Here is a 54778-nt window from a genome sequence, read left to right on the forward strand (position 1 = left end):
CGGCGTCGGTGAGGAGCACGCGGCGCCGGTCCGCCAACAGGAGCCGCTCGCCGGAGGGGTCGACGGCGTGGGCGGTGACGTGCTCCAGACCGAGGTCGTCGTACAGGTCGACCTGCTCCAGCCGACCGTCGTGCGTGCCGATCAGGGCAGCCGTCGTGCCCCGCAGCAGGACGACGAAGACGTGCGAAGTGGCGAAGATCCGGGCCCCGTTGAGGGCTCGGCCGTGCGCGAGAACCTCCGCCCCGTACGGCCCGTGGAGGACGAGTTCCGGTTCCGCCCGGTACGGCTGCGTGCGCAGGGCGACGACCGCGTCGTCGCCCAGGCAGGTCACGGCGGCGGAGCCGGTCCTGCGGGGGTGGTCGGCGGACCAGAGCACGGAGCGGGAGCGGAGGTCGTACACGTCGATGCGCGTGGTGAACACGCCGTCGGGGTGCGCCCCGCCGGGCAGGTACGCCTCCCGGACCATGACCGGTGCCCGCCCCGGCCCTCCGGGGGCGAAGGAGAGCAGGCCGGCCCCCGACAGGCCGACCATCCCCAAGCCCCCGAGGTCGGGCAGCCGCCACACGGCCGACTCGGCGGCGGCGCGGGCCGTGCGCTCGGCGGCCCGCGGCCGGTGGCGCCGCGAGGTGAGCCGGGCGACCAGACCACGGGGGTCCTCGGGCGGGGCCCAGTGCTCGGCCGGGTGGCGGTGGGCGATCCGCAGCGCGTCGGTGACGGGGACCGCTCGCATGAGGCTCCAGAGCCCCACCGGGTCGGCGGCCCGTACGAGTCGCTCGGCCGCCGCGTCGATCTCGGCCGGCGCTCCCCAGGCCAGGCGGTCGGCGCCGCGCCGTTCCCGTAGGTAGAGCAGCGCGGTGCCGATGGCACGGCGTTCGGCTTCGGCGGCGTCCCGGCCGTCGGCGGTGTCGGGAAGGCGGGCGAGGCGCTCCCGGTGCAGGGCGAGGCTCTCCTCGACGATCGCGGTGGCCCGGGTGTGCCGCTCCAGGGAGATGAGCTTGGCCGCGGCGTCGTCGAGACGGGCGGCGAGGAGGTCCTGGAAGCGGGGGCCCACCTCGGCGAGTTGGCGGTAGAGGCGGATGGATTTCAGGAGCGCGTCGACGGATTCGGCGTGCCGCCCGGCGTCCCACAGGTGCAGGCTCTGGGTGTACAGGCCGTCCGCGAGCTCCTCCCCGTGGCCGGCCGGGTGGAGGCCCGCCATCTGGATCAGGAACTCCACCATCCGGCCGGCGCCCTCGGCGGCCTCCGCCGAGCGCCCGGACTCGGCCAGCAGGTAGCCGTTCACCATCTCCAGGTGGTTCATGTCCGTCGCCAGGGCCAGGTACAGCACGGGGTCGCGGTCCAGGATCTCCCCGAAGAGCCGCTGTGCCTCGGCCACGGACGCGTGTGCGGCCGCCGCGGCCCCGGTCTGCCGGAGCGCGAAGGCGAGCCGGGTGTGCGCCTGGGCCAGGGAGCCCAGGACCTCGTCGTCCACCGTGTCCTGCTCCAGTAGCCCGATGGCCTCGCGGAGGAGTTCGACCTGGCGCTCGGAGTCGATTTCCTCGATGAAGAGGCCGCCCAGGTTGAGGAGGGCTTCGGCGTAGTCGGGCCGGTGTACCGGATCCTGTCGGGCGGCCTCCCGGGTGAGCCGTACGACCTCCTCCATGAGCGCCAGCGCGTCGCTCCTGCGGTCCGCCTTGAGGTGGGCGGCGACCAAGTCCGGTAAGAGCCGGGCCCGTTCCGTGGGGTCGGTGGCCCCTTCGAGGCGGTGGGTGGCGAGGCGCGAGGCCAGGACTGCGGTGCCGGTCTCCAGCCGTACGTCGCGCGAGGACACCAGCGGCTCGACGGCCTCCAGGACGTCGAGGTCCACGGAGTCGAGGGCGGCGAGCGCGGCCAGGACGGCGCCGCCGCCCCGGACGGCGAGGGCGGGGTCGCGGCGCAGCAGCGGGAAGAGGACGGCGGGGCCGACGTGCGGCCAGCGTTCGGCGGCGGCGATGAGGAAGGTGAGGGCGCGGGGGGTCCAGGGGGGTGCGGCTCCTCCGTCGCGTTGGAGGATGCGGGTGGTGCCGGTGACCGACCACAGGTCGGTCGGGTATCCGGTGACGGGGCTCCCGGGGAGGGTGAGGGCGAGGTAGTCCTCGGCGAGCCGGTCGGGGAGCAGCGGTTCGAGTACGTGGTCGGCCGCCGGGTCGGTGGGCGGGTAGTGCACGGCGTGGGCGGTCAGCGCGTGGTCGGCCGGGGTCCGTAACAGGAGGCGGTCCAGCAGGGGGCGGGCGGCGTCGCGGCGCATCGGGCCGGTGAGGACGGCGGTGAAGACGGTACGGGCGAGGTCGAGGCCGCGGCGGTCGTCGGCGGCGGCGTCCGCGACCGGGGCGCCCGGGGCGCGCGCGTCGGGGCGGCGCCAGTTCTCGTGCTCGCGGTCGAGGAGATAGGCGGTCATCCCGGCGAAGTCCTCGGGTGGTTCCCGGCCGGCGGCGCGGGCGTCGACGGCGGTGAGCGCGGCCATGTGGACGGCGAGGGTCAGCCCGAAGTCGGGGCGGGCGAGATCCTCGTGGGGCGGGCGGAGGGCTTCGAGGGCGCCGGGGTCCGGGTAGTGGGCGGCGAAGCCCCGGCAGGCGGCCTCGAACATCCGGGCGCGCTCCCCCTGCCGGCCGGAGTCGGCCAGCGGGTCCAGCGGCTGGTCGGAGAGGTCGGTGGGGCGCCGTCGGCGGCCGAGCTGGGCGCGCAGGGCGGGCCAGGGCCGCACGGAGCGGGCGATGAGCAGGACCCGCGCGGGGAGTTCGCCGCGCAGGAGGCCGTTGTGGAAGAGCCAGGCGAGGTGGGCGTCCGGCCAGCGGTCGGCGTAGTCGACGAGGATCAGCACCCCGGCGCGGTGGTCGGTGCGCAGGTCCTGGCTGCCCTCGGCGGGCGGGTGGGTGTCGGTGCCGTGCACGGCGTCGACGACGAGCCAGCCGGCGTCGGCGCATTCGGCGGCGAAGCGGGCCGCGAGGCGGGACTTGCCGGCGCCGCCGGGTCCGTGCAGCCACCGCACGGCCGCCCGCGCGGGCTGGTCGCGCCACGCGCGGAGCCGGCCCAGCTCCGCCTCGCGGCCGGTGAACTCCACGATCTCGCTGCGGGCGTCGAGCATCCTGCTGGGCTGGGCGCGCAGCCAGGCGGAGTCCCGTCGCAGGCCGTCGGCGGCGCCGTGGGTGTCGCGGGCGTACAGCAGGTAGACGGGGGTGCCGTCGCCGAAGACGTGGATGTCGGCGCCGACCGCGCCGTAGGCGAAGCCGGCGACGGCGCGGACCTGCTGGTGGACCTCGTCGGGGAGGTCCACGGTCAGCCGGTCCCGTCCGCGCCGTCTTCGTCGGCGGGCGGTGGCACCTGCCTCTCGGCCGCCTGGTGGTAGTGCAGGCTGCCGCCCTGCACGGCGAAGAGGGTGCCATGGTCGCGGGCGGTGTTCGACTGCGTCCACACCTGGCGTTCGGCGGGCAGGCCGTCCTGTACGCGGGCGACGAGTTCCCGTAACTCGCTCTCGGAGTCGGGGTGTTCCTCCAGCAGCAGGAGCAGCCGCCGACGCCATACGGGCAGCAGCTCGGCCCGGATCTCGTCCGCGCCGGCCGGCTCGGCGCGGCCGACGAGGACGGCGTCCTCGTCGAGCTGCGCGCCGATCGCCTCCCCGCGGGCCTCGCCGCCCCGCCCGAAGAGCCGGACGACCCCGCCGCGGGTGCCCTGCCACAGGTCGGTGGCCATGGCTCCGATCAGCGCGCTGGCCCCCGCGCCGGCGAGCGCCGTCAGTGACTCGGCCAACATCCGTCCTCCCGACTCCGATGTGGCGGGCGGCCCCGAGAGACCCAACTCCGCCCGTACCGAACCAGGTTAGCCCGGGCCGGGCCGCGCCGGTCCCGCCCGGATGAATGATTTCGATGTTCTCGGTGGTCGTAGGCGATCAGGGATCGTTTGATCTCGGCGCCGGTGGTCCAGTCGTACCGGATGCCGGCGGCGGGGGCGAGGAGTCGTTGTCCGGTGCGGGCGAAACCCTTGTCGGCGAGGATCACCTGTCCTGCGCGAACGAGGTGGTGGTCGCGTTCCGGTAGCGCGGCCATCACCTCGCGCTCTCCGGGTTCCGGGTTGGCCGGGCACCAGGTGACGGGTGTGCCCTCGGCGGTGGTGACCGGGTGGAGGCGGAACCCCCCCATCGGACTCATTCATCCAGGGCGTGCCCCCTACTGCTCACCCGGGTTTCGTGCCGGTGCCCCCACCTGGCACTCTGTGCTGCAATGCGGCGGTGACGTGAAGGGTTCGGGTGGCAGGGGTGCGCGGGTTCGGTCAGCTGGAGGCCGAGATCATGAACCGGCTGTGGTCGTGGGGCAGACCCGCCACCGTCCGGGAGGTCGTGGACGACCTCAACCGGGTGCGGCCGGTGGCCTACACGACCGTCAACACGGTCGCCGACATCCTGTACCGCAAGGGCTTCCTGGCCCGCACCAAGGAAGGCCGCGCCTGGGTGTACGCACCCGCGAGGTCCCGCGAGGCGTACACCGCCGAGCTGATGCGCGAGGTGCTGGGCGAGGCACCCGACGCCCGTGCGGCGCTGATGCTGTTCGTCGGCGGCATGGACGCCGGCCAGGCGGCGGTCCTGCGCGAGATCCTCGCCGAACCCGAACCCGAACCCGAACCCGAACCCGCACGCGAACCCGAACCCGAACCCGCACGCGAACCCGAACCCGCGCTCGGGGACGACAGGTGAGCGCGCTCGCCGTGCTGACCGCCCTGGTGCTGGCGGCCGGCTGGTGGCTGCCGGAGCGCCTCGAGCGGGCCGCCTGGACGGCACGTGCCCCGCGGGCCGCCGCAGCCCTCTGGTGCGCCCTGCTCGGATTCTGCGCCACCGCCCTGGCCATGGGGGCGCACCAGGCGCCGGCCGGCCACCACGCCACCTGGCTGGCGGGCTGGCTGCGCGCCGGGGATGCCGCATCCGCGGACGAGGGCTGGGGCGGGCACGCGCAGGCCCTGCTGCTGGCCACGGCGGTGTTCGCCGCGGCCGCCGCGGTGATGGCCACGGGCTGCGTCCGGGCCGCCCGCGCGCGGGCTCGGCACCGGCGGCTGCTCGACCTGATCGGACGTCCCGCGGCGGACGGGACCGTCCTGGTGGACGACCCGCGTCCGGCCGCCTGGTGCGTGCCCGGCCGCGGTGGCCGGATCGTCCTCACCAGGGGCGCCGCCGAGCAGCTGACCGCCCCGCAGCGGGCGGCCGTCCTGGCCCACGAACGCGCCCACCTGGCGGGCCGCCACCACCTGCCGGTCGCCGCCGTGGGCGCCCTCGGCCGGGCACTGCCGTGGCTGCCGCTCGCCCGCGCCGCCGCCCGGCGCGTTCCCGTCCTGTGCGAGATGGCGGCCGACGACGCCGCCGTGCGCATCGCCGGCCGGGACGCCGTTGCGCACGCCCTCTGCCGGGTCGCTCCGCACCCGGCGCCCGAGGGCGCGCTGGCGCTCGGCGCGCACGAAGCCGTGGAGCGCCTGCGCCGCCTGACCACCCCTCAGGCCGAACTGCCCGCCGCCGCACGGATCGCCTGCTGGACGGCAGCCGCCCTGCTCCCGGCGCTCCCCGTCCTGATCGCCTGCGGCCCCTGAACCGTCGGGCGCGTTTCCTCCGGGGTGTCCGACTGCCTTCGGCGGCGCGCCGGGGCAGGATCGCCCTCCGATCGCCCTCCGATCGCCCTCCGGAGGGGGCCGCTTGCCACGCCCCCGCCCTCGTCTACTAAGTTACTTAGCACAAACGCGGTCGGCGGTCGCCGCCGCATGTTCGACGACGCCTGCCGCACCCGCGGCGGCCCGCACGACAGCCAAGGAGTGACCGCACGCCATGGGGACCCGACGCAAACCCGCTCCGCCCAGCCGTGCCCGCATCGCCATCGTGACCACGGCCGCCGCCGGCTCCGCCCTCTTCGCCTCCGCGGGCGGCGCCCAGGCCGAGCCCAAGGCCGACCTCGCCACCGTCAAGGCCCAGGTCGACGAGCTCAACGAGCAGGCCGAGGCGTCCACGGAGAAGTACAACAAGTTCAAGGAGGACCAGCAGCGCCTGCAGAAGGAGGCCACCCAGCTGCAGGACCAGGTCGCCGCGGCCCAGGAGAAGATGGGCGGTCTCAAGGAGCGCCTGTCCGCCGTCGCCGCCGACCAGTACCGCACCGGGAACGTCGACCCGACGGTCGCCCTGATGCTCTCCGCCGACCCCGACAACTACCTCCGGCGCGCCTCCGCCCAGGACATCGCCGCCAGCTCGCAGAGCGACCTGCTGCACCTCCTCCAGGAGCAGCAGCGCCGCCTGGACCAGCGGCGCGCCGAGGCGACCGCCGTCCTGGCCCAGCTCGACCAGGCCGACCGGGCGCTGGCCGCCGAGAAGAAGCAGGTCCAGTCGAGGCTGTCCGAGGCCACCAAGCTGCTCAACACCCTCTCGGCCGCCGACCGCGCCAAGGTGAACGCCCAGGACTCGCGCTCCTCCCGGGACTCCGCCCGCGAGACGTACAACGGCCCGGCCACCGGCCGCGCCGCGGTCGCCGTCCAGTTCGCCTACGCGCAGTTGGGCAAGCCCTACGAGTGGGGCGCCACCGGCCCCGGCACCTTCGACTGCTCGGGCCTGACCGGCGCCGCCTGGCGTGCGGCGGGCGTCTCGCTGCCCCGGGTCTCCCAGGACCAGTGGAACGCCGGCCAGCGCATCGCCAAGAGCAACCTCCAGCCCGGCGACCTGGTGTTCTTCTACTCCGATCTGCACCACGTCGGCATCTACATCGGCGGCGGCAAGATGATCCACGCCCCGCGCACCGGCAAGAACATCGAGATCACCCCGATCGAGTACATGCCGTACGTGGGCGCCGTCCGCCCCTGAACCGCAGCGTTCGGGCTGCAGTTCCCCCGCGGATCCGTCGGATTCCGGACGGGTCGTCGTCGGTCTTGCCGCCGGTGACGACCCGTCCGGACACCCGGGAGCGCTCCGACCACGGTTGCCCGCGCCGTCCTCGCCCCGATCCGGGTCACCATGCGCTGATGACCGGCGCGTCGGGTTCGTGCTGCCGCCAGGCCTCGTTGAGGCGCGCGAGCCGGCCGACGGCGGCGATGCCGCACAGGGACGCGACCTTGCCGTCGCTGATTTCGAACGCCACGGTGCCCACGACCCGGTCGTCGACCACGGCGACGATGGCCGGGGAGCCGTTGACCTGCACGATGTGCATCGCGGGGGAGCCGCCGGCCAGCCGCCGCTTCGCCGGAGTGGGCTTGAAGCCGGCCCGCACGTAGACGGCGATGCGCTCGCGCGTGCCGTACCGCAGCAGCCGCCTCGCCAGTCCGGCGCCGTCCGAGACCGCGGTCGCGTCGGCGGTGAGCATCGCCACCAGCCGTTCGGTGCGCCCCGACGTGGCGGCGGCGAGGAACTCCTCGACGATCCGGCGCGCGGACGCGGGGTCCACCTCGTCGCCGCCGCGGCGCTCGGCGGCGACCCGGCGTCGGGCCCGGTGGACGTGCTGTTGGCTGGCGGACTCGGTGATGCCGAGGATCCCGGCGATCTCGGCATGGGGGTACGAGAAGGCCTCGCGCAGGACGTAAGCGGCCCGCTCGACCGGCGAGAGGCGCTCCATGAGGGTCAGTACGGCCAGGGACACCGATTCGCGCTGCTCGAAGGTGTCGGCGGGGCCGAGCATCGGGTCGCCCTCCAGGAGCGGCTCGGGCAGCCAGTCCCCGGCGGCGCGCTCGTGGCGCGCCTGCGCCGAGCGGAGCCGGTCGATGCAGAGATTGGTGACGACCTTGGTCAGCCACGCCCCCGGCACCTCGATGCGTTCCCGGTCCGCGGCCTGCCAGCGCAGGAACGCGTCCTGCACGGCGTCCTCGGCGTCGGCCGCCGAGCCGAGCAGACGGTACGCGAGCGAGGCCAGCCGGTCCCGGCCGGCCTCGAACCGATCGACGGCTGCGCTGTCCATGCGGAGCAGCCTATGCCGCGACCCTCGCACCGGCCCGGTCGGGCGCGGTGGCCAGGCGGCGCCTGCGCTTCGGCATGCCGAAGGTCGGGTGGTCGATGCCCCATCCGGCCCCCTTGAGCACGCCCGACTTGAGCCGCGCGGCGGTCCGGCCGCCCAGGTACCAGGACTTCGACCGGACGTCCCCGTCCACCATCTGGAAGATCGCGTCCCGCCGCCCCAGGCTGATGTGGTTGCCGTGGTACTTCAGCCCGCCGGTCGGGACCTCACTGCCCGTCAGGCGCGCGATGATGGAGGCGGTCGCCTGCATGTTGGTGAGGCCGGCCGAGGCGCAGGACATCGGCAGCGGGCGGCCGTTCTCGCCGATCGCGTAGGCGCAGTCGCCGGCGGCGTAGACGTCCGGGTGCGAGACCGAGCGCATGGTGCGGTCGACGACGATCTGGCCGGTCCCGGCGACCTCCAGCCCGCTGGCGGCCGCGATGGGGTGCACGGCGAAGCCGGCCGCCCACACGGTCACATCGGCCGGGACGGACCTACCGTCGGTGGTGATCGCCCGTGCCGGCTCGACGGCTTCGACACCGGTGTGCTCGTGGACGGTGATGCCGAGCCGGTCGAAGGCCCGGTGCAGGTGACGGCGGGCCTTCGGGGAGAGCCAGGCGCCCAGTTCGCCGCGGGCGGCGAGTGCGACCGAGAGGTCGGGCCGGGACTCGGCGAACTCGGTGGCGGTCTCGATGCCGGTCAGTCCCTCGCCGACGACCAGCACGGTGCCGCCCTCGCCCAGCGCGGCCAGGCGCTCGCGCAGGCGCAGCGCCGAGGACAGGCCGGTCACGTCGAAGGCGTACTCGGCCGCGCCGGGGACGCCGTGGTGGGCCACGGAGCTGCCGAGCGCGTAGAGGAGCGTGTCGTACGCGAGCTCGCCGTCGCCGTCCTCACCGGTCACGGCGACGGCCCTGTGCCCGGGGTCGACGCCGGTGACGCGTGCCAGGCGCAGCCGTACCCCGGTGCCGGCGAAGACGTCGGCGAGCTTGCGGAACGCGAGGTCCTGGCCGGCCGCGAGCTGGTGGAGCCGCATCCGCTCGACGAAGTCGGGCGCGGCGTTGACGACGGTGATCTCGGTGTCGGCGGGGGAGAGCCGGCGGGCCAGGTTTCCGGCGGCGAAGGCGCCCGCGTATCCGGCGCCGAGTACGACGATGCGGTGCTTCATGGCGTTGCTCCTGTCTCGTTCGCGTGCCCCTTGAACGAGACGGCGCCCCGATTGCTGACAGGGGCCGGATGTGACGCGGGTCACAGGAGCAGGACGGGCGGCTGAACGTCCGTCACGGCGGGACGTGTGGTTCCTGCGGAGGGAGTCGTCCGTCTGCGGCGGACCGAAGGGGCGAAGGAGAACACCCATCCTCCGCCACTCTCAACGTATACCGCAGTGGGGGTCTTGCGGCAAGGCCCCGGTCATGCCGCAAAATCGCTGGCTGAAGCCGGAAGCTGCGGAAATGGGAGATTTGCGAAGTGCCTGTGCTTTTGTTGATCCATGCCTGGTGCGGCGCCGCCGAACCGGCGGCGGGAAGTGCGCTGCGGCAGCGGGCACTCGGCGCGGAGGAGCGGCAGTGCGTGCCGACCGAAGCCCCGGCGACGGCCCCGGATCGGAGCGCATGACATGAACCCTCTGACCACCAGCGCGTTCGACCTTCCCGACCGTCTCGCCGCCAAGGCCGACCCGGTACTGATCGCCGACGACGAGCGGCACTTCGCGGCCGTCGCGGAGAGCCTCGACCGGGCGGTCGCCGAACTGTCCGACCTCCTCGACGCCGCGCGCAGGGCGCCCGGCGGCGCCGGCCGCGGTGCGATGGACCGGGACGCGGAGGTCCACCGCCTGACCGGCCGGCTGCGCGCCCTGCGCCGTTTCGGCCTGGACCTGTGCCTCGGCCACATCGTCGGCGCCGACGGCGCCGGGCCCGTGTACATCGGACGGCTCGGCCTGACCGACGGCGAGGGCCGCCGACTGCTGCTCGACTGGCGTTCGCCCGCGGCCGAGCCGTTCTTCGCCGCGACCCACGCCAACCCGATGGGCCTGGCCAGCCGCCGCAGGTACCGCTGGACCCGCGGCCGGATCAGCGACTACTGGGACGAGGTGTTCACCGCCGACGGGCTGGAGGGGCGCGCCGCGCTCGACGACCAGTCCGCCTTCATCGCCAGCCTGGGCGGCAACCGTTCGGCCCGGATGCGGGACGTGCTCTCCACCATCCAGGCCGACCAGGACGCCATCATCCGGGCGGGCTCCCGCGGCGCGCTCGTCGTCGACGGCGGCCCGGGCACGGGCAAGACCGTCGTCGCGCTGCACCGCTCCGCCCACCTCCTCTACTCCGACCCCCGGCTCGGCCACCGGCGCGGCGGCGTCCTGTTCGTGGGCCCGCACCAGCCCTACCTGGCGTACGTCGCCGACGTCCTCCCCAGCCTCGGCGAGGAGGGTGTGCAGACCTGCACCCTGCGCGACCTCGTCGCCGAGGGCGCGGGGGCGGCGGTCGAGACCGACCCCGAGGTGGCCCGCCTGAAGTCGTCCGCGGACATGGTCAAGGCGATCGAAAAGGCCGTCAGGTTCTACGAGGAGCCGCCCACCGAGGGGATGACGGTCTCGACGCACTGGTCCGACATCTGGCTGAGCGCCGAGGACTGGGCCGATGCGTTCGACGCACCGGACCCGGGCACGCCGCACAACGAGGCCCGCGAGCAGGTCTGGGACGAGCTGGTCACGATCCTGCTGGACAAGTACGACGGCGACGACGTCCCGCCCGAGCAGTTCCGCAGGTCGCTGCAGCAGGACGAGGAACTGGTCACGGCCCTCCACCGCGCCTGGCCGCTGATCGAGGCGGCCGACCTCGTCGGGGACCTGTGGTCCGTCCCCGCCTACCTGCGGATGTGCGCCCCCTGGCTCACCCCCGACGAGGTCCACAAGCTCCGGCGCCGGGACGCCCAGGCCTGGACGGTGTCCGACCTGCCGCTCCTGGACGCGGCCCGGCAGCGCCTCGGCGACCCGGAGGCGGCACGGCGGCAGCGCCGGCACAGGGCCGCCGTCGCCGCCGAACGCGCGCGCATGGCCGACGTCATCGACCACCTGCTGCAGGCCGACGACGACGGCGAGGGCGCGGTGACGATGCTGCGCGGACGGGACCTGCAGGACAGCCTGGTCGACGGGGCCGCGCTGCCCACCGCCGACCCGGACCGGCTGGCCGGCCCGTTCGCGCACATCGTCGTGGACGAGGCGCAGGAACTGACCGACGCGGAGTGGCAGATGCTGCTGCTCCGCTGCCCGTCCCGGAGCTTCACCGTCGTCGGCGACCGCGCCCAGGCCAGGCACGGGTTCACCGAGCCGTGGCAGGAACGGCTCGAGCGGATCGGGTTCGACCGGATCACCGTGGCCTCACTGGGCATCAACTACCGGACACCGGCGGAGGTCATGGCCGAGGCCGAGCCGGTCGTCCGGGCCGCGATCCCGGACGCCAACGTGCCGGCCTCCGTCCGCAGCAGCGGCATCCCCGTCGTCCACGGATCCGTCTCGGAGCTGGACCGGATCATCGAGTCCTGGCTCGCCGAGCACGCGGAAGGGATCGCCTGCGTCATCGGAGACCCGGAGTTCCGGGAGATGCCCCGGGTGCGGTCGCTGACCCCGGAGCTGTCGAAGGGGCTCGAGTTCGACCTGGTCGTCCTGGTCGACCCGGAGGCGTTCGGTACCGGCGTCGAAGGTGCCGTCGACCGCTATGTCGCGATGACCCGGGCGACCCGGCAGCTCGTCGTCCTCACGAGCCCGTGACCGGCTCCTGACCCCGGCAGGGCCGTTGCCCCCACCGTTGCCGGTCCTCTCGGCGGCCGCGCCGGGCGCTTCAGCCGCCGTGCCGGGCGCTTCCGGCGTCGGCGCGGAGGCAGGAGGGGAAGCCGGGGTGCGTCGACCAGGCGGCGAGGCCTTCGAGGGCCACGGCCCAGGCCCGTGCGGCCTCGCCCGCCTCGCCCCTCGCCAGGGCCTCCTCGGCCCTGGCGAGGTGCTGGTCGACGGCACCGGACCAGGCGTCGAGCGCCGTGGCGATCTTGGCGCGGCCCGGCCGCAGCCCTGCCGCGCCGCGCTGCCGGCGCGCAGTGACGAACGCGCGGGCCGCACCGAGCTGCTCGGGGGTGGGGAGGCCGTCGGGAAGGCCGTGCGGAGTGCTCATGCCGTGTCCTCGGTGGCGGTACGGCCGCGGCCCTGCCGCAGGTCCGCCGTGATCTTCGAACATCCAACCTACCCCACCGCCCGAACACCCGCCGGGCTGCGCCGACGGACCCTCCACGGCGAACGGATCCGCTCGGCCGTGCGACGCGCCCCGCAAGGTTGTCCACAGGGGGGCGAAATCGGGATGACCGGGCCGGCGGGGGCCGTGCACAATCCGGGCATGGCATCCAACGGCAAGGGATCGGACGTGGACGGGGCCGGGCCGGACGCCGGCGCCGACCGGGTGCTGCGGCGGCTCGACCGGGCCGTGCGCAGCGGAGAGCTGATACGCGTCCGCCGGGGCATCCGCGGTGCGGACCGCATCGAGGGCTTCGCGGTCGCGGCGACGCCCGGCTGGACGCTGCTGGCCGTCTGCACGGACATCCGGCTCGACGGCTTCGCCGCGGTGCGGACGGCGGACATCACCGAGGTCCGCTGCCGGGGAGACGAGACCTGCCTGACCGTCAGGGCGCTGCGCCGTCGCGGGCAGTGGCCGGTGTGCCTGCCCGGGCCGGCACTGCCGCTGGACGAGCTGGCGGGGCTGCTGGAGGCCGCCGACCGGGGGTTCGGCCTGGTCGCGGTGAGCCGTGAGCGGCAGGCACCGGATGCCTGCTGGATCGGGGCCGTTGCGGAGCTGCGGCCGAAGTCGCTGCGGCTCCACGAGGTCGACCCTGACGCGCACTGGCACACCGGTGTGTCGAAGTTCCGCTTCAAGGACATCACCAGGGTCGACTTCGGCGGCCGGTACGAGCGGACCCTGTGCGAGTTCGCCGGGCCGCGTCCGTAGGCGGCGGCGAGCCCCGGGCCGTCGTTCCGCTGCCCCGATCCGGTGGGGATCGGGGCAGCGGTTCACGGCTGCGGGGGCGGGTCCTGCTCCGCCGCTTCGGCGAGACGCTTGATCCGGGCCAGTCGCCGGTCCCAGTCCGCGGCGAGGGAGGACATCCAGCGCGCCGTGGCGTCCAGCGCCGCGGGCTGCACCGAGTAGCGGACCTTGCGTCCGGCCCGCCGGGCGGTGACCAGCCCGGCGGCGTCCAGGACGGCCAGGTGCTTGACCACGGCCTGCCGCGACACGGGGAGGCCTTCGGCGAGCACCGTCGCGGTGACCTCGCCGCGGGCGGCCAGCAGGTGCAGCAGCCGGCGCCGGGTCGGGTCCGCCAGGGCGGTCAGGACGCTGTCGACCGCCTCCGCGGGGCCGGGGACCTCCTCGGTCACGAGGAGGGCTGTTCGGCGCGCGTCCTGAACGCGTCGAGCACCTGCGACCAGCCGCCGGTGTTGTCCTGCACGGCCTTGAGGCGCAGCTCCTCGGAGCCGGCCAGCGCCGCGAAGCCGCTCTCGACGACCCGCAGGCGCGTCCCGTCGCCCTCCTGGGTCAGCGTGAACTCGATCAGCGTGCTGTTGTCCTCGCGCAGCTCCTCCCCGGGGAAGGCGCTGGCCCAGCGGTAGGCGACGTACGTCTGCGGCTCGACCTTCTCCACACGCACGGGGAAGTCCCCGTACTCGGGGTTCTTCACCACCACGGTCGAGCCCGCCGCGGCGGTCGTGCCGGCCACAGCGGCTTCGTCGGCCACCCAGAACCCGGGCTCGGTCACCAGCGACCAGACCCGCTCCAGGGGTGCTGCGATCAGGGTCTCGCGCTCGATCCGGTCCGCACTCATGAGGAAACTCCTTCACTTCCGGCAGTGGATGCAACTCCAGGGTTGCACGTCGCCTCCCCAGGTGCAACCCAAGAGTTGCACCTGGGGTCACGGCCGGGCGGCCGGGCGGCCCTACGGCAGGGGTTCGCCGCGTGCCGTGAGCCAGAGGTCGTACCACTCCTCGTGGGTGAGTTCGGGCTCGCGGACGGCGGCATCCCGGCAGGCGCGGATGCGGGCCGGACTGGCCGTGCCGACGACCGGGGCGATCCGCGCCGGATGCCGCTGGAGCCACCACAGCACGACCGCCTCCGGCGTGGTGCCCTTCGTCTCGGCCAGCGATGCGACGAGCTGCGCCGTCCGCCGCTCCCGGTCGCTCTCCTGGCGGCCGGTGTAGCGGCCCTGCGCGAGCGCACCCCAGGCCTGCAGCCGGATGCCGTTCCGGCGGCAGTGTTCGACCGTCCCGAACGGGAAGCCGTTGCCGGCCGCCGCGGCCGTGTTCACCAGCACCCCGGCCTCGAGCCAGTCCCGGCGCGCCAGGCTCATCTCCAGCTGGTTCGCCACCAGGGGCACGTCCAGGTGCGCCTGCAGCTCCTCGATCTGTGCGGCGCTCATGTTCGACACGCCGAACGCCCGCACGAGTCCCTGTCGGTGCAGCGACATCAGCGCCTCGGCGACCTCCGCCGGGTCGGCCAGCGGGTCGGGACGGTGCAGCAGCAGGGTGTCGAGGACGTCGGTGCGCAGCCGGGTGAGGCTCTCCTCGACCCGCTGCAGGATGCTGCTGCCGCGCAGGTCGTAGATGCCGGGCCGGTCACCGTCGGCGAGCCGGATGCCGCACTTGGTCTGGACGGTGATCCGCTCGCGCAGTCCGGGTGCCCGGGACAGGACCTCACCGAAGACGGCCTCCGCCTTCCCGCGCCGATAGATGTCCGCGTGGTCGAACACCGTGATGCCGGCGTCCAGCGCCGCCTCGACCGCCGCCTCCGCAGCGGCGACGTCCTGCGAGCCGTACTTCTCGGAGTCCCAGTCACCGCCCAGCCCCATGCAGCCGTACAGCAGGCGTTCCCCGCCCGGGAGTGTCGTCGTCATGCGACAACCCTAGGTGTGTCGTCTCGTGAGGTTGGTTCCAGCATCGGCCGGGCAGCGTGGAGCTACCTGGTCATGCCGAAACGGCATGGTTCTTTGCCGAGTGCGTGACCTTGTCCGCATGGTGGGGACATGAGCGACTTCAAGCCGATGCGAGCTGGCGAGCAGACCTGGGACGTCGTCGTGGTCGGAGGCGGGGCGGCCGGCCTGTCCGCTGCTTTGAACCTGGCCCGGGTGCGCCGGTCGGTGCTGGTGATCGATGCCGGTGAGCCTCGTAATGCCCCGGCGGTGAAGGTTGGGGCCCACGGGGTGCTCGGCCGGGAGGGCATTTCCCCGTTGGAGCTGCTGCGGCTGGGGCGCGAGGAGGTCGCTTCATACGGCGGCCGGGTCGTCTCGGGACGGGTGTCGCAGGTGCACCGTGACGGTGAGGGGTTCTCGGTCGTCACCGATGACTGGCAGCGGGTTCGGGCCCGGAGGGTTTTGGTGACCACGGGCCTGGTCGATGTGTTGCCCGAGGTGCCGGGGCTGGCCGAGCGGTGGGGCCGGGACGTGCTGCACTGCGTGTACTGCCATGGCTGGGAGATCCGCGATCGGGCGATCGGCGTGCTGGGCAAATTCCACCAGGCGCTGCTGTTCCGTCAGATGTCCGAGGACGTCACCTTGTTCCGGCACAGCGGCCTGGAGCTGAGTGACGAGCAGTGGGAGCAGCTTGCGGGCCTGGGGGTTGCCGTCGTGGACGGTGAGGTCACGGCTCTGGAGGTCGATGAGGAGGACCGGCTGGCGGGGGTGCGGCTGGCGTCGGGCACCGTGGTGCCGGTGCAGGAACTGGTGGTGGCCCCGCGGTTCGTGGCGCGCGCCGGCTTCCTGGACGGGCTCGGGCTGACGGTGCGGGAGCACCCCATGGGGCTGGGTGAGCAACTGGCCGTGGATGCGTCCGGGTTCACCGGGGTGGCGGGGGTGTGGGCGGCGGGCAACGTCAGTGATGTGCTGGCCGGAGTCCCGGCCGTTGCTGCGGCGGGGGTCACCGCGGCGGCGGCCATCAACATGGATCTGCTCCTGGCCGACGCCCGGGCGGCCGGTGCGGCGCGCACGGTGGGGGCGGAGGTGTTCGGCGCCGCGATGGAGGCCGAGGTGGCGCGGCGGGTGCTGGGTACGCGGGTGCACGGCCTGGACTTCTGACCGGCGCGGCCTTCTCCCCTGGCCGGTGCGGGCTGCGCTGCCGGCCAGGGGATCGGTGTCAGGAGGTGCGGGCCTTGAGGTGGGCGCGTTCGCCCTGACGTCCGAACAGGACGAGGAGTTCGACGACCCGGTCGTCGTCGGGGCCGAGCCAGTGCGGTACGTGGGTGTCGAACTCGGCGGCCTCACCAGGCTTGAGGACCAGGCTCTGGTCACCGAGGAGCAGGCGCAGCCGGCCCGCGAGCACGTAGAGCCACTCGAATCCCTCGTGGGTCTTCAGCTCGGGCTCGGTGTCGGGCCTGGGCGGGATGAGCAGCTTGTGCGCCTGGACGCCGCCGGGCTCGCTGAGCGGCACGTACGTCATGCCGTTGCGGGTCACGGGGCGCAGGTGGATGCGCGGGTCCCCGGTGCGCGGGGCGCCCACGAGCTGGTCGAGCGGCACTGCGTAGACCTCGGCCAGCGGCAGCAGCAGCTCCAGTGTCGGCTTGCGGCTGCCGCCTTCCAGGCGGGAGAGCGTGCTCTCGTTGATCTCGGTCCGCTCGGCGAGCTCGGCCAGCGTCATCTGGCGGCGCCGCCGCAGTTCCCGCAGCCGGGGCCCTACCGCATCCAGTACGTCCTTCTTCGCGATGCCCATGCCCACCAGGTTGCCGAAACAGCATGAGTCTTTGCAAGTCTGGCACGCGGGGGCGCACTGTGATCTCGGTGAGGCGGCCATACGGCCCCTGACCTGCCCCTATCGCCTGGACGAGGACTGGTCCGTGAAGACGACGAACGCCGACACCGCGAGCCTCACGGCTCCGGCTCTGGACCCGAAGCGCTGGCTCGCGCTGGTCGTGAGCTCCGTGGCGACGCTCATGGTCGTGCTGGATGTGTCCATCGTGAACATCGCGCTGCCGCACGCACAGAGCGATTTGGGTATGACCGACGCGAACCGGCAGTGGATGATCACCGCCTACGCCCCGGCCTTCGGCGGACTCCTGCTGCTCGGCGGGCGCATAGCCGACTTCATCGGCCGCAAGCGGGCCCTGACCATCGGCCTGCTCGGCTTCGCCGCCGCCTCCGCGCTCGGCGGCATGACCCCCGAACCGATCACGCTGTTCGCCGGCCGCGCCCTGCAGGGCGCCTTCGCCGCCCTGTTCGCCCCGGCGGCTCTCTCCCTGATCACCGTCGCCTTCACCGACTCCGGGGAGCGCAGCAAGGCGTTCGGGATCTACGGCGCCTTCCAGGGCGCCGGCGGCGCGGTCGGCCTGCTCCTCGGGGGCACCCTGACCGAGTACGCAGGCTGGATCTGGTGCATGTACATCAATGTCCCCATCGCCCTCGCCACCGCCCTCGCCGCCCGGTACGTCGTCCGCGAAAGCCGTGCCGCGGGCACCCGTCGCTATGACGTTCCCGGCGCCCTGCTGGCCACCGGCGGCCTCGTCGCCCTCGTCCACGGATTCACGCAGGCGTCCGAAGGCGCGGGATGGTCGGCGCCCGCCACTATCGCCCTGCTTGCCACCGCCGTCCTCCTGCTCACCGCCTTCGTCGCGGTGGAGCGGCGTACCGCACACCCGCTGCTGCCGCTGCGCGTGGTGATCGACCGCAACCGGGCCGGCGTCTACCTGGCCTATCTGTTGATCGGGGCCGGAATGTTCGGCATGAACCTGTTTATGACGTACTTCCTGCAGGTCAACCTCGGCTACACACCCCTGCTCACCGGCTTCGCCTTCCTCCCCTTCAGCATCGGCGTAATCACCACCACCACGCTGGCCCCGCCGCTGGTTGGCCGGTTCGGCCCCAAGGTGCTGATGACGGGCGGCATTCCGCTGGCCATCGCGGGCCTGCTCTGGCTTACCCGCCTCGACCCCGCCTCCGGCTACGTCACCGCGGTGCTGCCGACCCAGCTCCTGGTCGGCGTCGGCGTGGGCCTGTTCCACCTCTCCGGTCCCAACATCGCCCTGTCCGGCATCGCCCCCGGCGACGCGGGCGTGGCCAGCGCCGCACTGAACACCAGCCAGCAGGTCGGCGCGGCCCTCGGCCCGGCCCTGCTCAACACGTTCTACCTGGCCGCCGTCGCCGATCTCGGCACCGCTCACACCACCGCGGCCCGACTGTCGAGCTACGTGCACGGCTACCGCGTCGCGTTCGCCGCCAGCGCCGTCCTGTTCGTCCTCGCCCTCACCGCCGTGACCTGTCTGATCCGCTCCCACCGGAACACCGCCACCGCCTGATTCGTAAGTCGATGGCATCCAAGGTCAACAAGGCTCTACCGCCATCGATTTACAAGATCACTGGGTGTCGCCGAAAGGCGACCGGACTACTGAACCCCCTCCTCCAAGCGAAGGAAGACCCGCCATGACCTCCACGACCGACTCCGCCACGTTCTGGGAGAACCACTACTCCCACATGAATGCAAAGTGGGGCACCAAGCCCAACGCCGTCCTGGCCGACCTCGTCACTGCTCTCGCGCCCACATCTGGTACGGCACTCGACCTGGGCTGCGGGCACGGCGGCGACGCGATCTGGCTCGCCGGCTGCGGCTGGGACGTCACTCCCGTGGACGTCTCGGCGACCGCCCTCGACCGCGTCGCCGCAACAGCTGGCGCCAGCGGTGTGGCCCAGCGGGTCCACCCGGAACGGCACGACCTCACGCGCAGCTTCCCCGAAGGTGAATTCGACCTGGTCAGCGCCGTCTACTTCCACACCCCCATCGACATCCCCCGCACCCGGGTCCTGCGCCGAGCCACCCAGTCAGTCGCCCCGGGCGGCCTGTTCCTCCTGGTCGAACACGCCTCCATAGCGCCCTGGTCCTGGCAAGCCGGCCAGCACATCGACTTCCCCACTCCCGAAGACGTTCTCTCCTCGCTCCAACTCGGCGACGGCTGGCACATCGAGCGCTGCCACGCACCCCAGCGGACCGCCACCGGATCCCACGGCCAGACCGCAACCGTCACCGACAACGTCATCGCGCTGCGCCGGGCAGACTGAAGAGGGGCCATGACAGGGCACCGCAACGCACCACTGACCCCGAGGGCAGACTGCGATCGTGCCTACGGATCGATGCTGGACGGCCGATCGCGCACGTCGCGGCCGAGGCCGGCATATCGCGACGCTGTCCGGCCAAGTGGTACGCGCGCTGGCGCATGCACGGCGGGATCGGACTGCTTGACCGCTCCTCCCGCCCCTTCACCAGCCCAGGCCGAACCCTCGAGCCCGTCGCGGACTTGATCGAGGCACTGCGCCGGCAGACCAAGCACGGGCCCGCCCGGCTCGCCGCCGACCTCAAACGCTTGCCCGCCCGGCCCAATGCCCCCGCCATCGCTCCTCCTTCCGCCTCCCCGGCACCACCCCGGTCGGTGCCCGGGCCCCGGTGAACCAACTTCCCGCCGGACGGACGGAGTTCCCTGGCGCGGCGGGGTTTCAGCGGTCGTTGTCCGACAGGCCGCGTAGCCTTCGGCCGTGACCGATCGGAACGACCGGCGGCCCCAACCCTCGTACCCGTGGCGTGAGCTGCTGCAGCGGTGGAGCGACGACTGGCTCGACCCGGTCCTGCACGAGCAGGAGTCGCCCGAGCCGTTCCCGTCCGCGATGCGGGAGACCCGCTGGCTGGGCGGCCGAGGTGCCGATGCCGCGGAGATCGTGCGGCTGGAGCAGCGGCTCGGTACCGGCCTCCCGCCGAGCTACCGCCAGTTCCTCCGGACGAGCAACGACTGGCACGCCACGACCGCCCCCCGTAACAGCCTGCCGTCGGCTGCAACGAGCAAGGTCACCACGTGAGCCAACGTCCAAGCCGCGGATCGGGGTGTCAGGTGTTCCAGGTGCGGGTGCACAGAACGAGGCGGTAGCCGTCGGGGTCGGTGACGGTGACGCCGTGTTCGTCCCAGTACGGGTTGTGGGCCGGGACTCGGGTGCCGCCGTGCGTGGTGAGCCGTTCGACCAGGGCGGGGTCGACGGGGGTGCCCAGGTAGAGGACGAGGAGGTCGTCGACGGTCGGGGTGGGGCGGAGCGGGCGTTCGGGGTCGTGGGTGAGTTCGAGGTGCCAGGCGGCGCCCGGTGGGCCGACCATCAGCAGGTCGTGCTCGCCGGGCACTCGTTCGGCGGTGCGCCACAGCACCTCGAGCCCCAGCCCGTCGACGTAGAAGCGCTCCGCCGCCGCGAGGTCGAGCGAGGGGCGGGCCAGCCGGAGCCGGGTGTCGGGGCCGATCACGCCGAGCGCTCCAGGGCCGCGCGCCAGACCGGGCTGTCGACGTAGTGGTTGTCGAACTGCTCGGAGGAGGCCGCGATCTCGGCCGGGTCGGCCTCGCCGCGCATCACGCGGCCGAGCAGCCGCAGGTAGTCGAAGCGCTCCATGCCGGGCGTGAAGACGAACAGCACGTCGGCCTCGGAGCCGGGTGCGGCGGCGAAGGCGTGCGGGGTGTGCGGCGGGACGGCCAGGAAGTCTCCGGTGCCGAGCACCTTCACCTCCTCGCCGACCAGGACCTGGAGGGAGCCGCCGATCACGAAGAAGAGCTCCCACGCCCGGGTGTGGAAGTGGGCCGGGGCGCCGGCCGCTCCCCGCGCGAAGGTGGAGCGGTAGCTCGTGAACGCGCCCTGGGTGCCGGCCGAATCGGCGAGCAGGGTCATCACGCTGCTCGGGTCGGCGCAGGTCTCCGCCTCGGCGCAGCGGGTGAGGACGGGGCGGGCGGCCTCGGTGTCGGGTGCGGTGTCGGCGAGGTTCTGATGCGTCGTCATGATCGTTACCCTAGTGCCGGAAAGGACCGCCCGCATGGGGCATTCGGGCAGCAGGATCTTGGGCCAATTCGCCCCTCCGCCGCTGCGGTCCACGGGGCCGGCCCGGCCCGTGATCTCGGTGTGTCGCCGGTGTGACCGGCGCGCGCAACACTCGACGGTATGCGGAGTGCGGGGGAGTGGGCCGCGATCCGGGCGGTCCTGCGGTGGGCGGGGCATCCGGGGACGCTGGCCGCGGTGCTGGTGCTGGCGTTCAACGACCATGTGGGCAAACGGCTCTGGCCGGGTGCCGTGACCGGCAAGCTGAGCGACCTGGCCTGGATGCTGGTCGCGCCGCCGGTGCTCGCGCTGCTGCTGGTGCCGGCCTTGCGGCTGCGCGGCGACTGGCCGGCCCGGGTGGGCCTGGGTGGCACGGCGGTCGCCTTCGCGCTCGCCAAGTCGGGCCCGGTGGGCGGCGAGATCGCCTCCCTGGTGTGGTCGTCGAGCGGTGTGCCGAGCCGCATCGTCGGCGACCCCGCCGACCTGGTGGCGCTGCCGCTGCTGGGGTTGAGCCGGTGGCTGTGGACCCGGCGCGACCTCCCCGGCCGGGGGCGCCGGGCGGCGGCCGTACTGGCGGTGCCGCTGGCGGTGGCGGCCATGGCGGCCACCTCGATGGCGGACACCTGGTACGAACTGGTGAGCGTGGACGGGCGGCCCGTCCTGGTCACCAGCGACGACCGGTGGACCAGCGCGGACGGCGGGAAGACCTGGACGCTGGTGGAACACGAGCCGCAGGACTCCGCCGTGCGGCATTCGGGCAAGAGCGCGCCCACGACGGGCTGTTCGGCCGCGGACCCGCGGATCTGCTACCGCGTGACCGACGAGAGACTGCCGATCGAGGGCAGCCGGGACGGCGGCCTCACCTGGCAGCCGGTGTTCGACCCCCGCACGAACCGGCACACGGGAGCACACGGACTCCCGACGGCTTCTTCCCCGGGGCTCCCCTCGACGGTCCCGTCGTCGCAGGCCGCCTGGGCGTCCGGGGAGGCGGGCGCGCAGCCGACCGCGTCGGGGTCCACGACGCCCGGGCAGGTGCTGGTCGTCGAAACGGCGGACGGCCTCCGGGTGCTCGCGCACTACCCCCACCAGGGGCTCTTCCTCCGCGACACCGACGGCACCTGGGCGCGGCGCCCGTACCCGGTGTTCCGGCCGGAGATGCTCCCGGAGCCGCCCTGGGAGACCGGGTCCTGGCTCAGGGGCGTACCTGTCGCGGTCGCGGCCGGCTGGGCGACGGCCCTCGCGGCGATCGGCATGCGCCGACTGCGTACCGCACCGGCGGACGGTCGGCGGCGGCTCGCCGTCGGCTGGGCACTGTGCCAACTCCTGTGCCTGGCGTGGGTCCACTGCGCCGGACGGCTGACCGGCGGACGCGTGTTCGCCGTGCTGCCCGGGTGGCTGCCGGTGAGCGTGCTCTCGCTGTGGCTGCTGCCGCTGACCGTACTGGTCTGGCGCACCCCCGGCGTCGGCAGCCGTCCGCGCCCGGATGCCTGGCTGCTCGGCGCGGTCTTCGGCGCCGTCGGCCTGGTGCCCTACCTGATGTGGTTCCACGGTTCGGTCGTCACCTGGTCGGAGGCCTCCGGCCGGGTGCTGTGGGCAGCCCTGCTCGGTACGGCTGCGGGCGCGCTGTCCGGTTCGCTCCCCTGGCGGCCTCCTGCCGGTGCCGTGCCGAACCCTTACCCGCCCGCAGGACGCCACCGGTAGTGGCGACCGGACAACTTGTGCGCATCGGGACGGCTGCGGGGGACTCGGGCGCGGGGCGGTGGGGAAGGGACGTGCTGTGAACCCTGAATGCCCCCAGTGCGGGGAGATGCTGACTGCCCGACGGGTCGAGTTCCGGCGGAACCGCTGGGGTGTGTCCGGGCCGCGGCCGAGACCGGAGCTGTGGTGGGAGTGCGGCGCGTGTGCGTGGCTGGGCGTGCAGCACCGGGTCGGCGGGGAGTTCCGGAGGATGCGGCGCCTCACCGGTGGCGAGGCGGACTGCCCGTTCTGCGGTGAGCAGCAGTCGAACGTGGCCGGCCCGGTCTGGCGGCAGCCCGACGGCGGGCTGCGCAGCCTGGTGGTGTGCCTGGACTGCGGAACGAGCAACGCCCGCCGGATCGGGCGCGCGGAGGACGTGCAGTCGGAGGCGGGCTGACCGGACGTCGCACAGGGAGGCTTGTCAGGCTTTCCCTGACAAGCCTATCCTCACGTCAGGAACGACCTGACAAAGGATGCGACATGCCTGCTGGCACGGCCGAGCACGACCCCCTGCAGTGCTCCTTCTGCGGCAAGTCCGACGCCGAGGTGGACAAGCTGGTCTCCGGGCCGGGGGTGCACATCTGCAACCAGTGCGTCGACCTCGCCGCGTCGATCGTCGCCGAGTACCGCGGCGGGCCGGTCGACCTGCAGATGCCGACGTGGGGCTCGATGACGGACGAGGAGATGCTCGCCCGCCTCCCGCGGATCGCCGCCGTCGCCGACCAGGTCGAGGACAACCTCAGGGCGTGGGTGCAGGAACTGCGGCGGCGCGGCGTCACCTGGGCGCGGATCGGCGAATCCCTCGGCATCACCCGGCAGTCGGCCTGGGGGCGGTTCTCCGGCGAGGAGTAGCGGCACCGCGGCGGGCCCGGCCCCGTTCCCGGGCGGCGCCACCGTCGACGTGATCGGTGCCTCCCCGGCGCTGACCCGCCTCCGGGCGCTGGGCATGATCGCGGTCAACGGCGCCGACGGCAGGCCCTTCAAGAAGGAGAAGGGCACCACCGCGATGGTCGAGGACCGCAGCGGCGACCTCCACGCCGCGTACAACCGCATCCGATTCCTGCTTCACCCGGAGTGGAGGGCCGTCCGCGAACCGCTCCGACCGGCGGGCCGCCGTGCACCCTCAGCCGGTGCGGAGGACCCGGAAGCGGGCGGGTTCCACCGGATCCCGGTCGACGACCTGGACCGGCGGCCAGGCCCACTGCCACACACCGATGCCCGGCGTCCGGGAGAACCGGATCTGCCCGCGGGTGCCCTCGACCGCCACCTGCGGCCAGAACCCGCCCGTGCGCGCCCGGTCCGCGCCGTGCGAACGCAGTACCTCGGCGAGGACGGCGACCGTGTCGTAGCCCTCGAAGGCGACGAAGGAGGGCGCTTCGGCCAGCCGCTCGCGGAGGGCCGCCCCGACCCGTGCACCGAGCGGGCCGAGGCGCTCGGGCAGGTAGCGCAGGAACGGGACCGCGGCGCCGTCGCCGCCCAGCAGCGCCGCCCACTCGGCGAACTCCGGCTGCCCGGCCGGAGCGCCGATCATGATCCCGGCGAGGCGCCGGTCGCGGCGGACGGCCTTGACGACCGACACCGCCGGTTCCGGGTGGCCGACCAGGAGGAGGAGGGCCGTCGCGCGCTTGTCGGCGAGTTCGTCGCACACGGCCGTGGGGGTGAGGGCGCGCGCGTCGAGCTCGGTGACGCTACCGCCGTGCGGTACGAGGTGGTCCCGCAGGATGCGGGCACCGGCCGCCCAGTAGACGCTCGGCTCGGCCGCCACGGCGATCCGGCGGTGGCCCGTGTCGAGGAGGAAGCCCGCGTAGATGCGCCAGCCGTGGGACTGCGCCGGGGCGAGGCGCGCGATCCGTTCCGTCGGTCCGTCTTCCGGTTCCAGGTGCCGATGGTGACGTATTCATGCATCGGATTGCATCCACCACCATCGTCGACGGGCAACCGATTATCCCGCGATCCCGTGCAACCCGTGCGGTCACTCGTGCGTGAACCGAGAGAAGACCGTCGAGGGGGACGAATGAACAGAATGGGCAGGGCGATTGCGGCAGGGACGGCAGGAGGAGTGCTGCTCTGCACCGCGGCCTGCACCGGCAGCAGCGGCTCCGGGGACACGGGCGGCGAAGCCCGGGGAGGAGCGACCACGGCGAACGCCGCGTCGGCCGCCCGCATCAGCGTCGAGCCGGTGAACGGCGCCAAGGACGTCAAGCCGGCCGCCGGGCTCAAAGTCTCGGTCGCCCAGGGGAAGCTGACGAAGGTCAAGGTCACCGACCAGGCCGGCAAGGAGGTGCCCGGCACGCTCGCGGCGGACGACACCACCTGGACGCCGACGGGCGGCCTCGCGGTCTCCAGCCGCTACACCGTGCACGCCGAGGCCGCGGACAGCAAGGGCGCGGCGTCCGCCACGGAGAGCAGCTTCGCCACGCTGACCCCCGCCGAGAACGCCGGCCCCGAGGACAACATCAAGTCCGGGGACACCTACGGCGTCGGTATGATCGTCCGCCTGAAGTTCGACGCCGACGTCAAGGACAGGGCCGCGGTGGAGAAGGCCGTCACCTTCGAGACCTCGGACGGCGTCCAGGTCAAGGGCCACTGGTTCAGCAACCGCTGGGTCGACTTCCGCCCCGCGACCTACTGGAAGGCGGGCAGCAAGGTCGCCGTCCACTACCGCCTGAAGAGCGTCGAGGTCGCACCGGGCGTGTACGGGGGCATCGACAGCGACCAGACCTTCACCGTCGGCCGCGACAAGCGCAGCACCGTCGACGCCGCCTCCCACCGGATGACCGTGGAGAAGGACGGCCGTGTCGTCGAGACCATCCCCATCAGCACCGGGGCCAGCAGCCCCAAGTCCTGGAACGCCTACAACGGCATCATGGTCGTCATGGCGAGGGAGGGCTCGGCGCTCATGGACTCCTCCACCGTCCCCGGCCTGGAGGGCAAGGCCTACAAGCACCGCGTCCCGCACTCGCTGCGCCTGACCGTCTCCGGCACGTACGTCCACGGCAACAACTGGTCGGACGCGAGCGTCTTCGGGCGCCAGAACGTCAGCCACGGCTGCGTCGGCCTGCAGGACGCCGAGGGCGACAACGGTGCCGAGAACACCCCGGCCGGGAAGTTCTACGCCGACTCGATGGTCGGTGACGTCGTCACCATCAAGAACTCGGTCGGCCCGGACGTCGAACCGTCCAACGGGTACAGCGGCTGGAACATCCCCTGGAGCAAGTGGTAGCAGTCCGCCGGCGCTCCGGGCCGGGCTCCCCCTCCAGCCGACCGGAACAACTCGGTGGGCCCGCTCGACAGCCGCTGGTACGCTCCCCTGCGCCTGACAAGATGATCAAGGGGGTTCGGTGAGAGCACGGCACTGGTCCGCGCTGCTCGGAGCGACAGCGATCCTGGTGGCTGCGACGATAGGCCTGGGATGGGGGGACCGGGGTGCGGGCGAGGGGGCCGGTGGTGCCGCCGCGTCAGCCACACCGTCGACCGAGTACCGGGACACTCTCCTGACAGCCTCCGCCGCGGTGCGTAAGGCGGGCAGCGTCCGTCTATCAGTAGCGGACGAGGCACCCTGGAGCAGCACGGGAGTCTTCCACTGGGAGCAGTCCCGCACGGCCGAACTGGTCAGGAAGCGGGACTACGACGACGCGCAGTTCGCGATGCGGATGGTCGACCGGGCCTTCTACGTCGGGCAGAGCGGGAGCGGCTGGGCCAGAGTCCCACTCGGCGCGGCCTCTGAGGAGGAGTCGGGTCCGGCGGACCGCGGAGCCGCGCAGATCGCCGTGTTCTGGGTGATTGACCCGCTGTTCCAACTCGACGTCCACGGCCGTCTGGGCAGCGTCGTCCGCAAGGGCGACGAGAAGGTCGACGGCGCCCCCGCCGTGCACTACCGCAGCACCGTGGAGAATTCCGCGTTCGTCTCGGCCATTGGTGACGACCTGCCGGCCGCCCGGCGGGACGCGGTACAGCTCGCGCTGGAACTGCGCGGCGCCACGGTGGCGGCGGACTTCTGGATCGGGCCCGGCGGCGAAGTGCTGAAGATGGCGGTCGACCTTCCGACCCAGCGCGACGGCTCCACCGCGGTCCGGTACAGCGACTACGGTCGGGCCGCCGCCGTCCAGGCCCCGCCGCCGGCCGAGATCCTCAACCCGAACGGCTGACGCCCGTCCGGTGCCCCGCCTCCTCAGCCGGCGGGGCGGTCCGGCGCTCGGAGGGCACCGACCGGGTCGGGCCTGTGGCGGTCGTCCTCGGTGCCGTCCCCGGCGAGGTCGGGCAGGGCCTCGCCGAGCAGGGGCTCGCGGCCCTCGATCAGCCAGAACAGGTAGCCCCGCAGGTAGTCCTCCACCGTCCCGTCCTGCAACCGGGCGGCGTAGGCGCGCAGAGGTTCCTCCTCGTTGTGGCTGTCCTCCGGGTGCTCGAGTTCGGTGGCCAGCCAGTCGAGGACCCGGCCGCGGTCGGCCCACCACGCCCGTACGCTCTCGGGGGTCCAGTGCTGGTCGCCGTCCGAGGCGTAGCCGCCCAGCGGCTCGTTGTACGCGACACCGACCAAGGCGTCCACCTCGCGCGGGTCGGCGGGCTGCCGGTAGACGAACTCGTAGCCCTCGTCGTCGCTCAGGATGTGCTCGGGCAGGTGGAAGGGGCCGTTGAGCCCGGTGTCCGTCTCACCGCAGTAGAACGGCCCCGGCGCGTTCAGCCAACTGCGCTGCTCCCAGGTCGCATCGCCGATCGAAGCCGTGAGTTCCGCAAGGGTCGGCATCGGGTCCCAGTAGGCGAGCCTGTCCCACTCGCCGCGCTCCGGGTACGGCACACGTGCCGGGCGCGGCGCCGGCCGGTCTGCGGGCTCGGCGTCGCCGCCCTTGTGCCGGAGGGCCCAGGCACAGCTCACCACCGTGCCCCACGCCGCGCCGCTGCCGAGCGCGATCAGTGCCCTGGTCATCAGTTCCACGGTCGGCAACCCTACGGGGCGCGTGGGCCACCCTGGGGGAGGGGTGCGCCAAGGGTGGTTCGGCCGCTGGGTAGTCTTCGGGCCATGTGGAGAGAAGCGGCTCTTGGTGCTTTTCCCGGGGCGGAGTTCTGCAGGCCCGCGCAGGTGGTGGCCCTCGCTGATGCAGAGCACCGTCTCGGCCGCGGGCTGCCTGCCGAGCTGAGGCAGCTGCTCCTGGAGAGCAACGGAATCGTCGGGCGGAGCGCGGTGGACACCGTCTGGCCCGTCGAGCAGATCGTCGAGCAGAACCTTCTCTTCCGCTCCGACGGCTCCTTCGCCGAGCTGTACATGTCCTTCGACGCCCTGCTCTTCTTCGGGGACAACGGGGGCGGGGACCAGTTCGCGTTCGTACAGACGCCCCGGCGCCCGGACGTCTTCGTCTGGGAGCACGAGACCGACAGCCGCCGGTGGGTGGCACGGGACCTGATGGACTACCTGGGGCGGTCACTCGCCGAAAGCGGCGACGATTGGTACCGGTAGGCCGTCATCGGCCCGGCCACGGTCGCCCGGATGTGGGTGGGTGCGTCTACGGTGCCGGTTGTGAGCGACGATCAGCGTGAGAACGGCGCGGGTACCGGCCCTTCGGGGGCGGGCGCGTGGTGGACGGACCCGGGGCTGCTGGTGAACGGCGATCCGGCACAGGTCGGGCAACTGCTGGAGGCGGCCGCCGACCCGCGGGCCCGCCTGGCGGCGGCCGTGTACCGGGCGTCGGCGGACGTGCACCGGGCGGCCGCGCCGGTGCAGCGGCGGCAGCTGCTGGCCCTGGACGCGGCCCGGGCCGGCGACATGGAGCTGTCCGCCCGGCTCCGGGACACCGCGGTGCCGGGGCAGCCGGCCGCGCAGTGGAGCGTGGAGTGGGCGAGCGGCGCCGGCGCCGACACCCGGCTGCTGCGCACCTTCACCGGCCACGACGGGCCCGTGACGGCGGTGGCCGCGGCGGTCGTCGGCGGGCGGCCGGTGGCCGTCTCCGCGAGCCGGGACACCACCGTACGGGTCTGGGACGTGGCCACCGGCGACCGGCTCCACGAGTGGGCGGCGGGCGACGTCGACCCGCTGTCCTCGCTGACGGCCGAGGTGCTGTCGATCGCCACGGTCGAGGCCGACGGGCGCGTCCTCGCGCTGACCCTGGACACCGACGGCGTGGTACGGGCCCGGGACCTGGAGACCGGACAGCCGGCCGGCGAACTCGTCAGCGCGGTGGAGACAACCACGCTCGCCGGGCACCCGGTGGTGCTGACCATGGACGCGGCCCGGACGCTGCAGGTGTGGGACACGGCCACCGGCGCCCGGCTCGGCACGTACCCCTCGATCGTCGAACTCGGCGACCTCGACGGCCGCCGGGTCGCCGTCACCGGCGCCGCAGGCTGCCCGGTGCAGGTCTGGGACCTCGCCACCGGCCGCGAACTCGGCGAGACCCTGGAGGTGGTCGAGGCAGGCGAGTACGGCCGCGGCCGGGCCTACGCCGTGACCGCCCGGGACGGCGGGGCGCCGCAGACGTGGGACCTGAGCAGCGGCGAGCCGCTCGAGGGCCCCGCACCGGAGGCGGACGGGCTGCTGTCGGGAGCCGCCACGGCCCTGACCGTCGTCCACGGGCGGGCCGTCGCCGTGACGCTCGTCGACCAGGACGAACCGGAGTTCCTCGGCGAGTTGGCCGACGGCCGCCACGGCACCTCCGTGCGCGGCACCTGGGACGTGTACCTGGGGACGAGTCGGGTCGCGCTCGCCGCGACGGCCGACGGGCGGCTGCACCTCTGGGACCTGACGGCGGGCCGGCAGGACGTCGGCGGCATACGCGTGCTGCGGAGCACCCCCGCGGGGGAACGCCTGCAGGAACTCGTTCTCGGCCCGGGCAGCGGGGACGTTCCCTGGGGCCCGCTCACCGGCCGGAGCGGCGCCGCGCCGGCGGACGGATCGCCGGCCGTGTCCCCGCCCTTCGACCTGGCGGGGCGGACGGTCGTCCTCACCGGCGAGAAGGACGGGGGCCTCACGGTGCGCGACACCGGGGACGGGCACCCCCTGGGCCCGCCGCTCACCGGCCACACCGGCCCCGTACGCGCGGTGGCCACCGCGTCCGCCGGGCCGACGGTGCTGGCGGCCACCACCGCCCCGGACCGCACCGTCCGGGTGTGGGACGTCACCGCCCGGCAGCCGTACGGGGAACCGCTGACCGGCCACAGCGGGCAGGTCTGGGACGTCGCCGCCACCGTCCTGGACGGGCGCCCCGTGGCCGTCACCGCGGGCGCCGACCACACCGTCCGCGCCTGGGACCTCACCGCGCCGCAGACGGGCGGCGCCCACCGCACCGGGCACAGCGGCGCCGTCCGGGGGCTCGCCGTCGCCGCACTGGACGGCCGGCCCGTCGCCCTCACCGCGGGCACCGACCGCACCGTGCGCACCTGGGACCTGGCCACCGGCCGTCAGGCGGCAGACCCGCTGCAGACCGACACCGCCGTCCTGACGACCGCCCTGGTCGGCAGCCGGACGGTCGCCGTGTGCGCCGCCCCGGACGGCACCGTGCACACCCTCGACCCGGCCACCGGCGAGGAGCTGCACCGCCCCTTCCCGACCGGCCACGGCAGGGTCCTGGACCTGGCCACGGCCGTGCTCGACGGCCTGCCGGTGCTGCTCACCGCGGGCAGCGACCGCACCACCGGCGTCTGGTACCTGACGACCGGAACACAGCTGCGGGAGCCCCTCACCGGCCACACCGGCCGCGTCACGGCCGTCACCACCGCGGTGCTGGACGGGCGGCCCGTCGCGGTGACCGGCAGCTGGGACAGGACGGTTCGCCGCTGGGACCTCACCACCGGCCACCAGATCGGCGAACCGCTGACCGGCCACACCGACTGGGTGACGGCACTGACCACCACGACCGTCGACGGCACGCCCACCGCAGCGAGCACCGGACGGGACGGAACACTCCGCCTGTGGGACCTCACCACCGGGGAACAGACCGTCGGCATCCCCGCCCCCGGCGCCGCCTCGGGCGCGGTCGCCCTCCTGCCCGCGGCCGACGGCAGCCCGCATGCCGCCGCGATCGGCCACGACCGGGAACTGCACCTCCTCGACCCTGCGACCGGCCGCGGCACCGCCGCCGACCTGCTGTTCCCGTTCCCCGTCCACGCCCTCGCCGCAGCACCCGACGGCCGCCTGGTGGTCGCCTTCGGCCCGGAGATCGCCGTCCTCCGCCCGCCCGGCGAGTAGACCCGACAGGGTCACCCGCCCGATTCTCCGTTGCGTACAGGGCGATTGCGGCAGCAGGATCACGCCCGGGGTCAGATGCAGGGCGGACGGAGGGGTCGGATGGGATCGCCGGGGGGCTCGCGTCCGGCCGGCAGCGTTTGCACGCGCGGAATCCCGCCTGTTGCGCAGAGGCGGCATTCGGACGGAACGTCATGTTCTCGTCCTTGGGCGGAACCCCCGGACAACTGGGACGGCAGTGTCGCAAATCTGCCGGCGAACCGTCCGTCGGCGCTGGTCTAATGCCCGACATGACTGCACAGCACCACAACGCTCAGCTGTTCCGTTCCCTCCACGACTCCGCCGCCCCGCTGGCCCTGGCCAACGCCTGGGACGCCGCCAGCGCCCGCCTCGTCGAGGCCGCCGGCGCCAAGGCCGTCGCCACCACCAGTGCCGGCGTCGCCTGGGGTCTGGGGGCCGCGGACGGCAACCACCTCGACCGCGACCAGGCCGTCGCACTGATCCGTCGGGTGGTGGACGCCGTTTCCATTCCGGTGTCCGCCGACATCGAGAGCGGCTTCGGCGCCACCCCTGCCGACGTCGCCGACACCATTGCCCAGGTCATCGCCGCCGGCGCCGTCGGCGTCAACATCGAGGACGCGTCCTCGGACGGAACCCCCGGCCTGCGGCCGGTGGAGGAGCAGGCCGAGCGGATCGCCGCCGCCCGCGCCGCGGCCGACGAGGCCGGCGTCCCGCTCTACATCAACGCGCGCATCGACACCTACCTGCGCGCCGTCGGGACGGAGGAGACCCGCGTCAAGGAGACGCTGGACCGCGCCCGCGCCTACCTCGACGCTGGCGCCACCGGCATCTTCGTGCCCGGCGTCACCGACGCGGAGACCGTCGCCGCGCTGACCGAGGGCATCCCCGCCCCCGTCAACATCCTCGCCGGCCCCGGCGCCCCGACCGTCGCCGAGCTGTCCGAGCTCGGCGTGGCCCGGGTCAGCCTCGGCTCCTCCGTCGCCGAGGCGGCCTACGCGGTCGTCCGCCGGGTCGCCTCCGAGCTGGTCGCCACCGGCACCTACGAGAGCCTGGCCGATGCCGTGGACTACAACGAGTTCAACACCCTGATGCGCGGCTGAGTCCGGCACCGTCACCGGCGTGCCGGGGAGGGCGTGCGTCCCTTCCCGGCACGGCCGTGTGCGCGCTCGTCTCCGCAGGTCGGCTCAGGAGCTCCCGGCAGCGGTGGCGCGGAAGGCCTGCACGCCCGCCTCGTCGGCCTCGAAGACCACCGTGTGGTACTGCTCGATCCGGGAGACGATCGCCTCCCGTGGGCCGCCGATCCACGCCGCGCTGTCGTAGAAGCGCTGCTCCTGCTCCCGGTGCTCCGCCGGCGAGGCGAAGGAGCGGATCAGGTACGCCTCCTCGTGCCCCTCCTCCGCGAACAGCGAGGCCCCGCAGCCGAGCACCGTGATCCCGGCCCGCTCCAGCAGCGGCACCGACTCCTCGCGCATCACCCGGACGAACTCCTCCCCGGTGCCGGGCTTGAGGCGGTAGGTGCGGACTTCGACGATCATGCGCGGTTCCCCCCGGAGGTGTGGCTGACCGTCAGCCCCCGGCAGCGGACGAGCATATGGCGAGCGCAGCCGTGCCGGAGGGCGGCGGCGCGAACGCTGCGGCCTTGTCGGCTGGACAGGATTATGACGATCGGTCTACATTGAACGGCGTGGGAGCCAAGGGCGAGGAGACGCGCGGCCGGCTGGTGCAGGCGACCCGTGCGCTGATCGAGGAGCGCGGGTACTACGGCACCGGCCTCAACGACGTACTGGCCGCGAGCGGAGCCCCGCGCGGCTCGATGTACTTCCACTTCCCCGCGGGCAAGGACGAGATGGTCGCCCTGGCGCTGACCGAGGCCGGCCAGGACATCGGTGCGCTGATCGAAGGCGCGGCCGAGGGCGACGCCGACCCGGCCGAGGTGGTGCGACGCCTGCTGGACGCCCTCGGCGACCGCATGGCGGAGTCCGACTGGGCCAAGGGCTGCCCCATCGCCACCGTCGCCCTGGAGACGGCGGCCGGCCACGAGGGCCTGCGCAGGGTGTGCGCGGACGCGTACGAGACCTGGCAGCAGGAACTGGCCTGGATGCTCGTCCGGCACGGACGCGACCGGGCCGCCGCCGATGCCGCGGCGGGCGCGGTGCTGGCCCTGGTGGAGGGCGCGCTGCTACTCGCCCGGGTCTCGCACAGCCGCGTGCCGCTGGACCGTGCCGCCCGCGCCGCCGAACTCCTGCTCGCCCCCGGGGCCGCCTGACCGGCGGCCCTTCGCCCGGCCGCTTCCGGCCATGGAATATGTAGACCGGTCCAGTGAAAGGAATCGCATGACCCACCCCGGCACCCTCGTCCTCGGCGCCACCGGCTTCATCGGCCGCTGGTACGTCCTCGAGCTGCTCGAGCGCGGCGAGCACGTCGCGATCGGCCTGCGCGGAGGCGCCGCCCGCGACACCGGGCTGCGCGACTGGCTCACCGCCCACGGCGCGTCACCGGACGCACTCGCCGACCGGCTCACCACCGTCGCCGCCGACATCACCCGACCCGGCCTCGGCCTCTCCCGCCACGACGGCGAACTCCTCGCCGGCGTCCGCGACACCGTCAACCTCGCAGCCCGGTACGCCTTCGGCCTCACCCGGGCCGACGCCCGCACCGCCAACGTGGACGGAGCCCTCCACCCCCTGCGCTGGGCCGCCGAACGACCCGCCCTGCGACGCCACATCCACCTCTCCGGCTACCGAGTGGGCCGCACGGCGGGCCTGCGGCATCCGCTGCCGCCCGCCGACGCCGACCGCCTCTACCGCACCCTCGGCGCCTACGAGGCCTCCAAGACCGAGGGCGACATCGCGGTCCGCACCCTGGCACCCGAGCTCGGCGTGCCGCTGACCGTGGTGAACCCCGGCGCCGTCATCGGCCACTCCCGAACCGGCGAAGCCGGCCAGTACCTCGGCCTCGCCACCCTCGTCGAACAGCTGTGGACCGGCCGCCTCCCGGCCCTCGCCGGCAGCCGCCGCACCGTCGTGCCCGTGCTCGCCGTGGACCACCTCGCGGCCTTCCTGGCGGCCGTCCCCCGGTACGACGACGGCATGCTCCACGTGCACACCGTCCTCGACCCGGCCACCCCGCCGCTGCCCGAACTGGTCGCCCTCGCCGCCCACCGGCTCGGCGTCCGGCCACCACGGCTCCTGCTGCCGGTCGGTCTGGTCCGACGCCTGCCGCGGGCCCTGACCGGCGTCGACCCGGAGACGCTGACCTTCCTCGCCGAGGACACCTACGACACCGCCTCGGCCGACGCCCTCGCCCGCGCCGCCGGCCTGGCCCACCCGCCGGTCCGGCGACTCGTCCAGGACTGGGCCGCACGCATCGTCACCGACCGCTTCCCCGGCGCCGCCCCCGCCCCGATCGGGGGGTAGCACTCATCCGCCGACGGGCCGAGACCGTGCGTACCGATGGACCCGCCGTCGCCGGAGAGAGAGGCCTCAGGAGTCCCGGGCGCCGGACGGTTCCTCGAAGTCGCCGATCATCGCCGGGTCGTCGGGCGAGCTCGACCGGGGCCAAGGGGCAGCGCCCGTGACACCCAGATCGCCCCGCATCGCCTCTCTGGTGGCACGTATCAGGGGCCAGAGTGCGTGCTGCGCCTCGGCGGCCGACCGCAGGGTCTCGCCCTGCCGGGGGGTTCCCTGTTCCAAACGCTTGATCTGCCCGTACACCCGGGTCAGTGCATCGTTCAGCTCGTTGGCCGGACCGATCACGGTGTCGGGGGCGATCATCAGGGTCTCGGACCAGCGGTCCCGGTGGGCGTCCTTGGCGCTTTCCAGCGCCCGGATGTCCTCCTCCCCGGGCGCACGATCCCGCACGGCGTACAGGTGACGGCTCAGTGCTGTGGTGAACTGCCTGGCATCCCGGTGGAGTTCGGTGTAGCACCGCCGCCGCAGCTCACGGTTCTCACGGGCCTCCTGGATGGCGTGGCCCATCTCGAGCTCACGCCTCTTGGTCCGGTCCGCGCCCCGCTGGGTGAGCAGGGCACCGCCCAACGTGCCGGCCACACCGGTGATCGCAATGAGTACCGCCCCCAGGTCCATTGGATCACCATAGGGCCTGTCTCCGGGATCACGCCGGGCCCGGCGCCCCCGGAACAGGCCTCACGGTCCGTCGGTGATCAGCGGTCGGCGGAGTCGACGAAGTGGGCCGCAACATCTCCTTTCCAGGAAGCCGTTGCCGCGGCCTGCTTCCGTGGACCGAGTCCGAACCAGGGGGGGACTTCTTCCTGACGGCGTACGGTTGCCGCCGCGTCCTGCGCGTGCTCAGGGTTGATCGGCAGCCCGGGTCTTCCCGGCGGTACCGGCCCGGGGGACACCGTCGACCGCGACACAGATGCCGAAGACCCGGTCGTGGTTGGTCCAACCGTTGATGCGGCCACGGTTGTTGCTGATCTGCACGCGCTTCCTGGCGGGGTCGACGGAGGACACCAGATGCAGGTACACCGTCCCCGCGACGCGGGCGAGCACGATGTCGCCCACGACCAGCTTCGACGGGTCGACCGGTGCGACGACCACCGGCTGCCGACTGCGTATCAGCGGAACCATCGACGAACCGCTGGGCCGGAACCCGACGGTGGCCCCGCCGGCAACCCTGGCGGCCACGGCATCCAATGCACCCATCCGGCGATCGTGGCAGATCCGGCCGAACCGGCCCACCGAATATCGCTCTCCCACCCGTGGAACGGGAACGCCTCAGGCCGTCACCGTTCCCGGGAACCCGACAGGAGGCGGCGGCGGAGGCGGGTGAAGGCGGTGGGGGTGGGGCGCCGCGGGAGGAACTCCTTGATCTGCTGCGCGCATTCGCGTGCACCGGCGGAGCTCGTGTCGCACTCCAGGTCGTAGTCGCCGTGGCTGTGGACCAGGTCGTACTGGTGGGCCGCCAGCCCCGGCGGACGGTCGCCCCGCGCCAGCTCGCGGCGGGTCAGCTCGTCGAGCGGGCAGTGCACGCCGACGAACAGGACGTCCTCGGGCCGCAGCACCGCCAGGCAGTCGAGCAATCGCCAGGGCTCGCTCAGCACATGGTCGACCACGATGTCGTTGCCCGCCTCGGCCATGGCCGCGATCGAGCGGTGGAAGCCCATCCTGGTCCGCCGAAGTGCGGCGTCGAGTTCTTCGGCCCCGAGCTCCCGCCTGCTGCGCATCGCGTTGAAGTCGTCGACCGCCATGTGGAAGAAGAGGCCGTCGTCCAGGATGTGCAGGAGCTCCCTGGCAATGCTCGATTTCCCCGAGCTGGAGGTGCCGTTGAGGAAGACGATCCGTCCGGGTGCCATGTGGACATGATCACATGCCGTGGCTCCGCGCCGGACGGTGCTCGAGTTTTCTGCGGGTTTACGGCAGTTCGAGCTCCTTGCGGGCTCCTGCCACCCAGCGCATGACGCCGTGGGCGTCGGTGGCTTCGGCCAGCTCCGTTGCCTCCCGGAGGAGCGACACGGCGTCGTCGCGCCGTTCCTGCTGGGCGGCGAGGTGGGCCAGCCCTATGAGGTTCGCCGCGACTCCCGGCAGGAATCCGAGCTCCCGGCGCAGACGAGTGGACTCCTCGAGGTGCCTGCGGGCCTCGTCCAGCCGCCCGGCCATGTGCTCGGCAAAACCGAGGTGCCTCAGGACGTAGGACACGGTCAGCCGGTCGTCGGCCCCGGTTGCCAGGTCGAGAGCGCGGTCGAAGGCGGGCAGTGCGGCTTCCGTGTCGTCCCGGACCACCTGGTGGAAGGTGCCGACCCAGAACAGGGCCTCGCCTTCGCCGCGGACGTCACCGAGCTTCCGGTAGAGCTCCGCCGCGCGCTCGAACAGCACCAGCTCCGACGCGTTCTCGACCCGCTCGTCCAGGAACCGGGCGTGGATCACCCGGCCACGGGCCAGGGCGAGGTCGGCCTCGGCGGCGTCGAGACCGAGATCGGCCGTCGCCAGTGCACCGGTGTCGCCGCCGAAGACAGCGCGCTCGTAGAGGAGTTGGGCCTGCTCGATGCGCGCATCCGTTGTCATGCGGCGATCGTATCGACCGCAGTCAAGCACGATCTCCAGAGCCGGGCAGCGCGCGTCCCACGCCCGGCGTGAATTCAGTGGCGGGCCGGCCCGGCACGGACGATCATGGGACGCATGAGTGACCGACCCGCGCGATGGAGCGAGGCAACCGTCTACCCCGACATGTGGGTGGACCCGGACGACGACCCCCGCAACAGCGAAGGTCCCAGTCCGGACGGTGAGCTCGCGACCCTGCAGGACTTCCTGGCGAACTACCGCCTGACCCTGCGGATGAAGTGCGAGGGCCTGGACGCGGAGCAGTTGGCCCGCCGGTCGGTCCCGCCGTCGACGATGTCACTGCTCGGCCTCGTCCGGCACCTCGCCGAGGTGGAACGGGACTGGCGCAACTGGATCACCGACGCCGACCCGCTGCCGAAGCTCTACGGCCGGCGGGACGCGGACTTCGACGACGCGGTCGCCGAACAGGCCGTGGTCGACGCCGCGTACGCCGATCTGGAGCGCGAACAGGCCGCGACCGACGCAGCGTTGGCCGAGCACCCCGACCTGGGCGAGCGGGTCGGCAAGGACGGCATCGCCATCCGGGAACTGATGGTGCACAGGGTCGAGGAGTACGCCCGGCACTGCGGCCACGCCGACCTGCTGCGCGAGCGCGTCGACGGACGCGTGGGCCAGTGACGGGGCGGCAGTCGGGCGAACGGCCCGGCCGGGGCCGTCACTTGCCGTAGACGTCCTGGCAGGCCCAGACGTTGAGCCCGGCGAAGCTGCCGCAGACCTTGCCCCAGGACAGGCGGATGTCGGTCCACTCCGCCACGATCTCCTTGCCCTGACGGCGTCCGGGCATCCGGATGTGCACCTCGCGCTGCTCGTCGCCCTCGTGGAGGACCGCCTCGGCCGCGTCCTTCCCGGACGGCGGCTCGATCCAGCGGACGCGCAGCCGGGAGGCCCAGTCGTCGTGGCCCTCGATCTCGATGCACACCTGCGGCCCGGACCAGTTGTGCGTGCAGGCATTGCTGCTGCGGCGCCCCGCGGAGGCGGCGGGAGCGGCCGTCACCAGCACAAGGGAACCGATCGCGCACCCGACGGCGACCGCCCGCTCGACTCGACCCACGACGGTCTCCTCCCGTTCCTCGTCCGTGCGCCACGGCAGCCACGGCAGCCACGGCAGCCACGGCAGCCACGGCAGCCACGGCAGCCACGACCGTCAGAACGACCGACCGCCGCCGATGTTGCGGCCCGTCGCCCGTTCGGCCCACGCCGCGCCACCCGCCGACGACTCAAGCCCGGCAGACATCAGGACGGGCGGCCGGGCCCACCCGCCCTGCCGGTGAAGACGTCCAGGGACGGCCCCTCCAGGGCCAGGGCCGTGAGACCGGTGGCCGTGCCGGAGGCGTGCACCTCGCCGGCCTCCCAGCGGACGCCGTCGCCCGCCGACACGGGGATCCGGCGGCCGTCCGGGCCTGCCACCCAGCCCTCGCCCGCGACCACGAGGAAGAGCTGGTCCACCGGGGCGGGATGGGCTCCGACGATGCCGCCGGCTTCGACGGTCAGGCAGGCCAGGTGGACGGCGCCCTCGCCCGCGGCTATCCGGGTGGCCGTGGCCCCGGTGCTGCCGAACCGATCGATGACCTGCTCGGCTCGGTCGAAGCGGAACATCTCCAACGAAGGGCTCCTTGATCGGCTCGGAAGGCGTCCGATCGTACGGGAGCGGGGCCGCGGCGATGCGCAGCGGCTGCAGAGGCATCCGCGGATCACCGTGGGCCCGTCCTGCAGGCGTGGCGCGGCCGGGTCACCATGGAGCCGGCCCACCAGGGTGGGGCACCCGCGAGATCTAAGGACGGCAATGGCTGACTACGACCGTTTCGCCGACCGGTACGACCGGACGGCCGATCTCAGCCCCACGCGCGTGCCGATCGAGTTCTACTCGGTCTTCAAGCTCCTCGGCGACATCACCGGCCAGGACTGGCTGGACGTGGGCTGCGGGACGGGAATCTACACGCGGGCGATGCGCCGCCGCGGCGCACGTCGGGTGGTCGGGGTGGACCTGTCGCCGGAGATGGTGCGGATCGCGAACGAGGCCGAGGCGAACGAGCCCCTCGGCGTGGAGTACCTGGTGCGGGACGCCGCCGAACTGGAGGAGATCGCGCCGTTCGACGGAGCCCTCGGCGCCTTCCTCCTGCACTACAGCACCGACCGCAAGCACCTCGACCGGATGTGCCGGGGAATCAGCCGCAATCTCGCACCGGGCGGCCGGTTCGTCACCCACCAGCTCAATCCGGAGATCTCCACGGCACCCGGCTACTACCGGCCCTACGGAATCGACTTCCGCTTTCCCGCCCACGCCCTGAAGGACGGCGACGGATTCACGTTCCGCTTCGACTCCCCGGATGCCGACAGCCCCGAATTCGGCATCCACTACTGGAGCCGCCCCGTGCTCGACGACGCTCTGGCGGCCGCCGGCTTCCGGGACATCCGGTGGGTCATGCCCGAGCTCTCCCCGCAGGCCGCGGCGCGGCCGGACGCCGACCGGTGGCAGGACTACCTCGACCGGCCCATCTGCGTCCTCATCGAGGCGACCAGGAGCTGACCGTTGCGGAGCTACTGGACGGCGGAGAGTGTTGCGTAGACCACGATGTTGTTCTCGTATCCGCCCGCCTTGGTGTAGACGCCGCCACAGGTGATCACCCGCAGTTCGGGCAGGCCGGAGTTTCCGTAGACCTTCTGGTCGGGGAAGTCCTTCTTCGCGTAGGACTCGACGGCGTCGACGGTGAACACCGCCGTCCGGCCGTCGGTGCGGTCGACCTCGATGGTGCTGCCCTTGGTGAGGGCGCCGAGCAGGAAGAAGACCGCGGGCCCGGAGCGGGTGTCCACGTGGCCGGTGATGACGGCCGTGCCGGTCGACCCGGGGGTGGGGCCGCCGCCGTACCAGCCGGCGAGGCGGGGGTTGTCCGGGGGCGGCGGCTGCAGTGCGCCCGTCGCGTCGAGGTCCAGTTTCGCCAGGGGGGCGTCCACGCCGATGGCGGGGATGCGGACGCCGGCCGGATCGGACGGCGGCAGGGGTTGGACCTGCGCGGACGCGGCCGACCCGTCGGCACCTGAAGCGGCACCCGAGGCGGCAGCAGTCGGCGAAGCCCCGGCGGGCCCGGCGGAGGTGGGTGCGGCGGGGGCGGGGAGGCCGGGCGTGGGGAAGGCCTGGGCCGGTGAGGGCTGCGGCGGTCGTTCGGCGTGGGCGCCGTGGCCCACCAGCCAGCTGCCGATCGCGAGCGCGCACACCACCAGGACGGTCGAAGGCGCGGTCGAGCGTTTGGGAAGCGGGGTGCGGTGCGCGGCGTCCATACAGGTCAGGCCCCTGTTCGCGTACGTGGGCGGGATGCGCCCGGCGCCCCGGGCCGATGGCGTCCGGGGCGCCGGTGCGACGGCGGCGGGCCGTTCAGACCCGCGCGGCACCGAGACGGCGGCGGATCTTGACGGCACCGCCAGCCACGGCGCCGACCAGCAGCACACCGCCCAGTGCGACCTGGCTGCCGTCGGCGTCCGCTGCGCCTCCGGAACCGGCCGCGACCGCACCGCTCGGGCGAGGGTCGGTGCCCGCTGCGCTTCCGGAACCCGCCGCGGCCGCACCGCTCGGGTGGGGGTCGGCGTCCGCTGCGCTTCCGGAACCGGCCGCGGCCGCATCGCTCGGGCGGGGGATGATCGTGAGCGTGTCCGTCATCTGGATCCGCGGCGGACACTTCACCGTGATTCCGCTGTCGCCGGGCGCGGCGTCCTCCGGCACCTGGAACGTCCCGACCAGGGTGCCCTTCTGGTCGCCCGCGAGGAGGTTGATCTGGCCGGTCAAATCGGAGAAGGCCTTGCCGTAGGTGACGTCCGGCCCGCAGGCCGTCGTGCTGACGGTGACGGTCTGGCCCGGGCTCGCGCTCCTGGGGCTGATGGTGAAGCCGGAGTCCTCGGCCGCGGCCGAGGGCACGGCCAGGGCGAGGGCGCCCAGGGCCAGGGCCGCGGAACCGGTGACGACGCGTGAAATGTGCATAGGTGTTTCCTCCGAGCGGGCACGCGGCCGGGCTGTCCAGCGCCTGTTCCGTGCCCTGTGCCCGAGGAAACCGACAGGTCGTCAGCCCCGCAACCTGACGGACTGCCACCTGTGCCGTCCGGTCGGGCGTGGCGCGGCGGCCACTGCCGCCGTTTGCGCAGGTCAGCACAGAGAGACCGGGAGCGGCCGGAAACCGACGGCCGGTTCCGCCAATGGGTGACGGGGCATCAGCCCCTCCCGGCGCGCACCACGGATTCCGGGCGGCCCGAGTGCCGCCCGACCGGTCCGTGCCTGCCCGGCGCGATGGGTCGACGGTCGTTTTGCACGCCCCCGCGAGAGGGCTCGACGGCGCCCGGGTTCCAGCGCCGGAAACGTGGTGGCGGGCGGTCGCGCACGGCTCGGTAGCATGCGCGAATGCCTGACGACGGACTGATCGAAGTCGTGTTCGTCGACGCGGCGGACGGCCGGCCGTTCGGCCGCACCGAGCTGCCCGCCGCGCAGCTCCCGGAGTCCTTCGAGCCGGACACCCGGCTCGACCTCGCCGGGGAGCCGTGGGAGGTGCTGCACGCGGCACCGGCCGACCGGACCGCGGCCCTGGCCGCCGGCCGAACGGTGCTGACGCTTCGCCGGCTCCGGACGGTCGACCCGCAGGAGGTCGCCTTCTCCCTGCCCACGATCTGCGCCGAGCTGCCGCCGCTGGCACCCCCGGACGGCACCGCGGACGACCTGGTGCTCCACGAGGACGACTGGCGACAGGCCGAACTGGTCGAACGCCGCTGCCTGGCAGAGGTCGAGGAGCAGCTGCACGAGGTCATGCGGGTCTACCGGGAACACTCCCGGACGCTGGGTGACGGCGAGTCGGCCGTACGGGTCTTCGACACCCTGCACCTGCGCGAGAGCCCCGCCCAGCCACTGGCCGGCGCACTCACCCGACAGCGGTTGTTCGAACTGCTCCCCGCCTCCCGGACGTACGCGGGCGTGGCACTGCCGGACGGGCAGGGCCGGGTGGCCGACTCCTTCGCCGCCCAGGTCGGGCCGGTCACCGTGTACGGCCGCTGCGCCCGGCGGCAGACCACCGCACCATGCTCCGACTCTTCTTCGAAGGCTATGTCCGGGCCATCGACCACTCCGCGCCCTGGCAGGACTTCAGCTCCGCCTCCCTGCAGGAGTGGCTGCCGCCGCTGGAGCGCGTTCTGGCCGGCACCCCGGTGCCGGCGACCCTGGCGCTCGCCGTCCTGCGCGGCCTGCTACTGGACCCGCTGGCGGACGACTCCCATGCCGACCGGGTCGACGCGGCCTGGCTTGCTTTCCTCGACACGACCTTCGGCCCCGGGAACGGCGCGAGCGACTGACGGACAGGCCGATTTCGCGCCCCCGGGGCTTCGGCGTCCGAAGCTGCGTACCCCGTTCAGGCTTCGATGCGGACCTCCTGCAGGAGGCCCCAGGTGAAGTCGGCGGTGCAGGCCTGCGGCCGGCCGGTGGCGTCCGGGGCGGTGAAGTCGAGCTGCCACCGGGTCGGTGCACTGCCCTCCCGCGGGACGGCGGGCGGGAAGGCGGCCGCGACGTCCGCCACGACGCAGCTCCACGGGGTGAGGTCGGAGAGCGTCCGGAGCGTCGGCGGCGGTTCCCCCGGTGCGCGGACCAGCCACTCGTTCCACGGCGGGGACGCCTCGCCGGCCGGCCCCAGCAGGATCTCGAACCGCAGCTCGGGCCAGAGCGGCAGCGCCCAGTGCTGCACCGTGCAGTCGAGATCGCCGATCCTCCGCGGCAGGACCGCCTCCGGCGGACCGAGGACGGCCGCGTAGCGGCGGGCGCCGTGCGGGAAGCGGCTCGAGCGGAGCAGGGCCTGCCAGCGCTTGTTCGCCTCCCGCATCTCGGCGCGCGTCGCCCCCAGCCGCCGCACGGCCTGTTCCACCAGTTCCGGGTGGAAGTCGGCCATGCGGCGCAGCAGCACGAGCTGGAACTCGGTGGTCGCGAAGCCGTGGATCGCCATCCCGCCAGGCTAGGGCGTGTCTTACGGATCTTGTCGGATCAGCCTGCGGCGTCAGGGTGCGCGCATCGCAAGGCGGAGGAGGGAGCCGATGCGGTGGGGGCACCTCCCGGCCGGAGGCTGGGGGCCATCGGCGACCGACGACAACGCGGCGAGGCGCGTGCCATGGCGTCGCGGGCCCGGCAAGATCCGTAAGACACGCCCTAACCACCATGCCGGGGCGTCAGCCCTGCGGCGTGAGGCGTGCCGCCAGGAACTGCTCGAAGGTGCCCTTGCCCACGGCCCGTTCGGGCGTCAGGTGTCCGCCGGCCCGGAACCCTGCGTACGCGCTGCCGGCCAGGCGCACGTTCAGCAGCGGTCGGCGCCGTCCGCTCGCGCGCAGGTAGGCACGGGCCAGGTCCGGGAAGGCGCGCACCTCGGGCCCGCCCATGTCCGGCACCCGCCCGGCGGGTGCCCCGGCGGCGAGCGCGGCCAGCCGGTCGGCGACCTCCGCCACCTCGACGGGCTGGTCGGCGACCCCGGCCGGGAGCAGCATGACCGGCAGCTTCGCCGAGTTCTGCAGAAGCTGCAGCACCAGGTCGTGGAACTGCGTCGTGCGCAGCACCGTCCAGCCGATCCCGGACTCCTCGACCAGCCGCTCGACGGCCAGCTTGGTCCGGTAATAGGCGAGCGGCACCCGGTCGACGCCGACGATCGAGATGTACACCAGGTGCTGCACCCCGGCGGCCCGGGCCGCCTCGATCAGGTGGCGGGCCGCCTGCTCGTCGCCGCCGCGCGGGGAGCTCGCGCAGTGCACGACGGTGTCCACGCCGGCGAGGGCCGCGGCGAGCCCCGTGCCCTCGCGCAGGTCCACGGCGTACGGCCGGGTGTGCCGGCTCAGCACCCGCACCTCGTGCCCGTCCGCGCGCAGTCGCTCGGTGAGGGGTCGGCCGAGGGTTCCGGTGCCGCCGGTCACCAGGATGGTGGTCATCGCAGTTCTCGTCCCTTCGGTGGTCGGGCGCTCCCCGGTGGAGCACCCGTCACCCGCCGAGAACCGGCGAGCGGGCAGAGATGTGACAGCCCCCGGTGTGACGGTGCTCACCGGGCGCCCGAGCCCGTCGCCCCGACGGGGTCACGCCCCCGCGGCCGATGCCGTGAACTGCCGTCCCGCGAAGGCGAGTTTGTCCGGGTTCAGCACCACGTGCACCTGGGAGGCGACGCCGTCCCGCAGGTGGAAGCCGGCGACGGCGACGAGTCGCCCCGTCGTGTGGACCACCAGCGCCGGGGCGCCGTTGACCTCGGCGATCGCCAACTCCCAGCCTGCGCCGAACCGCTGGGCGGAGCCGACCAGGAAGCGCATGACCTTCTCCCGGCCGAGGAGGGGCCGCCGGGCCGCGGAGACCTTGCCGCCGCCGTCGCTCCACCAGATGACGTCCTCGGCGAGCAGCCTCTCCAGCCCGGCCAGGTCGCCCTGGCGCGCCGCGGCGACGAAGGACTCGACGAGTTCGCGCTGCTGCTCGGCCGCCGCCGTGAACCGGGTCTCGGGCGCGGTCACCCGCTGGGCGGCCCGGTGGTACAGCTGGCGGCAGTTGGCCTCGCTGAGGTCGAGCACCCCGGCGATGTCCCGGTGGCGGTAGTCGAAGGCCTCGCGCAGGACGTACACCGCCCGCTCGGGCGGTGTCAGCCGCTCCAGCAGCACCAGCAGCGCGGTCGACACGGCGTCCCGCTGTTCCGCGGACTCCAGTGGACCGAGCGATCCGTCCTGGGTGAGGACCGGTTCCGGAAGCCACGGCCCCGGGTACTGCTCGCGCCGGACGCGGGCGGAGGCGAGCCGGTTGAGGCACAGGTTGGTGACCACCCGGGCGAGCCAGGCGCCCGGGTGCTCGATCGCCGTACGGTCGGCGCCGCTCCAGCGCAGGTACGCGTCCTGGACGGCGTCCTCCGCCTCCTCGGCGGAGCCGAGCAGCCGGTAGGCCAGGCCGAACATCCTGGGGCGGTGGGCGGTGAACTCCTCGGCGGTTCCTGGCATCACGGGCCCCAAGCCTGCCAGACCGGTACGGGCGCCCGACAACCCCGTACCCGCTGCTCATCCGCCGGTGGTGGCCGCGGCCTCTCCCCGGCAGCTGTCCGCTGTTGCGGTCCGGCGCCTGCCGGGTGGGGTGTCCGTGCGGCCGGCGAGCAGCTGCAGCATGGCGAGTTGGACGGCGGCGCCGAGCGCCATGGCGGCCCAGACGCCGTCGACACCGGCCAGGCGGGCCCCGCCGTACCCGGCGGCGAGTTGGACGGCGAGCCCGAACGCGGTGGCCGCCACCAGCGCCCGGCCCCGGCCGGTCGCCTGGCGGACCCCGCCGAGCGCCACCACCAGTGCGTACGGGGGCAGGTAGAGCGCCATCATCCGCAGGAAGCCGACCGCCTCCGCGGCCACCGCGCGGTCCTGGGTGAAGAGGGCGGTGAGCGGGACGGCCGCCGCGGCGCACAGGACGGCCGCGACCGCGCCCGCCGTCCCGGCCAGCCGTGCGGTGTCCCGGGTGAGTCCGGCGAGGCGGCCGGGGTGCCGGTCGGCGCCGGTCAGCCGGGCGGCCTCGATCGCGGCGGCCTGCCGGACGGCGTAGAAGGCCATGGTGACGACCAGCAGCACCCGGTACCCGATGCCGTACCCGGCCACCGCGGGGACGCCGAACGCCGCGACCAGTCCGAGCTGGGCGGTGCCGACCGCCATCCGCGCGGTGAAGTCGATCCCGAACGGCGCTCCCGCGGAGAGGATCCGGCGGGCCGTCGCCGGCTGGAGCCCGCCGGGGGAGCGCAGCGGTGCGCGCCTGCGCAGCGCCAGCGTGGCGGCCAGGGCCACCGTGCGGGAGGCGACCAGGGCGACGGCTGCGCCGGTGACCCCGAGTGCGGGCAGCGGCCCCGGGCCGAGGATCAGCAGCGGGTCGAGGACCAGCAGCAGCCCGTTGCCGAGCAGGGCGGCGCGCATCGGGGTGCGGGTGTCGCCGGTGCCCTTGAACAGGTCGTCGGCGACCCGCTGGCCGAAGAACACGGCCAGGCCGGGCATGGCGACCGCGAAGTACCCGGCCGCGGACTCGGCTGCCGGGCCGTCCAGGAAGAGCCGGGCCAGCGGCTCGCGCAGCAGGTAGCCCGGCACGGCGAGCAGCAGGACCGCCGCCGCCCACAACTGCCAGGCCGCGCGGGCGACCCGCCCGGCGGTGGCGGCGTCGTCGGCGCCGACCGCGTGCGACAGGCGCAGCGCGGTGCCCGAGCTCACCACCAGGATCACCCCGAGCAGCAGGTTCTCGACCGAGCCGGCCAGTGCCACCGCCGCGACGGCTTCCCCGCCCAGCCCGGCCACCCAGAACGTGCCGACGACCGACGCGGCCACTCCCGACAACAGCTCGAGATAGACCGGCCCCGCCAGCGACAACAGCCTCCGCACATCCCCTCCCGTGGTGCAGGTGCAGCCGTTCGACCGGCCTCCGAATACCTCGAATCGAGGTAGCTCGATTAGAGGTACCATCGACCGGAGGAGAACACAACACCGAAAGGGCGCGGCCGTGCTGACACTCGCGATCCTGGGCTTCCTGTACGACGAGCCGCTCCACGGCTACCAGCTCAAATCCCGCATCACCGGGCTCACCGGCCACATCCGCCCGGTCAGCGACGGCGCCCTCTACCCGGCCATCACCCGCCTGGAGAAGGCCGGCCTGCTCCGGCGCCGCCCCGAACCGGGCAGCGGCGCCGCACCCCGCCAGGTCCTCGAACTCACCGGGGCCGGCCGTGCCGAACTCCTCCGCCGCCTCGCCGAACCCGAGCCCGTGGAGATCTCCGACCAGATCCGCTTCTTCACCGTGGCGGCCTTCCTCGACCGCCTCCCCGGCCCCGCCCGCCAGGCCGCCGTGCTGCGCCGCCGCCTCGACTTCCTCCAGGAGCCCAGCAGCTTCTTCTACGACGGCAGCGGCGAGCCCGTGACCGCCGAGAACGAGCCCAACCCCTTCCGGCGCGGCATGCTGCTCGTCGCGCGCGCCTCCGGCCGGGCCGAACGCGCCTGGCTCACCGACACCATCACCGCCCTGGAGGCCGCGCAGCCCTGACCGCCGCACCGTTCCACCCCGCTCGGCCGCGGATTCACCCGGACGCGCCGGGGCAGGTGCTTGGCGGCGCGGGGGCGGGTCGGTCCCCTGGAGGGAATCGGGTCGGAGGAGGGTTCCGGGTGCTGCTGGAGAACAGGAACGCCGTGATCTACGGCGGCGGCGGGGCGATCGGTGGCGCCGTGGCACGGGCGTTCGCGAGGGAGGGTGCTCGGGTGCACCCGGCCGGCCGGACGCAGGCGCCGCTGGACCGGGTCGCCGAGGAGATCCGGGCCGCGGGCGGCGCCGCCGAGACTGCGCTGGTGGACGCCCTCGACGAGGCCGCCGTGGACCGGCACGCCGACGCGGTGGCCGAGCGGTTCGGCGGCATCGACATCTCGTTCGACCTGATCTCGCTCGGCGAGGTACAGGGCACCCCGCTGGCCGAGATGTCGTCGGAACTGTTCGAGCGGCCGATCGTGACCGCCGTGCGCTCCTTCTTCCTCACCGCGAGGGCGGCCGCCCGCCACATGATCCCGCAGGGCTCCGGCGTCATCCTGAACTTCGGCGGGGACGGCGGCCACGAGCCGATCCGCAACTACAGCATCGGCGGCTTCCAGGTGGCCGTGCAGGCCATGAGCTCCCTGCGCCGCCAACTCGCCGCCGAACTGGGCGAACACGGCATCCGCGTGGTGACCCTGCACACCGGCGGCATCCCCGAGACCATTCCGCCCACCGAGCCGGGCCGCGGGTCCATCACCGAGATGATCTCCGCCAAGACCCTGCTGGGCCGCGCGGCCACCCTGGACGACGTCGGCGACGTCGCCGCCTTCCTCGCCTCCGACCGCGCCGCCAGCATCACCGCCGCCTCGATCAACATCACCTGCGGCGCCGTCGCCGACTGACGGCCGGTGATTGCGGGGCCGGCCTCAGTGGCCCCGGGACAGGGCGGCGGGGCGCCAGCCCTCCTGGGAGAACTCCAGGGTGCCGTCGGCCTTCCTCTTCAGGGTGACCTCGACGCCGACGTTGCCGGTGCAGCCGTTGCTGCTGGCCGGCCAGGATTCGGAGATCACCAGGGTGTCGGCGGTCGCGGACACCAGGACGCCCTCGCCGCCGCTGCAGGTGATCTTCTTGGCCGGGTAGGACGTCGTGGCGCGGCCGACGGTCTCGCCGATCCTGCCCTGGACGACCTGGACGCGGTAGAAGAGGTCCTTGCCCTCGGTGGTGCCGCGCGTCGGCACCACCGTGCCCTCCCAGGTGCCGAGGAACTGCGCAGGCACGGCGCCCTCCACGGTCGGCGGGCCGGACGGCGAGGGGCTCGGCGAGGGAGAGGGTGAGGGCGAGGCACTGGCCGAGGGCGAGGGCGACCCGGCCGCGCCCTTGCCTTCCGGCGCGCCGGAGCCGCCGGTGAGCTGCCAGGTCAGCCCGGCCGTCAGCAGTACGGCTGCTGCCACCGCCCCGCCCGTCAGCGCCCATCGGCGGATGCCGCTCGCCGGGCGGCCCGGTGCTTCCGCGGGGGCCGGGTCGGCGGGCTGCGAAGGCCCGGCGGTACGGGCCGTGCCCAGTGCGGTCGGTGTGCGGACGGCACCTGCGCCGGCCGTCTCCGCGTCCGGGCCCGCGGCGCTGCCGTCGCCGGTGGCCCGGGCGTCGTCCGCATCGGCGTCCAGGCCCAGCAGTTCCACGGCGAGCCGCGCGACCGACTCGGACACCGCCGAGGGCAGCCACCCGCTCCGGCCGAGCCGGACCGTGCCGCCCTTCCCGGCCTGCAGCCGGGTCCGGAGTTCGCCGGGGGTCGGCCGGTCCTCCGGGCGCTTGGCGAGGCAGTCCAGGATCACCTCCCGCATGCCCTCGTCGAGGCCCTCCAGCTCCGGCGGCTCGTGCAGCACCCGGTAGAGCAGGACGGCAGCGCTGACCCCCTCGCCGAAGGGCGCGACACCGGTGGCCGCGTACGCCAGGGTGGCGCCCAGCGAGAAGACGTCACCGGGCGGCCCCGCCGGACGGCCCTGTGCCTGCTCCGGCGACATGAAACCGGGCGAGCCCACGACGAAGCCGGACTGGGTCAGGGCGGTCGCCGCGTCCAGCGCCCGTGCGATGCCGAAGTCGATCAGGCGCGGGCCGTCCAGCGCCAGCAGCACGTTCGACGGCTTGATGTCCCGGTGCACCAGCTCCATGCCGTGCACGTGCGCCAGGGTCTCGGCCAGCCCCGCCCCGAGCGCCCGCACCACCGGCGCCGGCAGCGGGCCGAACTCCCGTACCGCGGAACTCAGCGGCGGACCGACGACGTAGCCGGTCGCCACCCACGGCTGGTCGCCCTCGGTGTCCGCGTCCAGCACGGGGGCCGTCCACTGGCCGCCGACCCGGCGCGCCGCGGCGACCTCCTGCCGGAACCGCGACCGGAACTCGGTGTCCGCCGCGTACTCGCCGCGGACCAGCTTCACCGCGACCGTCCGCCCGCCCGCGTTCCGGCCGAGGTAGACCTCGCCCATGCCGCCGGCACCCAGTCTCCGCAGCAGCGTGTACTCGCCGACCCGCCGCGGGTCGTTCGGTCTCAACGACTCCATTGCCCCACCACTCCCCACCCGACTCCGCACTCCGCCCCGGCCGTGACACGTCCCTGACGTACGGTCAGATCATGCAGCACCCGCCTACCACCGGTGGTGGACCTGCGGGCGGATCAGCTCGTCGTAGACCTCCCGCACGGCCCGGAGCGCGTCCCGGTCGAGCGGGGCCAGGGCGGCAGCGGCGGCGTTCGCGCGGGCCTGCCCGGCGTTGCGGGCGCCCGGGACGACGACGCTCACCGCCTCCTGGTCGACGATCCACCGCAGGGCGAACTGTGCGAGCGCCGCCCCCTCGGGCACCAGCGGACGCAGCCGCTCCACCGCCTCCAGCCCGGTCGCGAAATCCAGGCCCGAGAAGGTCTCGCCCACGTCGAAGGACTCGCCGTGGCGGTTGTAGGTGCGGTGGTCGTCCGCGCCGAAGACGGTCGCCGCCGTGTACCGGCCCGAGAGCAGCCCGCTGGCCAGCGGCACGCGGGCGACGACGCCGACCCCCGCCTCGGCCGCGGCGGGCAGCACCTGCTCCAGCGGCTTCAGCCGGAAGGCGTTCAGCACGAGCTGGATCGTCGCGAGGTTGGGGCGGCGGATCGCCGCCAGCGCCTGCTCGCAGCTGCGGACGCTGATGCCGTACGCCGCGATCGCCCCGCACTCGACCAGTGCGTCGAGGGCGTCGAACACCTCGTTGCTGAAGTACACTTCGGGCGGCGGGCAGTGCAGCTGCACCAGGTCGAGCCGCTCGACCCCGAGGTTGCGCCGTGAACGGTCCACCCATACACGGAAGTTGGCGGCGTTGTAGTTGGCCGCCACCTGCGGTGCGCGCCGGCCCATCTTCGTCGCCACGGTCGGCAGCGCCGCGCCGCTCCTGGCTCGGGAGCTCAGCAGCCTGCCGATGATCTGCTCGCTCCGGCCGTCGCCGTACTCGTCGGCGGTGTCGATGAAGCTCACGCCGGACTCGAGCGCCGCGTCCAGCGTGCCCAGGGCGTCGGCCTCGTCCACCCGGCCCCAGTCCGCCCCGAGTTGCCAGGCCCCGAGCCCGATGACTCCGACCTTCCTGCCCGTCCGCCCCAGCGTCCTGTTCTCCATGATCCCGACTCTAGGGGGAGGACGGGCCCGCCCGCCGGGTTCTCGGGGGAGGGGGCGTGCGGATCGCGCCCGGCACGGAGGCGCACGGTCGCGCAAAGGGGTTCGGCGGCCTCTGCCCATCCATGACCTGGCCCCGGGCAGAGGCCGTTCGGCGGCCACTCTGGCACACCGCCGATCCGACCCGCCCGGTCGTCTCACCAGTCGAAAAGGCCGCGGCGGGCGCGGTGCTCGGACCACCGGGCCGGCCTGCGGTTCCTCAGCCGAGGGCGGTTCGCAGCGCGGACAGGACGGCGGCCGGGTCGGCCAGGGCGTGGTGCACCGGCGGGACGGGCAGGTCGAGTCCGAGCAGTCGGTGGACGGCGTGCATGGCGCCGCGCACCGAGTACTCGACGGTGAACACGACGTCTTCCGGGATTTCGACGTACTGGCCGAGGAAGGCGAAGTTCCGTGCTCCGTGCGGGATCACCCGGGGCCGGTCGTGCACCGAGCGGCGGGCGAACTGGCTGGTGATGTAGGGCATCATCACCGTGGTGACCGTGGTGGTGGCGTGCACCTCCTCCGCGATGTCCTCGAAGCCCAGCTGGCCGAGGAGTTCGGTGAGGATCTCCCGCCCGGTGCACTCGGCCATGGCCTTGCCGGTGTACTCGCCCGGGGCGTCCATGATCAGGCCGTACCCCCACAGGGTGAACACGTCCTCGGGCTGACCCTCGAAGTGCGGCGGGCGGGGGACGACGACCGACATCAGCCAGGGAGAGTCCTTGAAGGTCATCAGCGCGCCGGTGCCCGCCGCGTTGCCGCTGAACTTCTCGATCCGCTCGAGCAGCGCGGGGCTGCGCATGGTGAGGGTGAAGGACTCCCAGGCGGCCTCGGCGACATTGCCGTTGAAGACCGCCGGTCGGCCGAAGTCGGGCGCCTTGCGCGACAGGGTCTCCCACAGCGTCCAGCTGCCGTCCCTCTTGTCCCGGACCAGCTCGGGCACGGTGTCGTCGCCGCCGTGCGCGGCGTCGGCGGTCATCGAGCCGAGCGTGATGAACGCCAGGTCCAGGTCGGCGAGTTCGACCGTCTCCCGGCCGCTCTCCCGCCGCAGGTGGATGCGCCGGGCACGGCGGATGCCGTTCTGCTCGGTGAAGTCGACGTCGGTGACGGTGACACCGTGCTCGATGCGCACCCCGCGCTCCAGCAGCCACCTGGTGAGGGGCCGGACGACGGAGTCGTACTGGTTGAGCCGGGTGCGGCGGACGCCGGACAGGGTGTGGATGCGCGGGAACTCCTGGAGGAAGCGCAGGAAGTAGCGCTTCAGCTCGATCGCGCTGTGCCAGTTCTGGAACGCGAAGGTGGTGCGCCACATCGCCCAGAAGTTCGTGGCGAAGAAGTGCTCGGAGAACACCTCGTCGATCCGCCGGGCGCCGATCGCCGACTCGGGTGTGACCAGCAGCCGGGCCAGCTCCAGCCGGTCACGGGTGTCGAGGCCGAGCCGGGACGCATCCACGATCCGGTGGTCGCGGTCGATCAGCCGGGCCCTGGCGTCGGTCGGCCACTCCCGGTTGAAGTCGATGATCTCCTGGCGGACGGAGACGCTCTCGTCGTCCAGGGTCGGGATCGACTCCAGCAGGTTCCACAGGCAGGTGTACGCCTCGTCCTCCAGCATCCGTCCGCCGCGGGTCACGTACGCCCCGTCCGGCGTGCCCCGCCCGTCGAGCGAGCCGCCGGGGAGGGGCATCTGCTCGAGGATGCGGATGTTCTCGCCGGGGACCTCGCCGTCCCGGATCAGGAAGGCCGCGGCTGCCAGAGCGGCTATCCCGCCGCCGACCAGGTACGCCTTCGTGGTGCGCCCGCTGTCGATCATGCCCTGCCCCAGTCTCGTGGAGTCCGCCTGCACCCGTCGGCAGGCGCTGTCCAGCCTCCGGCACCCGGGAGCGGTCCGGGCAGGGACCCGAAGTCCCCTCCCCAGGGCCGCAGGTCCCTCCCGGAGGCCGGGACTGCGGCCGGGACCTTCGGCCCCTCGGTGTACCCCCACCGGCCGCTCTCCGGGGCGGCGCCCGGGCCGCAGTCTGGAGCCGGAGGCGCGGCGACCACCGCAGCGCCCCATCCGCACACCGAGCGACGCCGACCCGAAAGGCTGGTCCCGCCATGCCCCGCCGCCCGCACCCCGAGCAGCAGCCCACTTGGGGCGACGCCCCGGGAGCCGTCGCCGTGCTCGTCACCCGCGCCCTGACGGCCCTGCAGGAGTACGCGGACTTCACCCAGGAGCAGGTCGACCGCATCGTCAAGAAGGCGTCCCTGGCCGCCCTGGCCCGCCACACCGACCTCGCGGTGGCGGCGGTCGAGGAGACCGGGCGGGGCCTCTTCGAGGACAAGGCGGTGAAGAACGTCTTCGCCTGCGAGAACGTCACCCATGCGATGGCCGGGACGAAGACGGTCGGGGTGGTGCGCCGGGACGAGATCGACGGGATCGTGGAGATCGCCGAACCGGTCGGTGTCGTCGCAGGCGTCACCCCGGTCACCAACCCCACCTCGACCACGATCTTCAAGTGCCTGCTGGCGCTGAAGACCCGCAACCCGATCGTCTTCGCCTTCCACCCCTCGGCGCAGCGCTGCTCCGCCGAGGCGGCCCGGATCGTCCGGGACGCGGCGGTGGCGGCCGGGGCGCCGGAGCACTGCATCCAGTGGATCGAGGAGCCGTCGATGGCGGCCACCCACGCCCTGATGAACCACCCGGACGTGGCCACCGTCCTGGCCACGGGCGGCAATGCGATGGTCCGGGCGGCGTACTCCTGCGGCAAGCCGGCCCTCGGCGTGGGAGCGGGCAACGTCCCGGCGTACGTCGAGAAGAGCGCCGACCTGAAGCGCGCCGTGAACGACATCGTGCTGTCGAAGACCTTCGACAACGGCATGATCTGTGCCTCCGAGCAGGCCGTCGTCCTGGACGCCGAGATCCGCGAGGCCGCCCTGGCCGAGTTCCGGAAGCTGAAGGCGCACCGTGCGAGCGCCGAGGAGAAGGTGCTGCTGGAGCGCCACCTGTTCGGTGCGGGCGAGGGCGACTCCTGCGCCGGGGAGCGGCTGAACGCCGGGGTGGTGGGGCGATCGGCAGCGCAGATCGCCGAGGCGGCCGGCTTCGAGGTGCCGGCCGACACCTCGGTGATCCTGGTGGACGTCGAGGCGGTCGGGCCGTCCGAGCCGCTGACCCGGGAGAAGCTCTGCCCGGTACTGGCCGTGCTGACCGCCCCCTCGCGCCGCGCCGGTGTCGAACTCGCTGCTGCCATGGTGGAGTTCAACGGTCTCGGGCACTCGGCCGCGGTGCACACCGAGGACGCGGCGTTCGTCGAGGAGTTCGGGCACGCGGTCAAGGCGTGCCGGATCGTCTGGAACGCGCCGAGCTCCCAGGGCGGCATCGGCGACGTCTACAACGCCTTCCTGCCCTCGCTGACCCTCGGCTGCGGCAGCTACGGGCACAACTCGGTCTCCGGGAACGTCTCGGCGCTGAACCTCGTCAACATCAAGCGGATCGGGCGGCGCAACACCAACATGCAGTGGTTCAAGGTCCCGCCGAAGATCTACTTCGAGCGCAACTCCGTCAAGTACCTGGCGAGCATGCCGAACGCCCACCGGATCGTGATCGTCACCGACCGGACGATGGTCGAGGTCGGCCACCTGGAGCGGATCAGGGGCATCCTGGACCGCCGCAGCGAGCCGGTCGAGGTGCGGGTGGTCGACTTCGTCGAACCGAACCCCAGCATCGACACGGTCCGCAAGGGCGCCGAGCTGATGCAGGGCTTCCGGCCGGACACCATCGTCGCGCTCGGCGGCGGCTCGCCCATGGACGCCGCCAAGGTGATGTGGCTGATGTACGAGCACCCGGAGGTGGAGTTCGCGGACCTGAAGGAGAAGTTCTTCGACATCCGCAAGCGCGCCTTCACCTTCCCCGACCTGGGGGAGAAGGCCAAGCTGGTGTGCATCCCCACCACCTCGGGCACCGGGTCCGAGGTCACCCCGTTCGCGGTGATCACCGACACCGCCACCGGCCAGAAGTACCCCCTCGCCGACTACGCGCTCACCCCGAGCGTGGCCATCGTCGACCCGGCCCTGACCACGCGCCTGCCGAAGGACGTCACCGCGGACTCGGGCTTCGACGCCCTCACCCACTGCATCGAGACCTACGTCTCGGTCTACGCCAACGACTTCACCGACGGCCTGGCCCTGCAGGGCATCCGGCTGATCTTCGACCACCTGGAGCGGGCCGTCCTCGACGGACCCGGCGACCCGGTGGCGCGGGAGAGGATGCACAACGCCGGCACCATCGCCGGCATGGCCTTCGGCTCCGCCTTCCTCGGCGT

At 73.4% G+C, this 54778-nt stretch carries 53 protein-coding genes and 4 pseudogenes (2 of these 57 only partly in view); 26 read left to right on the forward strand and 31 right to left on the reverse strand.

What is annotated here, in order from left to right; genetic code table 11:
- The 3 genes and pseudogenes from AB0M03_RS01130 to AB0M03_RS01140 form a co-directional block, all read right to left on the reverse strand.
- Positions 1–3292, reverse strand: the 5' portion of a protein-coding gene (locus AB0M03_RS01130; protein WP_363486988.1) for an ATP-binding protein. 542 nt of this gene lie to the left of the window's left edge; only the first 3292 of its 3834 coding nucleotides appear in the window; it begins with the start codon at positions 3290–3292; the stop codon falls past the left edge of the window.
- 2 nt (positions 3293–3294) lie between these two features.
- Positions 3295–3768 carry a hypothetical protein gene (locus AB0M03_RS01135; RefSeq protein ID WP_363486990.1) on the reverse strand — a complete coding sequence of 158 codons (474 nt, stop codon included), beginning with the start codon at positions 3766–3768 and terminating at the stop codon, positions 3295–3297.
- A gap of 122 nt (positions 3769–3890) precedes the next feature.
- Positions 3891–4148: pseudogene (locus AB0M03_RS01140) on the reverse strand (IS982 family transposase); the annotation flags it as partial.
- 122 nt (positions 4149–4270) lie between these two features.
- Here AB0M03_RS01140 and AB0M03_RS01145 point away from each other — a divergent pair.
- From AB0M03_RS01145 to AB0M03_RS01155, 3 genes are all read left to right on the forward strand, one after another.
- Positions 4271–4705, forward strand: a complete 435-nt coding sequence (locus tag AB0M03_RS01145; RefSeq protein ID WP_363486992.1) for a BlaI/MecI/CopY family transcriptional regulator — start codon at positions 4271–4273, stop codon at positions 4703–4705.
- Positions 4702–5586 carry a M56 family metallopeptidase gene (locus tag AB0M03_RS01150; RefSeq protein ID WP_363486994.1) on the forward strand — a complete coding sequence of 295 codons (885 nt, stop codon included), beginning with the start codon at positions 4702–4704 and terminating at the stop codon, positions 5584–5586. The genes AB0M03_RS01145 and AB0M03_RS01150 overlap by 4 nt, the downstream gene beginning before the upstream one ends.
- A gap of 232 nt (positions 5587–5818) precedes the next feature.
- Complete coding sequence (locus AB0M03_RS01155) at positions 5819–6838, forward strand: NlpC/P60 family protein (RefSeq protein WP_363486996.1); 1020 nt, start codon at positions 5819–5821, stop codon at positions 6836–6838.
- Positions 6839–6983: 145 nt separating this feature from the next.
- On the opposite strand, the gene AB0M03_RS01160 is transcribed toward AB0M03_RS01155, so the two are convergent.
- Entirely contained in the window at positions 6984–7922 is a 939-nt protein-coding gene (locus AB0M03_RS01160) for a sigma-70 family RNA polymerase sigma factor (RefSeq protein ID WP_363486998.1), read from the reverse strand.
- A 10-nt stretch (positions 7923–7932) separates the two neighbouring features.
- Positions 7933–9123: an FAD-dependent oxidoreductase gene (locus AB0M03_RS01165; protein ID WP_363487000.1), complete on the reverse strand. Its 1191-nt coding sequence runs from the start codon at positions 9121–9123 to the stop codon at positions 7933–7935.
- A gap of 447 nt (positions 9124–9570) precedes the next feature.
- Here AB0M03_RS01165 and helR point away from each other — a divergent pair, with 447 nt between their 5' ends.
- Positions 9571–11721 (forward strand): RNA polymerase recycling motor ATPase HelR, encoded by a 2151-nt coding sequence (gene helR, locus AB0M03_RS01170; RefSeq protein WP_363487002.1) that lies wholly within the window; start codon positions 9571–9573, stop codon positions 11719–11721.
- A gap of 70 nt (positions 11722–11791) precedes the next feature.
- Here the strand turns inward: helR and AB0M03_RS01175 are convergent, their stop codons facing one another.
- Complete coding sequence (locus AB0M03_RS01175) at positions 11792–12115, reverse strand: hypothetical protein (RefSeq protein WP_363487004.1); 324 nt, start codon at positions 12113–12115, stop codon at positions 11792–11794.
- Between the two features lie 219 nt (positions 12116–12334).
- Between AB0M03_RS01175 and AB0M03_RS01180 the strand changes: the two genes are divergently transcribed.
- Entirely contained in the window at positions 12335–12940 is a 606-nt protein-coding gene (locus AB0M03_RS01180; RefSeq protein ID WP_363487006.1) for a hypothetical protein, read from the forward strand.
- A gap of 62 nt (positions 12941–13002) precedes the next feature.
- On the opposite strand, the gene AB0M03_RS01185 is transcribed toward AB0M03_RS01180, so the two are convergent.
- The 3 genes from AB0M03_RS01185 to AB0M03_RS01195 all read right to left on the reverse strand — a co-directional run bounded on the left by AB0M03_RS01185 (position 13003) and on the right by AB0M03_RS01195 (position 14873).
- Complete coding sequence (locus AB0M03_RS01185) at positions 13003–13365, reverse strand: metalloregulator ArsR/SmtB family transcription factor (RefSeq protein WP_363487008.1); 363 nt, start codon at positions 13363–13365, stop codon at positions 13003–13005.
- On the reverse strand, positions 13362–13808 hold the full coding sequence (locus AB0M03_RS01190; protein WP_363487010.1) for an SRPBCC domain-containing protein: 447 nt from the start codon (positions 13806–13808) through the stop codon (positions 13362–13364). Before AB0M03_RS01190 ends, AB0M03_RS01185 begins: the two co-directional genes overlap by 4 nt.
- A 111-nt stretch (positions 13809–13919) precedes the next feature.
- Positions 13920–14873, reverse strand: a complete 954-nt coding sequence (locus AB0M03_RS01195; RefSeq protein ID WP_363487012.1) for an aldo/keto reductase — start codon at positions 14871–14873, stop codon at positions 13920–13922.
- A 129-nt stretch (positions 14874–15002) separates the two neighbouring features.
- On the opposite strand from AB0M03_RS01195, the gene AB0M03_RS01200 reads away from it, so the two are divergent.
- Entirely contained in the window at positions 15003–16049 is a 1047-nt protein-coding gene (locus tag AB0M03_RS01200) for an NAD(P)/FAD-dependent oxidoreductase (protein WP_363487015.1), read from the forward strand.
- Between the two features lie 58 nt (positions 16050–16107).
- Here the strand turns inward: AB0M03_RS01200 and AB0M03_RS01205 are convergent, their stop codons facing one another.
- Positions 16108–16680 carry a helix-turn-helix domain-containing protein gene (locus AB0M03_RS01205; protein ID WP_363487017.1) on the reverse strand — a complete coding sequence of 191 codons (573 nt, stop codon included), beginning with the start codon at positions 16678–16680 and terminating at the stop codon, positions 16108–16110.
- Positions 16681–16804: 124 nt separating this feature from the next.
- Here AB0M03_RS01205 and AB0M03_RS01210 point away from each other — a divergent pair, with 124 nt between their 5' ends.
- The 4 genes and pseudogenes from AB0M03_RS01210 (at position 16805) to AB0M03_RS01225 (ending at position 19805) form a co-directional block, all read left to right on the forward strand.
- Positions 16805–18259 (forward strand): MFS transporter, encoded by a 1455-nt coding sequence (locus AB0M03_RS01210; protein ID WP_363487019.1) that lies wholly within the window; start codon positions 16805–16807, stop codon positions 18257–18259.
- A 124-nt stretch (positions 18260–18383) separates the two neighbouring features.
- Complete coding sequence (locus AB0M03_RS01215) at positions 18384–19016, forward strand: class I SAM-dependent methyltransferase (RefSeq protein WP_363487021.1); 633 nt, start codon at positions 18384–18386, stop codon at positions 19014–19016.
- Positions 19017–19025: 9 nt separating this feature from the next.
- A pseudogene (locus AB0M03_RS01220) lies at positions 19026–19213 on the forward strand (leucine zipper domain-containing protein); the annotation flags it as partial.
- Positions 19214–19487: 274 nt separating this feature from the next.
- Positions 19488–19805, forward strand: a complete 318-nt coding sequence (locus tag AB0M03_RS01225; protein WP_363487023.1) for an SMI1/KNR4 family protein — start codon at positions 19488–19490, stop codon at positions 19803–19805.
- A 28-nt stretch (positions 19806–19833) separates the two neighbouring features.
- On the opposite strand, the gene AB0M03_RS01230 is transcribed toward AB0M03_RS01225, so the two are convergent.
- Entirely contained in the window at positions 19834–20235 is a 402-nt protein-coding gene (locus tag AB0M03_RS01230) for a VOC family protein (protein ID WP_363487025.1), read from the reverse strand.
- The gene (locus AB0M03_RS01235; protein ID WP_363487027.1) at positions 20232–20759 is read right to left on the reverse strand and encodes a cupin domain-containing protein; all 528 of its coding nucleotides are present in this window, start codon (positions 20757–20759) and stop codon (positions 20232–20234) included. Before AB0M03_RS01235 ends, AB0M03_RS01230 begins: the two co-directional genes overlap by 4 nt.
- Before the next feature lie 159 nt (positions 20760–20918).
- Here AB0M03_RS01235 and AB0M03_RS01240 point away from each other — a divergent pair, with 159 nt between their 5' ends.
- The 3 genes from AB0M03_RS01240 to AB0M03_RS01250 all read left to right on the forward strand — a co-directional run bounded on the left by AB0M03_RS01240 (position 20919) and on the right by AB0M03_RS01250 (position 23384).
- Positions 20919–22496, forward strand: coding sequence for a hypothetical protein (locus AB0M03_RS01240; RefSeq protein WP_363487029.1), 1578 nt, complete (start codon positions 20919–20921; stop codon positions 22494–22496).
- Positions 22497–22743: 247 nt separating this feature from the next.
- The gene (locus tag AB0M03_RS01245; protein WP_363487031.1) at positions 22744–22929 is read left to right on the forward strand and encodes a hypothetical protein; all 186 of its coding nucleotides are present in this window, start codon (positions 22744–22746) and stop codon (positions 22927–22929) included.
- 83 nt (positions 22930–23012) lie between these two features.
- A complete protein-coding gene (locus AB0M03_RS01250) occupies positions 23013–23384 on the forward strand; it encodes a ClpX C4-type zinc finger protein (RefSeq protein ID WP_363487033.1) in 372 nt (123 codons plus the stop codon).
- 271 nt (positions 23385–23655) lie between these two features.
- Here AB0M03_RS01250 and AB0M03_RS01255 read toward each other — a convergent pair.
- Positions 23656–24396 (reverse strand): annotated as a pseudogene (locus AB0M03_RS01255) (amino acid ABC transporter substrate-binding protein); the annotation flags it as partial.
- A gap of 195 nt (positions 24397–24591) precedes the next feature.
- Between AB0M03_RS01255 and AB0M03_RS01260 the strand changes: the two are divergent.
- Both AB0M03_RS01260 and AB0M03_RS01265 read left to right on the forward strand, forming a co-directional pair.
- Positions 24592–25755, forward strand: coding sequence for an Ig-like domain-containing protein (locus AB0M03_RS01260; RefSeq protein WP_363487035.1), 1164 nt, complete (start codon positions 24592–24594; stop codon positions 25753–25755).
- A 289-nt stretch (positions 25756–26044) separates the two neighbouring features.
- Positions 26045–26680, forward strand: a complete 636-nt coding sequence (locus AB0M03_RS01265; RefSeq protein WP_363487037.1) for a hypothetical protein — start codon at positions 26045–26047, stop codon at positions 26678–26680.
- Between the two features lie 23 nt (positions 26681–26703).
- Here the strand turns inward: AB0M03_RS01265 and AB0M03_RS01270 are convergent, their stop codons facing one another.
- Positions 26704–27456: a hypothetical protein gene (locus AB0M03_RS01270; RefSeq protein WP_363487039.1), complete on the reverse strand. Its 753-nt coding sequence runs from the start codon at positions 27454–27456 to the stop codon at positions 26704–26706.
- Positions 27457–27549: 93 nt separating this feature from the next.
- On the opposite strand from AB0M03_RS01270, the gene AB0M03_RS01275 reads away from it, so the two are divergent.
- Both AB0M03_RS01275 and AB0M03_RS01280 read left to right on the forward strand, forming a co-directional pair.
- Positions 27550–27984, forward strand: a complete 435-nt coding sequence (locus tag AB0M03_RS01275; protein ID WP_363487041.1) for an SMI1/KNR4 family protein — start codon at positions 27550–27552, stop codon at positions 27982–27984.
- Between the two features lie 60 nt (positions 27985–28044).
- A complete protein-coding gene (locus AB0M03_RS01280; RefSeq protein WP_363487043.1) occupies positions 28045–30708 on the forward strand; it encodes a WD40 repeat domain-containing protein in 2664 nt (887 codons plus the stop codon).
- 115 nt (positions 30709–30823) lie between these two features.
- On the opposite strand, the pseudogene AB0M03_RS01285 reads toward AB0M03_RS01280, so the two are convergent.
- A pseudogene (locus AB0M03_RS01285) lies at positions 30824–30946 on the reverse strand (Ada metal-binding domain-containing protein); the annotation flags it as partial.
- 49 nt (positions 30947–30995) lie between these two features.
- Between AB0M03_RS01285 and AB0M03_RS01290 the strand changes: the two are divergent.
- On the forward strand, positions 30996–31826 hold the full coding sequence (locus AB0M03_RS01290; protein ID WP_363487045.1) for an isocitrate lyase/phosphoenolpyruvate mutase family protein: 831 nt from the start codon (positions 30996–30998) through the stop codon (positions 31824–31826).
- Between the two features lie 84 nt (positions 31827–31910).
- On the opposite strand, the gene AB0M03_RS01295 is transcribed toward AB0M03_RS01290, so the two are convergent.
- Entirely contained in the window at positions 31911–32261 is a 351-nt protein-coding gene (locus tag AB0M03_RS01295; RefSeq protein ID WP_363487047.1) for an NIPSNAP family protein, read from the reverse strand.
- Positions 32262–32410: 149 nt separating this feature from the next.
- Between AB0M03_RS01295 and AB0M03_RS01300 the strand changes: the two genes are divergently transcribed.
- Together AB0M03_RS01300 and AB0M03_RS01305 are read left to right on the forward strand one after the other, a co-directional pair.
- Complete coding sequence (locus tag AB0M03_RS01300) at positions 32411–32992, forward strand: TetR/AcrR family transcriptional regulator (RefSeq protein WP_363487049.1); 582 nt, start codon at positions 32411–32413, stop codon at positions 32990–32992.
- Between the two features lie 67 nt (positions 32993–33059).
- Positions 33060–34142, forward strand: coding sequence for an SDR family oxidoreductase (locus AB0M03_RS01305; RefSeq protein WP_363487054.1), 1083 nt, complete (start codon positions 33060–33062; stop codon positions 34140–34142).
- 66 nt (positions 34143–34208) lie between these two features.
- Here AB0M03_RS01305 and AB0M03_RS01310 read toward each other — a convergent pair whose 3' ends face one another.
- The 4 genes from AB0M03_RS01310 to AB0M03_RS01325 all read right to left on the reverse strand — a co-directional run bounded on the left by AB0M03_RS01310 (position 34209) and on the right by AB0M03_RS01325 (position 36749).
- Positions 34209–34811: a hypothetical protein gene (locus AB0M03_RS01310; RefSeq protein WP_363487056.1), complete on the reverse strand. Its 603-nt coding sequence runs from the start codon at positions 34809–34811 to the stop codon at positions 34209–34211.
- 222 nt (positions 34812–35033) lie between these two features.
- Positions 35034–35426, reverse strand: a complete 393-nt coding sequence (locus AB0M03_RS01315) for a S26 family signal peptidase (RefSeq protein WP_363487058.1) — start codon at positions 35424–35426, stop codon at positions 35034–35036.
- A 44-nt stretch (positions 35427–35470) separates the two neighbouring features.
- Positions 35471–36040 (reverse strand): AAA family ATPase, encoded by a 570-nt coding sequence (locus AB0M03_RS01320; protein ID WP_363487060.1) that lies wholly within the window; start codon positions 36038–36040, stop codon positions 35471–35473.
- Positions 36041–36098: 58 nt separating this feature from the next.
- Complete coding sequence (locus AB0M03_RS01325; RefSeq protein ID WP_363487062.1) at positions 36099–36749, reverse strand: tetratricopeptide repeat protein; 651 nt, start codon at positions 36747–36749, stop codon at positions 36099–36101.
- Positions 36750–36854: 105 nt separating this feature from the next.
- On the opposite strand from AB0M03_RS01325, the gene AB0M03_RS01330 reads away from it, so the two are divergent.
- Entirely contained in the window at positions 36855–37424 is a 570-nt protein-coding gene (locus tag AB0M03_RS01330; RefSeq protein WP_363487064.1) for a DinB family protein, read from the forward strand.
- Between the two features lie 37 nt (positions 37425–37461).
- On the opposite strand, the gene AB0M03_RS01335 is transcribed toward AB0M03_RS01330, so the two are convergent.
- The gene (locus AB0M03_RS01335; protein ID WP_363487066.1) at positions 37462–37857 is read right to left on the reverse strand and encodes a hypothetical protein; all 396 of its coding nucleotides are present in this window, start codon (positions 37855–37857) and stop codon (positions 37462–37464) included.
- 182 nt (positions 37858–38039) lie between these two features.
- Positions 38040–38402, reverse strand: a complete 363-nt coding sequence (locus AB0M03_RS01340; protein ID WP_363487391.1) for a cupin domain-containing protein — start codon at positions 38400–38402, stop codon at positions 38040–38042.
- Positions 38403–38589: 187 nt separating this feature from the next.
- Between AB0M03_RS01340 and AB0M03_RS01345 the strand changes: the two genes are divergently transcribed.
- Positions 38590–39333, forward strand: a complete 744-nt coding sequence (locus AB0M03_RS01345; RefSeq protein ID WP_363487068.1) for a class I SAM-dependent methyltransferase — start codon at positions 38590–38592, stop codon at positions 39331–39333.
- An 11-nt stretch (positions 39334–39344) separates the two neighbouring features.
- Here AB0M03_RS01345 and AB0M03_RS01350 read toward each other — a convergent pair whose 3' ends face one another.
- On the reverse strand, positions 39345–40082 hold the full coding sequence (locus AB0M03_RS01350) for a class F sortase (protein ID WP_363487070.1): 738 nt from the start codon (positions 40080–40082) through the stop codon (positions 39345–39347).
- Positions 40083–40176: 94 nt separating this feature from the next.
- A complete protein-coding gene (locus AB0M03_RS01355) occupies positions 40177–40776 on the reverse strand; it encodes a sortase (protein WP_363487072.1) in 600 nt (199 codons plus the stop codon).
- 1082 nt (positions 40777–41858) lie between these two features.
- Between AB0M03_RS01355 and AB0M03_RS01360 the strand changes: the two genes are divergently transcribed.
- A complete protein-coding gene (locus AB0M03_RS01360) occupies positions 41859–42128 on the forward strand; it encodes a hypothetical protein (protein ID WP_363487074.1) in 270 nt (89 codons plus the stop codon).
- A gap of 56 nt (positions 42129–42184) precedes the next feature.
- Here AB0M03_RS01360 and AB0M03_RS01365 read toward each other — a convergent pair whose 3' ends face one another.
- From AB0M03_RS01365 to AB0M03_RS01380, 4 genes are all read right to left on the reverse strand, one after another.
- A complete protein-coding gene (locus AB0M03_RS01365; protein WP_363487076.1) occupies positions 42185–42769 on the reverse strand; it encodes a hypothetical protein in 585 nt (194 codons plus the stop codon).
- 220 nt (positions 42770–42989) lie between these two features.
- On the reverse strand, positions 42990–43736 hold the full coding sequence (locus AB0M03_RS01370; protein WP_363487078.1) for an NAD(P)H-binding protein: 747 nt from the start codon (positions 43734–43736) through the stop codon (positions 42990–42992).
- Positions 43737–43877: 141 nt separating this feature from the next.
- On the reverse strand, positions 43878–44774 hold the full coding sequence (locus tag AB0M03_RS01375) for an RNA polymerase sigma-70 factor (RefSeq protein ID WP_363487393.1): 897 nt from the start codon (positions 44772–44774) through the stop codon (positions 43878–43880).
- A gap of 57 nt (positions 44775–44831) precedes the next feature.
- A complete protein-coding gene (locus AB0M03_RS01380; protein ID WP_363487080.1) occupies positions 44832–46175 on the reverse strand; it encodes an MATE family efflux transporter in 1344 nt (447 codons plus the stop codon).
- A 118-nt stretch (positions 46176–46293) separates the two neighbouring features.
- Between AB0M03_RS01380 and AB0M03_RS01385 the strand changes: the two genes are divergently transcribed.
- Both AB0M03_RS01385 and AB0M03_RS01390 read left to right on the forward strand, forming a co-directional pair.
- Positions 46294–46830 carry a PadR family transcriptional regulator gene (locus tag AB0M03_RS01385; RefSeq protein WP_363487082.1) on the forward strand — a complete coding sequence of 179 codons (537 nt, stop codon included), beginning with the start codon at positions 46294–46296 and terminating at the stop codon, positions 46828–46830.
- A 119-nt stretch (positions 46831–46949) separates the two neighbouring features.
- Positions 46950–47711 carry an SDR family oxidoreductase gene (locus AB0M03_RS01390; RefSeq protein WP_363487084.1) on the forward strand — a complete coding sequence of 254 codons (762 nt, stop codon included), beginning with the start codon at positions 46950–46952 and terminating at the stop codon, positions 47709–47711.
- Positions 47712–47735: 24 nt separating this feature from the next.
- Here AB0M03_RS01390 and AB0M03_RS01395 read toward each other — a convergent pair whose 3' ends face one another.
- The 3 genes from AB0M03_RS01395 to AB0M03_RS01405 form a co-directional block, all read right to left on the reverse strand.
- The gene (locus AB0M03_RS01395) at positions 47736–49367 is read right to left on the reverse strand and encodes a serine/threonine-protein kinase (RefSeq protein ID WP_363487086.1); all 1632 of its coding nucleotides are present in this window, start codon (positions 49365–49367) and stop codon (positions 47736–47738) included.
- An 84-nt stretch (positions 49368–49451) separates the two neighbouring features.
- Positions 49452–50444 (reverse strand): aldo/keto reductase, encoded by a 993-nt coding sequence (locus AB0M03_RS01400; protein ID WP_363487088.1) that lies wholly within the window; start codon positions 50442–50444, stop codon positions 49452–49454.
- A gap of 256 nt (positions 50445–50700) precedes the next feature.
- Entirely contained in the window at positions 50701–52290 is a 1590-nt protein-coding gene (locus AB0M03_RS01405) for an oleate hydratase (protein ID WP_363487090.1), read from the reverse strand.
- A 284-nt stretch (positions 52291–52574) separates the two neighbouring features.
- Here AB0M03_RS01405 and adhE point away from each other — a divergent pair, with 284 nt between their 5' ends.
- Positions 52575–54778, forward strand: the 5' portion of a protein-coding gene (gene adhE / locus AB0M03_RS01410; RefSeq protein ID WP_363487092.1) for a bifunctional acetaldehyde-CoA/alcohol dehydrogenase. It continues 433 nt past the right edge of the window; the window shows 2204 of its 2637 coding nt (coding positions 1–2204); its start codon is at positions 52575–52577; its stop codon lies beyond the right edge, outside the window.

The sequence above is a fragment of the Kitasatospora sp. NPDC051914 genome, from assembly GCF_040680995.1.
Classification (GTDB): domain Bacteria; phylum Actinomycetota; class Actinomycetes; order Streptomycetales; family Streptomycetaceae; genus Kitasatospora.

What these genes read in the sequence shown, in the direction of transcription:
- AB0M03_RS01395 (WP_363487086.1), bottom strand. Translation starts at nt 49,367, where the DNA reads ATGGAGTCGTTGAGACCGAACGACCCGCGGCGGGTCGGCGAGTACACG.
- AB0M03_RS01365 (WP_363487076.1), bottom strand. Translation starts at nt 42,769, where the DNA reads ATGGCGATCCACGGCTTCGCGACCACCGAGTTCCAGCTCGTGCTGCTG.
- AB0M03_RS01195 (WP_363487012.1), bottom strand. Translation starts at nt 14,873, where the DNA reads ATGACGACGACACTCCCGGGCGGGGAACGCCTGCTGTACGGCTGCATG.
- AB0M03_RS01360 (WP_363487074.1), top strand. Translation starts at nt 41,859, where the DNA reads ATGCTCCGACTCTTCTTCGAAGGCTATGTCCGGGCCATCGACCACTCC.
- AB0M03_RS01375 (WP_363487393.1), bottom strand. Translation starts at nt 44,774, where the DNA reads ATGCCAGGAACCGCCGAGGAGTTCACCGCCCACCGCCCCAGGATGTTC.
- AB0M03_RS01245 (WP_363487031.1), top strand. Translation starts at nt 22,744, where the DNA reads ATGCGGCGCCTCACCGGTGGCGAGGCGGACTGCCCGTTCTGCGGTGAG.
- AB0M03_RS01340 (WP_363487391.1), bottom strand. Translation starts at nt 38,402, where the DNA reads ATGTTCCGCTTCGACCGAGCCGAGCAGGTCATCGATCGGTTCGGCAGC.
- AB0M03_RS01330 (WP_363487064.1), top strand. Translation starts at nt 36,855, where the DNA reads ATGGGACGCATGAGTGACCGACCCGCGCGATGGAGCGAGGCAACCGTC.
- AB0M03_RS01180 (WP_363487006.1), top strand. Translation starts at nt 12,335, where the DNA reads ATGGCATCCAACGGCAAGGGATCGGACGTGGACGGGGCCGGGCCGGAC.
- AB0M03_RS01250 (WP_363487033.1), top strand. Translation starts at nt 23,013, where the DNA reads ATGCCTGCTGGCACGGCCGAGCACGACCCCCTGCAGTGCTCCTTCTGC.
- AB0M03_RS01290 (WP_363487045.1), top strand. Translation starts at nt 30,996, where the DNA reads ATGACTGCACAGCACCACAACGCTCAGCTGTTCCGTTCCCTCCACGAC.
- AB0M03_RS01405 (WP_363487090.1), bottom strand. Translation starts at nt 52,290, where the DNA reads ATGATCGACAGCGGGCGCACCACGAAGGCGTACCTGGTCGGCGGCGGG.
- AB0M03_RS01350 (WP_363487070.1), bottom strand. Translation starts at nt 40,082, where the DNA reads ATGGACGCCGCGCACCGCACCCCGCTTCCCAAACGCTCGACCGCGCCT.
- AB0M03_RS01310 (WP_363487056.1), bottom strand. Translation starts at nt 34,811, where the DNA reads ATGGACCTGGGGGCGGTACTCATTGCGATCACCGGTGTGGCCGGCACG.
- AB0M03_RS01240 (WP_363487029.1), top strand. Translation starts at nt 20,919, where the DNA reads ATGCGGAGTGCGGGGGAGTGGGCCGCGATCCGGGCGGTCCTGCGGTGG.
- AB0M03_RS01135 (WP_363486990.1), bottom strand. Translation starts at nt 3,768, where the DNA reads ATGTTGGCCGAGTCACTGACGGCGCTCGCCGGCGCGGGGGCCAGCGCG.
- AB0M03_RS01295 (WP_363487047.1), bottom strand. Translation starts at nt 32,261, where the DNA reads ATGATCGTCGAAGTCCGCACCTACCGCCTCAAGCCCGGCACCGGGGAG.
- AB0M03_RS01325 (WP_363487062.1), bottom strand. Translation starts at nt 36,749, where the DNA reads ATGACAACGGATGCGCGCATCGAGCAGGCCCAACTCCTCTACGAGCGC.
- AB0M03_RS01200 (WP_363487015.1), top strand. Translation starts at nt 15,003, where the DNA reads ATGAGCGACTTCAAGCCGATGCGAGCTGGCGAGCAGACCTGGGACGTC.
- AB0M03_RS01320 (WP_363487060.1), bottom strand. Translation starts at nt 36,040, where the DNA reads ATGGCACCCGGACGGATCGTCTTCCTCAACGGCACCTCCAGCTCGGGG.
- AB0M03_RS01400 (WP_363487088.1), bottom strand. Translation starts at nt 50,444, where the DNA reads ATGGAGAACAGGACGCTGGGGCGGACGGGCAGGAAGGTCGGAGTCATC.
- helR (WP_363487002.1), top strand. Translation starts at nt 9,571, where the DNA reads ATGAACCCTCTGACCACCAGCGCGTTCGACCTTCCCGACCGTCTCGCC.
- AB0M03_RS01270 (WP_363487039.1), bottom strand. Translation starts at nt 27,456, where the DNA reads ATGACCAGGGCACTGATCGCGCTCGGCAGCGGCGCGGCGTGGGGCACG.
- AB0M03_RS01175 (WP_363487004.1), bottom strand. Translation starts at nt 12,115, where the DNA reads ATGAGCACTCCGCACGGCCTTCCCGACGGCCTCCCCACCCCCGAGCAG.
- AB0M03_RS01165 (WP_363487000.1), bottom strand. Translation starts at nt 9,123, where the DNA reads ATGAAGCACCGCATCGTCGTACTCGGCGCCGGATACGCGGGCGCCTTC.
- AB0M03_RS01215 (WP_363487021.1), top strand. Translation starts at nt 18,384, where the DNA reads ATGACCTCCACGACCGACTCCGCCACGTTCTGGGAGAACCACTACTCC.
- AB0M03_RS01205 (WP_363487017.1), bottom strand. Translation starts at nt 16,680, where the DNA reads ATGGGCATCGCGAAGAAGGACGTACTGGATGCGGTAGGGCCCCGGCTG.
- AB0M03_RS01190 (WP_363487010.1), bottom strand. Translation starts at nt 13,808, where the DNA reads ATGAGTGCGGACCGGATCGAGCGCGAGACCCTGATCGCAGCACCCCTG.
- AB0M03_RS01305 (WP_363487054.1), top strand. Translation starts at nt 33,060, where the DNA reads ATGACCCACCCCGGCACCCTCGTCCTCGGCGCCACCGGCTTCATCGGC.
- AB0M03_RS01275 (WP_363487041.1), top strand. Translation starts at nt 27,550, where the DNA reads ATGTGGAGAGAAGCGGCTCTTGGTGCTTTTCCCGGGGCGGAGTTCTGC.
- AB0M03_RS01235 (WP_363487027.1), bottom strand. Translation starts at nt 20,759, where the DNA reads ATGACGACGCATCAGAACCTCGCCGACACCGCACCCGACACCGAGGCC.
- AB0M03_RS01155 (WP_363486996.1), top strand. Translation starts at nt 5,819, where the DNA reads ATGGGGACCCGACGCAAACCCGCTCCGCCCAGCCGTGCCCGCATCGCC.
- AB0M03_RS01160 (WP_363486998.1), bottom strand. Translation starts at nt 7,922, where the DNA reads ATGGACAGCGCAGCCGTCGATCGGTTCGAGGCCGGCCGGGACCGGCTG.
- AB0M03_RS01345 (WP_363487068.1), top strand. Translation starts at nt 38,590, where the DNA reads ATGGCTGACTACGACCGTTTCGCCGACCGGTACGACCGGACGGCCGAT.
- AB0M03_RS01370 (WP_363487078.1), bottom strand. Translation starts at nt 43,736, where the DNA reads ATGACCACCATCCTGGTGACCGGCGGCACCGGAACCCTCGGCCGACCC.
- AB0M03_RS01355 (WP_363487072.1), bottom strand. Translation starts at nt 40,776, where the DNA reads ATGCACATTTCACGCGTCGTCACCGGTTCCGCGGCCCTGGCCCTGGGC.